46 protein-coding genes (2 of these 46 only partly in view) are annotated in these 57,157 nt (G+C 70.2%); 32 read left to right on the forward strand and 14 right to left on the reverse strand.

What is annotated here, in order from left to right:
- Nucleotides 1-135, forward strand: partial view of a hypothetical protein gene (locus OV208_RS17515; protein WP_267574974.1) — the 3' end only. The gene continues 267 nt to the left of window position 1, outside the view; 135 of the gene's 402 nt are visible here — the last part of the coding sequence; its start codon lies beyond the left edge, outside the window; it ends in the stop codon at nucleotides 133-135.
- Between the two features lie 349 nt (nucleotides 136-484).
- Here the strand turns inward: OV208_RS17515 and OV208_RS17520 are convergent, their stop codons facing one another.
- The gene (locus tag OV208_RS17520; protein WP_267574975.1) at nucleotides 485-2,149 is read right to left on the reverse strand and encodes an alpha-amylase family protein; all 1,665 of its coding nucleotides are present in this window, start codon (nucleotides 2,147-2,149) and stop codon (nucleotides 485-487) included.
- A gap of 196 nt (nucleotides 2,150-2,345) precedes the next feature.
- On the opposite strand from OV208_RS17520, the gene OV208_RS17525 reads away from it, so the two are divergent.
- Nucleotides 2,346-3,308, forward strand: coding sequence for a TIGR03885 family FMN-dependent LLM class oxidoreductase (locus OV208_RS17525; protein WP_267574976.1), 963 nt, complete (start codon nucleotides 2,346-2,348; stop codon nucleotides 3,306-3,308).
- Nucleotides 3,309-3,343: 35 nt separating this feature from the next.
- Complete coding sequence (locus OV208_RS17530; RefSeq protein WP_267574977.1) at nucleotides 3,344-4,447, forward strand: winged helix DNA-binding domain-containing protein; 1,104 nt, start codon at nucleotides 3,344-3,346, stop codon at nucleotides 4,445-4,447.
- A 9-nt stretch (nucleotides 4,448-4,456) separates the two neighbouring features.
- Here the strand turns inward: OV208_RS17530 and OV208_RS17535 are convergent, their stop codons facing one another.
- The 4 genes from OV208_RS17535 to OV208_RS17550 all read right to left on the reverse strand — a co-directional run bounded on the left by OV208_RS17535 (nucleotide 4,457) and on the right by OV208_RS17550 (nucleotide 12,083).
- Complete coding sequence (locus OV208_RS17535; RefSeq protein WP_267574978.1) at nucleotides 4,457-7,405, reverse strand: DEAD/DEAH box helicase; 2,949 nt, start codon at nucleotides 7,403-7,405, stop codon at nucleotides 4,457-4,459.
- A gap of 69 nt (nucleotides 7,406-7,474) precedes the next feature.
- Nucleotides 7,475-9,541 (reverse strand): TonB-dependent receptor plug domain-containing protein, encoded by a 2,067-nt coding sequence (locus OV208_RS17540; RefSeq protein WP_267574979.1) that lies wholly within the window; start codon nucleotides 9,539-9,541, stop codon nucleotides 7,475-7,477.
- Between the two features lie 147 nt (nucleotides 9,542-9,688).
- Nucleotides 9,689-10,771, reverse strand: coding sequence for a PEGA domain-containing protein (locus OV208_RS17545; protein ID WP_267574980.1), 1,083 nt, complete (start codon nucleotides 10,769-10,771; stop codon nucleotides 9,689-9,691).
- Nucleotides 10,772-10,814: 43 nt separating this feature from the next.
- Nucleotides 10,815-12,083: a serine/threonine protein kinase gene (locus OV208_RS17550; protein ID WP_267574981.1), complete on the reverse strand. Its 1,269-nt coding sequence runs from the start codon at nucleotides 12,081-12,083 to the stop codon at nucleotides 10,815-10,817.
- A 180-nt stretch (nucleotides 12,084-12,263) separates the two neighbouring features.
- Here OV208_RS17550 and OV208_RS17555 point away from each other — a divergent pair, with 180 nt between their 5' ends.
- The 3 genes from OV208_RS17555 (at nucleotide 12,264) to OV208_RS17565 (ending at nucleotide 16,375) form a co-directional block, all read left to right on the forward strand.
- Nucleotides 12,264-13,610 (forward strand): MFS transporter, encoded by a 1,347-nt coding sequence (locus OV208_RS17555; protein ID WP_267574982.1) that lies wholly within the window; start codon nucleotides 12,264-12,266, stop codon nucleotides 13,608-13,610.
- Between the two features lie 222 nt (nucleotides 13,611-13,832).
- Nucleotides 13,833-15,302 (forward strand): ATPase domain-containing protein, encoded by a 1,470-nt coding sequence (locus OV208_RS17560; RefSeq protein WP_267574983.1) that lies wholly within the window; start codon nucleotides 13,833-13,835, stop codon nucleotides 15,300-15,302.
- Nucleotides 15,299-16,375 (forward strand): hybrid sensor histidine kinase/response regulator, encoded by a 1,077-nt coding sequence (locus tag OV208_RS17565; RefSeq protein ID WP_267574984.1) that lies wholly within the window; start codon nucleotides 15,299-15,301, stop codon nucleotides 16,373-16,375. The genes OV208_RS17560 and OV208_RS17565 overlap by 4 nt, the downstream gene beginning before the upstream one ends.
- A gap of 60 nt (nucleotides 16,376-16,435) precedes the next feature.
- Here OV208_RS17565 and OV208_RS17570 read toward each other — a convergent pair whose 3' ends face one another.
- The 3 genes from OV208_RS17570 to OV208_RS17580 all read right to left on the reverse strand — a co-directional run bounded on the left by OV208_RS17570 (nucleotide 16,436) and on the right by OV208_RS17580 (nucleotide 20,213).
- Nucleotides 16,436-17,854: an RICIN domain-containing protein gene (locus tag OV208_RS17570; protein WP_267574985.1), complete on the reverse strand. Its 1,419-nt coding sequence runs from the start codon at nucleotides 17,852-17,854 to the stop codon at nucleotides 16,436-16,438.
- A gap of 89 nt (nucleotides 17,855-17,943) precedes the next feature.
- Nucleotides 17,944-18,147, reverse strand: a complete 204-nt coding sequence (locus tag OV208_RS17575; protein ID WP_267574986.1) for a YbdD/YjiX family protein — start codon at nucleotides 18,145-18,147, stop codon at nucleotides 17,944-17,946.
- A complete protein-coding gene (locus OV208_RS17580; protein WP_267574987.1) occupies nucleotides 18,147-20,213 on the reverse strand; it encodes a carbon starvation CstA family protein in 2,067 nt (688 codons plus the stop codon). Before OV208_RS17580 ends, OV208_RS17575 begins: the two co-directional genes overlap by 1 nt.
- Nucleotides 20,214-20,331: 118 nt before the next feature.
- Here OV208_RS17580 and OV208_RS17585 point away from each other — a divergent pair, with 118 nt between their 5' ends.
- A complete protein-coding gene (locus tag OV208_RS17585; RefSeq protein ID WP_267574988.1) occupies nucleotides 20,332-21,750 on the forward strand; it encodes a S41 family peptidase in 1,419 nt (472 codons plus the stop codon).
- A gap of 47 nt (nucleotides 21,751-21,797) precedes the next feature.
- Here OV208_RS17585 and OV208_RS17590 read toward each other — a convergent pair whose 3' ends face one another.
- Complete coding sequence (locus OV208_RS17590; protein WP_267574989.1) at nucleotides 21,798-23,867, reverse strand: lipoxygenase family protein; 2,070 nt, start codon at nucleotides 23,865-23,867, stop codon at nucleotides 21,798-21,800.
- A 287-nt stretch (nucleotides 23,868-24,154) separates the two neighbouring features.
- Between OV208_RS17590 and OV208_RS17595 the strand changes: the two genes are divergently transcribed.
- A complete protein-coding gene (locus OV208_RS17595; RefSeq protein WP_267574990.1) occupies nucleotides 24,155-24,640 on the forward strand; it encodes a DUF6321 domain-containing protein in 486 nt (161 codons plus the stop codon).
- A gap of 137 nt (nucleotides 24,641-24,777) precedes the next feature.
- Here the strand turns inward: OV208_RS17595 and OV208_RS17600 are convergent, their stop codons facing one another.
- A complete protein-coding gene (locus OV208_RS17600; protein ID WP_267574991.1) occupies nucleotides 24,778-26,256 on the reverse strand; it encodes a flavin-containing monooxygenase in 1,479 nt (492 codons plus the stop codon).
- Between the two features lie 321 nt (nucleotides 26,257-26,577).
- Between OV208_RS17600 and OV208_RS17605 the strand changes: the two genes are divergently transcribed.
- Nucleotides 26,578-27,096: a GNAT family N-acetyltransferase gene (locus tag OV208_RS17605; RefSeq protein WP_267574992.1), complete on the forward strand. Its 519-nt coding sequence runs from the start codon at nucleotides 26,578-26,580 to the stop codon at nucleotides 27,094-27,096.
- 27 nt (nucleotides 27,097-27,123) lie between these two features.
- Here the strand turns inward: OV208_RS17605 and OV208_RS17610 are convergent, their stop codons facing one another.
- A complete protein-coding gene (locus tag OV208_RS17610) occupies nucleotides 27,124-28,647 on the reverse strand; it encodes a collagen-like protein (RefSeq protein WP_267574993.1) in 1,524 nt (507 codons plus the stop codon).
- A gap of 185 nt (nucleotides 28,648-28,832) precedes the next feature.
- On the opposite strand from OV208_RS17610, the gene OV208_RS17615 reads away from it, so the two are divergent.
- Nucleotides 28,833-29,357: a phage tail protein gene (locus OV208_RS17615; RefSeq protein ID WP_267574994.1), complete on the forward strand. Its 525-nt coding sequence runs from the start codon at nucleotides 28,833-28,835 to the stop codon at nucleotides 29,355-29,357.
- A gap of 45 nt (nucleotides 29,358-29,402) precedes the next feature.
- Here OV208_RS17615 and OV208_RS17620 read toward each other — a convergent pair whose 3' ends face one another.
- Entirely contained in the window at nucleotides 29,403-30,035 is a 633-nt protein-coding gene (locus OV208_RS17620) for a helix-turn-helix transcriptional regulator (RefSeq protein WP_120540988.1), read from the reverse strand.
- Between the two features lie 195 nt (nucleotides 30,036-30,230).
- On the opposite strand from OV208_RS17620, the gene OV208_RS17625 reads away from it, so the two are divergent.
- The 3 genes from OV208_RS17625 to mdcG all read left to right on the forward strand — a co-directional run bounded on the left by OV208_RS17625 (nucleotide 30,231) and on the right by mdcG (nucleotide 35,357).
- Entirely contained in the window at nucleotides 30,231-32,711 is a 2,481-nt protein-coding gene (locus tag OV208_RS17625) for a DNA polymerase domain-containing protein (protein ID WP_267574995.1), read from the forward strand.
- Between the two features lie 117 nt (nucleotides 32,712-32,828).
- The gene (locus OV208_RS17630) at nucleotides 32,829-34,364 is read left to right on the forward strand and encodes a hypothetical protein (protein ID WP_267574996.1); all 1,536 of its coding nucleotides are present in this window, start codon (nucleotides 32,829-32,831) and stop codon (nucleotides 34,362-34,364) included.
- Between the two features lie 333 nt (nucleotides 34,365-34,697).
- On the forward strand, nucleotides 34,698-35,357 hold the full coding sequence (mdcG, locus tag OV208_RS17635) for a malonate decarboxylase holo-[acyl-carrier-protein] synthase (RefSeq protein WP_267574997.1): 660 nt from the start codon (nucleotides 34,698-34,700) through the stop codon (nucleotides 35,355-35,357).
- Nucleotides 35,358-35,378: 21 nt separating this feature from the next.
- Here the strand turns inward: mdcG and OV208_RS17640 are convergent, their stop codons facing one another.
- Complete coding sequence (locus tag OV208_RS17640) at nucleotides 35,379-37,349, reverse strand: DUF4185 domain-containing protein (RefSeq protein ID WP_267574998.1); 1,971 nt, start codon at nucleotides 37,347-37,349, stop codon at nucleotides 35,379-35,381.
- 425 nt (nucleotides 37,350-37,774) lie between these two features.
- On the opposite strand from OV208_RS17640, the gene OV208_RS17645 reads away from it, so the two are divergent.
- Genes OV208_RS17645 through OV208_RS17730 form a run of 18 tightly spaced genes read left to right on the forward strand, consistent with a single transcriptional unit; the run spans nucleotide 37,775 to nucleotide 53,981 of the window.
- Complete coding sequence (locus OV208_RS17645) at nucleotides 37,775-38,506, forward strand: beta-ketoacyl synthase chain length factor (protein WP_267574999.1); 732 nt, start codon at nucleotides 37,775-37,777, stop codon at nucleotides 38,504-38,506.
- Nucleotides 38,499-39,278, forward strand: a complete 780-nt coding sequence (locus tag OV208_RS17650) for a lysophospholipid acyltransferase family protein (protein ID WP_267575000.1) — start codon at nucleotides 38,499-38,501, stop codon at nucleotides 39,276-39,278. Before OV208_RS17645 ends, OV208_RS17650 begins: the two co-directional genes overlap by 8 nt.
- On the forward strand, nucleotides 39,265-39,528 hold the full coding sequence (locus tag OV208_RS17655) for a phosphopantetheine-binding protein (protein WP_120534369.1): 264 nt from the start codon (nucleotides 39,265-39,267) through the stop codon (nucleotides 39,526-39,528). The genes OV208_RS17650 and OV208_RS17655 overlap by 14 nt, the downstream gene beginning before the upstream one ends.
- 33 nt (nucleotides 39,529-39,561) lie before the next feature.
- Nucleotides 39,562-39,822 carry an acyl carrier protein gene (locus OV208_RS17660; RefSeq protein WP_120544400.1) on the forward strand — a complete coding sequence of 87 codons (261 nt, stop codon included), beginning with the start codon at nucleotides 39,562-39,564 and terminating at the stop codon, nucleotides 39,820-39,822.
- Complete coding sequence (locus tag OV208_RS17665; protein ID WP_267575001.1) at nucleotides 39,819-40,370, forward strand: hypothetical protein; 552 nt, start codon at nucleotides 39,819-39,821, stop codon at nucleotides 40,368-40,370. The genes OV208_RS17660 and OV208_RS17665 overlap by 4 nt, the downstream gene beginning before the upstream one ends.
- Nucleotides 40,363-42,075: an AMP-binding protein gene (locus OV208_RS17670; protein WP_267575002.1), complete on the forward strand. Its 1,713-nt coding sequence runs from the start codon at nucleotides 40,363-40,365 to the stop codon at nucleotides 42,073-42,075. The genes OV208_RS17665 and OV208_RS17670 overlap by 8 nt, the downstream gene beginning before the upstream one ends.
- Nucleotides 42,072-42,809, forward strand: a complete 738-nt coding sequence (locus tag OV208_RS17675; protein ID WP_267575003.1) for a glycosyltransferase family 2 protein — start codon at nucleotides 42,072-42,074, stop codon at nucleotides 42,807-42,809. The genes OV208_RS17670 and OV208_RS17675 overlap by 4 nt, the downstream gene beginning before the upstream one ends.
- A complete protein-coding gene (locus OV208_RS17680; protein WP_267575004.1) occupies nucleotides 42,806-43,753 on the forward strand; it encodes an acyltransferase in 948 nt (315 codons plus the stop codon). The genes OV208_RS17675 and OV208_RS17680 overlap by 4 nt, the downstream gene beginning before the upstream one ends.
- Complete coding sequence (locus tag OV208_RS17685; protein ID WP_120544395.1) at nucleotides 43,725-45,284, forward strand: HAL/PAL/TAL family ammonia-lyase; 1,560 nt, start codon at nucleotides 43,725-43,727, stop codon at nucleotides 45,282-45,284. The genes OV208_RS17680 and OV208_RS17685 overlap by 29 nt, the downstream gene beginning before the upstream one ends.
- Nucleotides 45,274-45,693: an acyl-CoA thioesterase gene (locus OV208_RS17690; protein ID WP_267575005.1), complete on the forward strand. Its 420-nt coding sequence runs from the start codon at nucleotides 45,274-45,276 to the stop codon at nucleotides 45,691-45,693. Before OV208_RS17685 ends, OV208_RS17690 begins: the two co-directional genes overlap by 11 nt.
- Nucleotides 45,690-46,298, forward strand: a complete 609-nt coding sequence (locus OV208_RS17695) for a LolA family protein (RefSeq protein WP_267575006.1) — start codon at nucleotides 45,690-45,692, stop codon at nucleotides 46,296-46,298. The genes OV208_RS17690 and OV208_RS17695 overlap by 4 nt, the downstream gene beginning before the upstream one ends.
- A complete protein-coding gene (locus tag OV208_RS17700; protein WP_267575007.1) occupies nucleotides 46,288-48,585 on the forward strand; it encodes an MMPL family transporter in 2,298 nt (765 codons plus the stop codon). Before OV208_RS17695 ends, OV208_RS17700 begins: the two co-directional genes overlap by 11 nt.
- Nucleotides 48,582-49,808, forward strand: coding sequence for an NAD(P)/FAD-dependent oxidoreductase (locus OV208_RS17705; RefSeq protein WP_267575008.1), 1,227 nt, complete (start codon nucleotides 48,582-48,584; stop codon nucleotides 49,806-49,808). Before OV208_RS17700 ends, OV208_RS17705 begins: the two co-directional genes overlap by 4 nt.
- Nucleotides 49,799-50,368: a DUF3261 domain-containing protein gene (locus OV208_RS17710; protein WP_267575009.1), complete on the forward strand. Its 570-nt coding sequence runs from the start codon at nucleotides 49,799-49,801 to the stop codon at nucleotides 50,366-50,368. Before OV208_RS17705 ends, OV208_RS17710 begins: the two co-directional genes overlap by 10 nt.
- An 8-nt stretch (nucleotides 50,369-50,376) precedes the next feature.
- On the forward strand, nucleotides 50,377-51,558 hold the full coding sequence (locus tag OV208_RS17715) for a beta-ketoacyl-ACP synthase (protein WP_267575010.1): 1,182 nt from the start codon (nucleotides 50,377-50,379) through the stop codon (nucleotides 51,556-51,558).
- Nucleotides 51,558-52,022, forward strand: coding sequence for a hotdog family protein (locus OV208_RS17720; RefSeq protein ID WP_267575011.1), 465 nt, complete (start codon nucleotides 51,558-51,560; stop codon nucleotides 52,020-52,022). The genes OV208_RS17715 and OV208_RS17720 overlap by 1 nt, the downstream gene beginning before the upstream one ends.
- Complete coding sequence (fabG, locus tag OV208_RS17725; RefSeq protein WP_267575012.1) at nucleotides 52,015-52,746, forward strand: 3-oxoacyl-ACP reductase FabG; 732 nt, start codon at nucleotides 52,015-52,017, stop codon at nucleotides 52,744-52,746. The genes OV208_RS17720 and fabG overlap by 8 nt, the downstream gene beginning before the upstream one ends.
- The gene (locus OV208_RS17730; protein WP_267575013.1) at nucleotides 52,743-53,981 is read left to right on the forward strand and encodes a beta-ketoacyl-ACP synthase; all 1,239 of its coding nucleotides are present in this window, start codon (nucleotides 52,743-52,745) and stop codon (nucleotides 53,979-53,981) included. The genes fabG and OV208_RS17730 overlap by 4 nt, the downstream gene beginning before the upstream one ends.
- 22 nt (nucleotides 53,982-54,003) lie before the next feature.
- Here the strand turns inward: OV208_RS17730 and OV208_RS17735 are convergent, their stop codons facing one another.
- Complete coding sequence (locus OV208_RS17735; protein ID WP_267575014.1) at nucleotides 54,004-55,611, reverse strand: hypothetical protein; 1,608 nt, start codon at nucleotides 55,609-55,611, stop codon at nucleotides 54,004-54,006.
- A gap of 290 nt (nucleotides 55,612-55,901) precedes the next feature.
- Here OV208_RS17735 and OV208_RS17740 point away from each other — a divergent pair, with 290 nt between their 5' ends.
- Nucleotides 55,902-57,157, forward strand: the 5' portion of a protein-coding gene (locus tag OV208_RS17740) for a M13 family metallopeptidase (protein ID WP_267575015.1). 895 nt of this gene lie beyond the right edge of the window; only the first 1,256 of its 2,151 coding nucleotides appear in the window; the start codon lies at nucleotides 55,902-55,904; its stop codon lies off the right edge, out of view.

Genomic DNA, 57,157 nt, shown 5'->3' on the forward strand with positions numbered 1-57,157 from the left:
GACTTTCTTTCGGTGGGGCGCGGCTTCTACCACCGCCGCGCTCGCTGTCAACTCCGCGTTGACTGCCCTATTTTCTTGTCGGGACTGCTCTCTCCCAGAAGTACCTTCCGCGCCAGTGCGCGGGCTTCCGGGTGAGGGGCGCGGCTTCTACCACCACCGCCACTTCGTTGATCAACTTCTTTCGAGTCGACCTTTGCTGCTTTCCGCTCCAGCGACCGACTTGCTGCTGTCGGCTTCGGGCGGGGCGCGGCTTCTATCTCTTCGCCGCGTTCTGCGTCAACCGCTCGTTACATCCACGAGCTTTTCCTCGGAGAAGCGGGGCGCTGGAACTTCGGCGGCCGGCCTTCGCGGGGAGGGCGGCAATAGCACGTGGTTTCCGGCTCGCGCAACATTCCGTCGAAGCGTGGCCGCGGAAAGGCGGCCGGGGCATCACGGGCCTCTTGGTCGGCCGAGGCGGAGCAGCCCCTCGGGCTCCCGCCGCCCCTCAACGCAGCGGTTCCGCCTTGTGCTTGCGCGCGGGGTTCTCCTGTCCCACTCGGAACCAGCGGTAGCCGTAGCCCTCCAGCATCACTACGTGGCGCTTGCCGTCCACGGGTTTGGAGTGGTCCTCGGTCAGCACGTTGTAGAGCGGGCATGCCTCCTCGCCGCCTGCGTCCAACTTCACGGTGCAGGGCCGGGACGAGAGGTTGTGCAGCACCACCATCGCGTTGCCCTTCCAGTCGTATCGGATGGCGAGCACTCCCTTGTTGCCCGTGCGCAGGATCTTCCATGCGCCCCACCCCAGCTCCGGGCACTCCTTGCGCGCTCGGATGATGCGCTCGGTCCAGTTGAGCTGTGAGGCCGGGTCCCTTCGCTGCTGCGCCACGTTCACCTGGGGGAATCCAAACGGTCCCTCCGACACCAGTGGCTTCACCGGCTTGTCCGCCAGCGTGAAGCCTCCGTGCGGCTCCGGGCTCCACTGCATCGGCGTGCGCACCGACTGACGCTCCACCAAGGCCAGGTTCTCGCCCATGCCCAGCTCGTCGCCGTACCAGAGGACCGGGGTCCCCGGCAGCGTGAACATCAGGCTGTAGGCCAGTTCGATGCGGCGGCGGTCCCCGTCCAACATCGACGCGAGCCTCCGGCGCAGCCCCCGGTCATAGAGCTGCATGCCCTTGTCGGGCCCCAGCGACCGGAACACCTCCGCCCGGTCCTCGTCCGACAGGCGCCCCAGGTCCAGCTCGTCATGGTTGCGCAGGAAGTTCGCCCACTGCGCTGTGTGCGGCAGGTCCGGCGACTCCTTCAGCGCGTCGACGAGCGGCGTCGCATCCCCTCGGGTCAGTGAGAGGTAGAAGTTCTGGTTGGCGAGGAAGTTGAAGACGAGCTGCATGCGGTCGTTCTCACCGAAGAACTCCACCACCTCGTCCATCGTGACATTGGCTTCCGCCAGCAGGATGGCGTCGCCCCTCCTCCACGAGAGGAACTCGCGCATCTCCTCCAGGAGTGCGTACGGGTTCTTCACGCCCGGGTTCTTCACGCCCTTGAGCTCCACGAGGAAGGGCACTGCGTCCACCCGGAAGCCGGACACTCCCAGCTCCAGCCAGAAACCCATCACCTTGAGGATCTGCTCGCGCACCTCGGGATTGGAGACGTTGAGGTCGGGCTGGAAGTCGAAGAAGCGGTGGAAGTACCAGAGCTTCGCTTCCTTGTCGTACGTCCACGTGGAGGGCTGTACCCCCGGGAAGACCATGCCCTTGTTGGCGTCCTTGGGGCGCTTCTTCGACCAGACGTAGTAGTCGCCGAAGCGGCCGTCGGGGTCCTTGCGCGCTGCCTGGAACCACGGGTGTTGATCCGACGTGTGGTTCACCACCAGGTCGATGATGACGCGGATGCCGTGCAGCTTCGCTTCGTGCGTGAAGGCCACGAAGTCGCCCAGATCCCCCAGCCGGGGATCCACGCCGTAGTAGTCGCTGATGTCGTAGCCATTGTCGCGGTTGGGCGTGGGCTGGAAGGGCATCAGCCACAGGCAGGTGATGCCCAGGCCCGCCAGGTAGTCCAGCTTGCGCCGCAGGCCCGCGAAGTCCCCGATGCCGTCGCCGTTGCCATCCATGAACGTCTCGACGTCGAGGCAGTAGATGACCGCGTTCTTGTACCAGAGGTCTTCGATCATCCCGTCTCCCGGGGCGTGCACCCCGGCGCGAGGGACACCCGTTCCCTTTAAGCATCCGGACTCCCCGGCAGGCCGACGGCTCTCGCGCCGCGTGTGGAACCCCACACCCGGGGGCCGGCGGGCTTTCTTCAGCCAACACTCGCGCGGAGAGAGGCCTCGCGGCGCGGCGGATCCGACGCCAGGGTGGATCCACCCCATGGCACTCATCGGATTCCACGCCTCGCACGAACAGTTCACGCCCAGCGAGCTTCTTCGCCTCAGCCGGAAGGCCGAGGGCGTGGGCTTCCAGGCCGCGCTCAACTCCGACCACTTCCATCCCTGGACGGACGCACAGGGGCAGAGTGGCTTCGCCTGGTCCTTCATGGGCGCTGCGCTCGCCACCACCGGGCTGTCCTTCGGCGTGGTGAATGCTCCCGGGCAGCGCTACCACCCCGCCCTCGTCGCCCAGGCGCTCGCCACCCTCAGCGAGATGTTTCCTGGCCGGGCCTGGGCGGCGCTTGGCAGCGGGCAGTACCTCAACGAGGCCATCACCGGCACCGGCTGGCCCACCAAGGACCTGCGCAATGCCCGCCTTCGGGAGTGCGTGGACGTGATGCGCGCCCTCTTCCGTGGGGAGACCGTTACCCACCGGGGCCTCGTCACCGTGGAGGAGGCGAAGCTCTACACGCGGCCTGTGGAGCCCCCCATGCTCCTGGGCGCGGCCGTCACCGCGAAGACGGCGCGCTGGGTGGCGGGCTGGGCGGATGGCCTGCTCACCACCGCCCGTCCTCTGGACGAACTCCGCAAGGTGGTGGAGGCCTTCCGGGAGGGCGGCGGTGAAGGCAAGCCGATGTACCTCAAGGTCCAGCTCTCCTACGCGGCCGATGAGGAGCGCGCTCGCGACGGTGCTTACGATCAGTGGGCTTCCAACATCTTCGCCAACAGCGTCCTCACCGACCTGCGCACTCCCGCCCAGTTCCAGGAGGCCGCGAGCGTCGTTCAGCCCCATGATCTGGACGGCCCACTGCGTGTTTCCAACAGCCTCCAGCAGCACGTGGACTGGCTGGGGGAAGACCTTCGCCTGGGCTTCGATCGGCTGTACCTGCACAACGTCAACCGGGAACAGGACGCATTCATCGACGCGTTTGGCTCGCAGGTGATTCCGGCCCTCACTCGCTGACCCTCTGGCGATGCGCCCTGGCTATGCTCGGGCGCATGGCTACCGAAGTCCTGTCCTCCCAGGCCCTCAACCGGGCCACGCTTGCCCGGCAGTTGCTGCTGACCCGCGAGAAGATGCCGGTGCTGCGTGCCGTCGAGCATCTGGTGGGCCTCCAGGCGCAGCTCGCGCGCCCTCCGTACCTGGCGCTCTGGTCCCGACTCCAGGGCTTCCAGCGGGACTCGCTCACGAAGCTCGCGCACAAGCGGGACGTGGTTCGCGGCACGATGATGCGCGGCACGCTCCACCTGATGAGCGCGAAGGACTACCTGCGCTACAGCGACATGTACCGGCCCATGCTCACCGCGGCCATGAACAGCATCCTCAAGGAGCGTGCCGCTTCGCTAGACCTGCCGGCGCTGCTCGCCACCGCCCGCCCCTTCCTCGACGAGAAGCCGCGCACGTTCGAGGAGGTTCGCGCCCACCTGATGAAGCACCATGTGGATGGCGATGAGCGGGCCATGGGCTTCGCCAGTCGCATGCTGCTGCCCCTCATCCAGGTGCCCGAGGATGGGCTGGATTGGGGGTGGCCGGGCAACTCCGGGTTCACGCTCGCGGAGTCGTGGCTGGGGAAGCCGCTGGACACCGACGAGGATGCCTCTCCGCTGGTACTGCGCTACCTGGCGGCGTTTGGCCCTGCCACGGTGGCGGACATGCAGACGTGGTCCGGGCTCAAGCCGCTGAAGGACGCCTTCGAGAAGGTTCGCGGCACGCTGGTGGAGTTCCGTGACGAGAAGAAGCGCGTGCTCTTCGACCTGCCCAAGGCGCCTCGGCCTCCCGAGGATACGCCTGCCCCAGTGCGCTTCCTGCCCGACTACGACAACCTCATCCTCTCCCACGCGGACCGGAGCCGCGTCGTCACCGACGAGCACCGCAAGGCCATGTACACCGGCAACCTGCGTGTGCAGCCCGTGTTCCTGGTGGACGGACGCGTCGCCGGCATGTGGTCCACCGAGCGCAAGAAGGGCTCCGCGACGCTGGTGTGCAAGCCGTTCGTCCCGCTCAAGAAACCGTCTCGCGACGCCCTCGCCCAGGAGGGCGAGGACGTCCTTCGATTCACCGAGCCTGAGGCCACCTCCGTGGCGGTGAAGTTCGGGACGTGACGGCGGTCCTCAGGCGAAGAGCTGGAGCAGGTCCTCTCGGGTGATGGCGGCGGCTCCGGAGGCTTCGCTGAGCGCGGCTTCGAACAGGGCTCGCTTCTTCTCCTGGAGGCCCAGGATCTTCTCCTCCACCGTGCCCTGGGACACCAGCCGGTAGACCATCACCGGTCGCTCCTGCCCGATGCGGTGCGCGCGGTCCGCCGCCTGCGCCTCCACCGCCGGGTTCCACCACGGGTCCATCAGGAACACGTGGTCCGCCGCCGTGAGGTTCAGACCTGTTCCGCCGGCCTTCAGCGACATCAACAGTACCGGGGCTCCATCCGGCCCCTGGAAGCGCGAGGTCACGTCGCCGCGGTTCGTCGTCGTTCCATCCAGCCGCTCGAACGCGATGCCCGCTCCCTTGAGCCCCGGCTCGATGAGGTCCAACAGCGACGTCCACTGCGAGAACACCAGCGCCTTGTGGCCTTCCGCGACCGCCGTCTCCAGCGCGTCCACCAGCGTCTGCACCTTGGAGGACGTCTTCGCGTGCTGGCCGGGCACGAGCGCGGAATGGCAGGCCGCCTGCCTCAGGCGCAGCAGGGCTTCCAACGCCTTGAGCACGCTGCCGCCTTCGTTCAACAACGCGACGACTTCCGCCCGCGTGGCCGCCATCACCGCGTCGTAGACGCTGCGCTCGCGCTCATCCAACTGCACGTGCATCACCGAGTCCGTGCGCGGCGGCAGCTCCGGTGCCACGTCGCGCTTCAGGCGCCTCAGGATGAACGGGCGGATGCGCCGACGCAGGCCCTCCGCGGCTCCCGGCTTGCCGTCCGCGATGGGCTGCGCCGTCTTCTCCTCGAACTGACGGCGCCCTCCGAGCAGGCCCGGGTTGGTGAAGTGCATCAGGCTCCACAGTTCGTCCAGGCGGTTCTCCAGCGGCGTGCCGCTGAGCGCGAGCCTCAGGTTCGCCTTGAGGCCGAACGCGGCCCTCGACACCTGGCTCTCCGGGTTCTTGATGGCCTGGGCCTCGTCCAGCACCACCGCCTCCCACGTGGGCGCTCCCAGCGTCGGCGCGTCCAGACGTAGCAACGCGTACGTGGTGAGCGTCACGTCCGCCGTGGGGTCCAGCTTGCGACCGGGGCCGTGGTAGACGCAGACCTTCAACGACGGCCGGAAGCGCTGCAGTTCCGCCACCCAGTTGGGCAACACGCTCGTGGGACACACCACCAGCGAGCGCGGACCCAGGATGCAGATGGTCTGGAGCGTCTTTCCCAGGCCCATGTCGTCCGCGAGGATGCCCCCCAGCCCCGCTCCCTTGAGGAACCCCAGCCAGCTCACGCCCTGCTGCTGGTAGGCGCGCAACGTGGCGTTGAGCTCCGCTGGCAGCACCGGCGGCGGCAGCTTGTCGAAGCCCTCCACCATGGGCGCCAGCTTGTCCAGACCCGGGGGCGGCGGCTGATCCAACGATTCGCACAGCGCGGTCAGCTCCGGCAGCGCGTGGTTCGCGACCCGTCCGTCCTCCTGGCGCGCGGCCAGGAGGTCCGCGACGCGCTGGCCGTTCTTGTCCAGCCACGCTCGCGGCAGCGGCGCCCATCCTCCGCCATCCAGCGGCACGAGCCCCAGCCCCTCGGTCCAGGCCCGCACCACCGCCGCGGCGTCCACCGTGCGCGCGCCTCCCTTGCCTCCCTCCACGTCGAACTCCAGCGTGAAGCGCACCTGCGGCACGCCCTCGCCCGACGCGCCTCCCTCCACTCGCAGCGACGGCCTCAGGCGCATGTCCGGACTGACGATGCCCGCCGCGTCTCCTCCCAGGTCGCCTCGCCACTTCCGCAGCTTGTCCGCGAAGCGCATCATCTCCGGCCCCTGCACCGTGAGCCTTCGCCCGGGCACGAGGTTCAACTCGTCGCGGAGCTGGTGGAGGAGCTTCGTCTCGGCGGCTTCGTCGCGCAGGGGCACCGCGCCCCGCAGGTACACCATGCGCCCGTTGTCGATGCGCACCGTGGGCGGCGCGCCGTACACCAGCGTGGGCAGCACCGACAGGCCCGCGGTGAGCTGGTTCAACTCCAGGAGGATTCGCGGCTTCAGATCGCGATCCAACGACGGCAGGCGGCGGCTCTTCACGTCCACCGGCATGCGCCTCGCCAGCTCCGGCAGCACCTTGGCGGACAGCTCCCCCAACTGCTCCGGCGCGTAGGTGCGCACGAGCGGCAGGTGCTGGAGCCAGGCGCCCGTCATCGCTGTCTCTCCCAGGCGCACCAGTGAGTCGGACGTCAGCGCGACGCCCGGGCTCACCACCTCCTTGATGCGCGGGTCGCCGGACACCGTCAGCACCCACTGCTGGCCCCGGTCCTCCACCCTCGCTCGCGGGGGCAGGACCTCGCTGGACACCGCCACCGGCCGTCCGTCCAACAGCACGTTGCGCGCGGGCTCCAGCGCCCGCAGCAGCGCGTCCAGCTTCTCCGCCAGCAGCGGCCCCCTCGTGCGGCGCTCCAGCAGGCGGTCCATGTTCAGGTCCACCTGCTCCACCTGCAATGTGACGCCGCCCGTGGGCTTCGCGATGCGCCCCGCGAGGCTGTCCTCCAGGGGCTCCTCGGTGCCGTCCGCGTGCGCGAGGACGCGGTGCAGTTGCAGGCCGCCTTCCACTCGCGTGAAGCGGTACACCACTCGCGACCAGCGCTCCGCCACGGCCTCCAGCGGCGCGTCCTGCTTCTCCGCCTGCTCCAGGGAGATGGCCGCCGCGACGACGTGCTCGCAGGGATCCACGCGGCTGGGGCAGTCGCACTCCCATGCCTCGTCGCCCGGGTAGAGGACGACGGTGAGGGCCACCGGCCGGCCCGCCGCCTTCACCCTCAATTCGATTTCGGTGGCCGTGCGCGACTGGAGCGCCACCGCTCCTGCTCGCGCCAGACTCACCCCGTTGGACCAGATGCCGGGGCGGGCTTCTTTTCGGACGGCTTCGAGGAGCTGGGCGTTCTCGGACATGGCAGGGGCGTTCCCTACGCCCCGCCACGCCCCCGCGCAACGTCCGATGCGGCCGGACTGGTGCCTGCCCTACTCGTCGTCGTACGCCGGCTCGAACAGGTAGGTCAGCCGCACCATGAACTCCCTGGTGAACACCGGCAGGGGCGCGTGGCCGCCGTTGTAGGGCTGCGCCACCCGGAAGTCGCTGCCCAGCAGGTTGTAGACGCCCGCGCCAATCTCCAGGCCCTTCGTCCCGACGTTCTCCGCTCGCACGAAGAGGTTGAGCAGCAGCCGGGGCGACAGCGTCTGGACCTCCGACACGCCCTCGTCGTCCGGAGCCCCGACGGCGAAGCGCTGGCCCACCAGCACGGCCGTGGGGCTGATGGACAGCCACGGGAGGATCTTCGCCGTGCCCGTCAGCGTCGCCTTGTGCGTGGGCAGACCGGTGAAGGCCTTGGGCTGCCCCGGCACCAGGTAGTCCTCCACGTCGTTGCGCCCGCCCGGCCGGTAGAATGAATAGCCCACCTGCGCGCGGCCCCAGGGGCCCCGGACGCGGTAGTCCAGCTCCACGCCCCGGCTGCCCAGGCGACCCAGGTTGCGGTACGCCTCGGAGTCCGTGTCCGTGTCGTACGAGTAGATGATGGGGTCCGTCACGCCCACGTCGAAGGCGTTGGCGCTCACCGTCTGGCCCTCGCCCAGGCGCACCGTGGCCTCCAGCTCATACACCGTGGTGCGCTCCGGCCGGACGTCGTCGCCCAGGGAGATGTTCTCGATGCCGGGCGCGCGGAAGGCGCGGCTGTAGAGGGCCTTGCCGCTCACGGGACCGAAGGACTTGAGCAGCACGAGCCGGGGCACGAAGGAGCTGCCGAAGAAGCTGTGGTCTTCAAACCGCGCGCCCGCCACCACCGTGGCGATGGGGTTGGCCGAGTACACCTCCATGAAGCCCGCGAAGTTGCGGTAGGAGACGACGTCCTGGTCCCCGTTGAAGGGCTCCTGCAGGCCGATGCCCGAAGGGCCCAGGAGCTTTCCCTGGTCGAACGCCAGGTCCAGGCCGCCCGTTAGCTGGAGGAAGTCGAACGCCGCCCAGCGCGCCAGGGCCCGGCCTCGCAGGCGGCGGTAGCGCTTGTCGTAGAAGAAGTCCGACGACTCGTCGGAGTCCCGGTACGACTCGCCCAGCGTGAGGTTCAGCCGGGGGATGATTTCAATGCGGTCCGTCGGGCGGAAGCGCTCGCTCAGCTCCGCGTGGAAGGATTCGAAGTCGGTGTTGGCCGGCGTGGGCAGCACTTCGTCCACGGAGACCACGCTGGTGGTGTCCTGGCGCTGGTACAGCAGGCTCAGTTGCAGGTCGCGGAAGCCCACGCCCGCCTGCACCACCGTGGGGTCCAGGCGCGACGCGCCGTTCATGCTCGCGGAGTCGCCGTAGAAGTCGTCGAAGATGACGTCGCTGCGCTGGCCCTGGCCCAGCGACGCGGAGGCGAAGGCGCTCAGGCCCGGCACGCCCTCGAACACCTTGCGCCCGGACAGCGTGAGGCTGCGCCGGCCGTTGCCGTGCGAGAGCTGCCCGTACGTGCCCACCGCCAGCACGTCCGTGCTGCCCTGGATGCCCCGGGTGATGACGTTGATGACGGCCAGCTCCGCGTTGCCGCCGTAGATGACCGAGCCGGGGCCGCGCACCACCTCGATGCGTTCGATGAGCTCCACCGGGAACTCGTGGCCCAACTGCATCGTGGAGTAGAGCTGCTCGTTCATCTCCTTGCCGTCGATGATGAGCAGCACCTTGCCTTCCTGGCCCCACAGGCCCCGGAAGCCCGGCCCCACCGTCCCCTGGACGTCCACGCCGAAGAAGAAGCCCGGGACGAGCAGGAGCACGTCCATCAGGTCGCGCGCACCCGAGGCGCGAATCTCATCCGCCGTCACCGCCGTGACGACCGCCGGCGAATCGTGCAGCTTCGTGATGGCGAACGACGCCACCTGGCTGTGCACCTCCGGCTCGTCCTCCAGCGCCTCCACCCGGGCCTCCTGCTGGGAGGGCGTCTCCGGCGGTCCCGGGTCGATTCCCTGCTCGGGTTCGCCCTGGGCCCAGCCCGTGCCCGCGCCCAACAGCGCCAGCAACACACCCACACGACGGCCCGACCAGCAGCGCCTGGTGAAACCCATACGCGACAAACCTCTCGAAGGCGGAAGGTGCGCGCGGCGTCTCGGGGGAGACACCGTCCGCGCGAACCCTCAGTGTACCGGGTCCAGCGCCATCCGAAAGTTCTGGGTTTACGTGCACCGCGTCGAATCCCGACGCGCAACTGTGTTTCAGCGCACGCGCACGCGGGTGCTGCGGCCCGGCTCGACATCCACCGTCATGCGCCGCTTCACCTCGCCGTTGACACGGACCTCCACGCGCGCGGGCCCCGCCGGCAGCGCCTGCGCGGAGATGGGCGGAAAGCCATACGGCCGGTTGTTGATCCACACCTCGCCGTAGAGCCCCGGCGACGTCACCTCCAGGTCGCCCCGCTGCGCCACGGCCGCCTTCGCGACGGACGGCTCCGGCGGCGGCGTGGAGTCCGGGGACCGGGCACCCGGCGCGAGCCCTCCGACGGGCGCCGCGGCAACGGGCGGAGCGGAGGACGTCGCCACCACCGGCACCGCGACGGGCGCGGCCCTGGCGGCGGGCAGCGTCAGCTCCGCGGTGAGGTCGCGGTTGAGCGAGCGCACCGAGTCCTCGGCCACCTCCAGCGTTTCCGAGTACAGGTGGCGGTCGCCCTGCGCGAGCACCACTCGGTGCGAGCCCGCCGTCACGGACAGCCGTGCGGGGGTCATGTCCAGCTCCTTGCCGTCCACCAGCACCACCAGCCCGGGCGGCGTGGAGGTCACCAGCAACAGGCCCTTGCGTTCGACTCCCGCTTCGGAGGCCTGGGCTTGCTGCTGCTCCCGGGCCTGGGCGCGCGCGGCGGCGAGCCTGGCGGCGCGGGTGCGCGGCGCGGACTTCGACGTGGGCGACTCACGCGGTTCGGGAACCTTGGTGACGCGCGCCTGTTCACGCGCGCGCAGGTCCGTGGCGATGCGCAGCAGCTCCACCACGTCGCCGTTGGGATCGTTGCGCAGGCTGAGGGCTTCGGTGAACTCCGTCACCGCCCTGGCGTAGTCGCGGTCCTCCAGCGCGGCGAGCCCCGACGCGCGCCGGGCCCTGGCGAGGCCCGCCTTCGCATCGTCGGAGGGTGAGGCCACGGCGGGAGGCGTGTTTCCGGGCGCGGCCGGATCCACGCGCGCGACGAGGGGCGTGGACGGTGCGGGCGCCTGCGCGGCACGGCGGGAGCGCATCACCAGGTACGCCCCGGTGTTCACGGCCACGGTGCCCAACAGGATGACGGCGACCCAGGTCTTCTGATTCTTCACGTTCGATGTCCCGCTTCCCACGACACGGTGCGCCCCTGCCCCTTCATGCCACCAGCAACCAGAACAGCGCGCTGCCCACCGCGGCGACGCCCGCCGCGGCCGCGAGCCCCCAGGGGAACGCATCGGACCCGCCCGCCTGTTCCGGCGGAGGTGCGATGATTCCCGTCGGCGCCGTGCCTGAACCCGTGCCGCGCGGCAGCACACCGGTGACCACCAGCGCGCTGGAGTCCAGGGGCTCGGGGGTCTCCGGCGGCACGTAGGGCGAAGGGCTGGAGATGCCCGTGGGCGTGCGCGTGGAGCCCAGGCTGGAGGAGCCCGGCATCGAGCCCGGCACCGACACCGCCGTGGACACCCGGCCCTTGGAATCCGGCGGGAAGAGCGTGGCCATCAGCGTGGCCAGTTCGCGTCCCCCGGAGGTCCAGTGCTGCGTGCTCCGGAAGCGCTCCAGGTCGTCGTGCACTTCGCGCGCGGTCTGGTAGCGCGCGTCCTGGTCCTTCGCGAGCAGTTTGAGGAGGATGCGCTCCAGTTCGGGCGAGAAGCCCGGCGACACCTGCGACGGCGGGGGCACGTCCCCCTGCGACGCGGCCACGATGGTGGCCTCCATGGTGTCGCGCTTGAACAGGCGCCGGCCCGTGGACAATTCGTAGAGGACGATGCCCAACGAATACAGGTCCGAGCGGTGATCCAACTCCCGGTTCGTTATCTGCTCCGGGGACATGTAGGCGTACTTGCCCTTCACCACCCCGGCCACCGTGCGCTCCAGGTTCACGGAGCTCTTCACGATGCCGAAGTCCGCCAGCTTCACGATGCCCTCGCGCGACACCAGCACGTTGCCCGGCGTGATGTCCCGGTGCACCAGCTTCAGCGGCGTTCCGTCCGACAGCGTCTTCGCGTGCGCGTACGACAGCGCGTCCGACATCGCGAGGCCCACATCCACCGTGACGCGGGAGCCCAGCGGGATGGAGGACGCCGCCGCGTGCCGCATGATGCGATCCAACGACTGGCCCTGAATCCACTCCATCGCCAGGTAGTACTGGCCGTCGATCTTCCCGAAGTCGAACACCTGAACGATGTTCGGGTGGGTCAGGAGGGCCGCCACCTTCGCCTCGTCCGCGAACATGCGGCTGAAGGGCTCCAGGTTGGCGTACTCCGGCAGGATGCGCTTGATGACGCAGGCCTTGGAGAAGCCGTCCGGCCCGTCGATGGTGGCCAGGAAGATGTGCGCCATCCCCCCCACGGCGAGCCGCTGGAGGATGCGGTACTTCCCGAAGCGCTCATCGGCTCCAGGTGCGACCGGCGGAGGCGTCACCATATCAACCCTGTCCAACTTGTACTCCCAGGACGGAACTCGGAATCCCCGGAAGATATCGATGACCCGGGGTCCCGACAAGTTTCGCTCTCCCTGTCAACATGTTTTGCGGTGAATCCCCTTTAACAACGTAACGGATGGGGCCTGCCCGGGGCTCCCGGCATATCCTCCCGGGCCTTGCACATGGCGACCTCCCCTTCCGACGCTGTTTCCGCTTCCGCCGCCTCCCGTCCGCTGACCGCGCGGGACATCCGCACGCTGGGGCTCGCGGCGCTGGGGGGCGCGCTGGAGTTCTACGACTTCATCATCTTCGTGTTCTTCACGGCGGTGATTGGCCGGCTGTTCTTCCCGCCGGAGACGGCGGACTGGCTGCGGCAGTTGCAGACGTTCGGGCTGTTCGCGGCGGGCTACCTGGCGCGTCCGCTGGGCGGCATCGTGATGGCGCACTTCGGAGACCGGACGGGGCGCAAGCGGATGTTCACGCTGAGCGTCTTCCTGATGTCGGTGCCCACGCTGCTGATGGGCCTGCTGCCCACGTTCACCACCGCGGGGTACGCGGCGCCGCTGGCGCTGCTCACCTTGCGGCTGTTGCAGGGCGCGGCGGTGGGGGGCGAGGTTCCGGGGGCGTGGGTGTTCGTCTCCGAGCACGTGCCCGCGCGCCGGGTGGGGCTGGCGTGCGGCACGCTCACCGCCGGCCTCACGCTGGGCATCCTGCTGGGCTCGCTGGTGGCCACCGCCATCAACACGGTCTTCACGCCCGGGGAGGTGGATGCCTTCGCGTGGCGCTTCCCGTTCGTGGTGGGCGGCGTGTTCGGCTTCCTCGCCGTGTTCCTGCGCCGGTGGCTCCAGGAGACGCCCGTCTTCGAGGAGATGCGACAGCGTCACGCGCTGGTGCGGGAGCTGCCGCTCAAGGCCGCGCTGAAGGGCCATGCGCCCGCCGTCGCGGTGTCCATGCTGCTCACCTGGGTGCTCACGGCCGGCATCGTGGTGGTCATCCTGATGACGCCCACGCTGGTGCAGCAGCTGCACGCCATCCCCGCCGCCCGCGCCCTGGGGGCCAACAGCGTGGCCACGCTCACGCTCACGGTGGGGTGCATCTGCTTCGGCATGCTCGCGGACCGGCTGGGACCGGCGCGGGCCCTGGCGCTGGGGACGGTCGCGCTGCTCGTCACCGTGCAGCTCTTCTACCGGGGTGTCGCCCACGCTCCCGGGCAGTTGGTGCCCCTGTACGCGCTGGTGGGCTTCTGCGTGGGCGTCGTCGGGGTGGTGCCGGCGGTGATGGTGCAGGCCTTTCCTCCGGCGGTGCGCTTCTCCGGCATCTCCTTCTCGTACAACGTGGCCTATGCGCTGTTCGGCGGGCTGACGCCGCTCATCGTCACGCTCGCCATGAAGCAGAATCCCCTGGCGCCCGCGCACTACGTCACGGCGGTCTGCGGCGTGGGCCTGGCGGTGGCGGTGTACTTGCTGCGCCAGGCCTCCACCGGACTCAGTGCCAGCGGTGGGGAGAACGACCCCGTAGCGTCGGGCTGAGCCGCCGTCCGCCCGGCTGGAGGGTGGAGGTGTTCACCGGACGCCGGTACGCCGTGCGCCCCCTTGCGAGGCGCTGGTCCGGGCTGAAGGTGTCCACTATGCCCCGGATACGGAGTTGAAATCCGGGCAGGCCGCTTCCGCGATCCCTACCTTGTCCCGGCGCGCGCGCTTTCGAGCGGCAGAGCCTCGCGTATCGCTTCCCGCCGCCCGGTGAACCCAGGAATGCCCAGCAGCGAATCGTCGCTCTTCCAAAGTGGCATCCCCAGCTTCGACGCCCTCCTGGGAGGAGGCATTCCCACCCGGCAGTCGCTGATCGTCACCGGCACGCCGGGGTGTGGGAAGACGGTGCTGTGCAGCCAGGTGGCCTTCGCGGCCGCGGCGCGTGACATCCCGGTGGTGATGGCCACCGTCACCTCGGAGCCCCATGACAAGCTGATGAGCTCGCTCTCCGGCTTCTCTTTTTTCAAGCCCGAGCTGCTGGGCGAGAGGCTCTTCGTCATCAGCGCCTATTCGTCGCTCAAGCGCGGTCCGAAGGAAGCGCGCGACCTGCTGCTCCAGACGGTGCGCGAGCGCAAGGCCGGTCTGCTGTTCATCGACGGGCTGCGCTCCATCCGGGATCTCTGGTCGGACGAGGCGCGGCTGCGCGAGTTCCTCTACGAGCTGGGCATCGGCCTTTCGGCCGTCAACTGCATTGGCCTGTTCACCACGGAGTACCCGCTGGATCGTCTGATGGCGCTGCCGGAGGCCACCACGGTGGACGGCGTCGTGGCCCTGTCCATCCAGCCCCAGGGAGCGCGACGGGTGCGCCGCAGCGAGGTGGTGAAGCTGCGCGGCCGGGCCCACCTCACGGGCGATCACGTCATGACCATCAACCAGGGCGGCGTGGAGTTCATCCCGCGACTGGAGGCCACGCCCCTGGACTTCCACGACGAGCCGCCCACGATGGAGCGCAAGGGGTTCGGGCTGCCGGAGCTGGACACGCTGATGTTCGGAGGGCTGCCCGAGTTCAGCACCACCATGCTCGCGGGCAGCATGGGCATTGGAAAGACCCTGCTGGCCACCCATTTCGTCGCGGATGGAGCGCGCAAGGGAGAGCTCGGGCTCTTCGTCTCCTTCTTTGATTCGCCCGCCATGCTCACGGCGCGCGCGAAGCGCGTGGGCCTGGACGTGGACGCGCTGATGCGCGACGGGACGCTGACCGTCCAGCACGAGCCCCCGGCGGAGCTGGAGGCGGACCTGTTCGTGAGGGATCTGCTGCGCACGGTGGACGCGCGCGGGGTGAAGCGGCTGGTCATCGACGGGCTCAGCGAGCTGGAGCTGTCCATCCTGGATCCGATGCGGCGCCGGATGTTCCTCGCCTCGCTGGCGATGCGGCTGCGGATGCGAGGCGTCACCTCCATCTTCACCCGCGAGGTGCCCAAGGTCGTCGGCACGGAGCTGGACTTCAGCGACGCGCCGGTGGCCATCCTGGGAGAGAACCTGCTGCTCCTGCGCTACGTGGAGCTGCACGGGCAGATGCACCGCATCATGTCCGTGCTGAAGATGCGCGACAGCAAGTACGCCAGCGACCTGCGTGAGTTCCAGATCAACGACACCGGGGTGAAGGTGCTCGCGCCCCTGCGCTCCGCTACGGGCCTGTTGACGGGGCAGGCACGGCCCATCGGCGCCACCGTGGGAGGTGGCGTGGAATGAGCCTCGTCCTCATCGCGGAGGATGAAGAGGCGCTGCTGGAGGTCTTCTCCGAGGTGGTGGAGGACCTGGGCCACCGCGTGGTGCGCGCGCACAACGGCGAGGAGGCCCTGATGCTCGCGCGGACGGAGCCGCCGGACCTGGTGGTCAGCGACCACATGATGCCCCGCCGCACCGGCATGCAGCTGCTTCACGCCATGCGCTCCGAACCGACCCTTTCGGAGGTCCCCTTCCTGCTGTTGAGCGCGGCCCGGCCGTCCGGGCGTGAAGCAGCCCAGACGTTCCTGGCGAAGCCGGTGGACCTCGCCACCTTCGAGCACGCAGTGAACTCCGCACTCCAGCACCGCGCGACGGTCCGCACGGAGACGGCCCAGGCGTCGCGCGAGTCGGCCACCGCGGTGAGCCTGGCGCGCGAGGAGATGCTCAACTGGGTGGCGCACGAGCTGAAGACGCCCCTGAGCTCCGCGCGGCTCAACACGCAGATGCTGCTGCGCAAGGTGCAGAAGCGCGGCATCGAGGACGAGAGCCGCTCCGCCGAGGCCATCCTGCGGCAGTTGGACCGGATGAACGGGCTGGTGACCTCCATCCTGGACGCGTCCCGGCTGGCGGACGGAAAGCTGGAGTTGAAGCAGGTGCCCACGGACCTGGCGCCCTTCCTCCAGGACCTGATGCAGGACTGGCGTGAGATGCAGCCGGAGATGGACTTCGCGCTGCAGTTGGGAGAGCCGGTGGGGCCCCTGTCCCTGGACGCCGAGCGGGTGCGCCAGGTGCTCAACAACCTGCTGTCCAACGCGGTGAAGTACAGCGGGGATTCGCGGCGCATCGAGGTGGGCGTGACACTCAGCCCGGGACTCGTCCTCATCCACGTGCGCGACTGGGGCGTGGGCATCCCCGCCGCCGCCCTGCCCCACATCTTCGAGCGCTTCCAGCGCGCGGACTCCGACCGGAGTCGGGGACATGGGCTGGGGCTGTTCATCGCCGCCGCGCTCGCGAAGCTGCACGGCGGTTCGCTGTCCGCACGCTCCGCCCTGGGCGAAGGCTCCACCTTCATCCTGCGACTGCCCCGGCGGAACTGAAGCGCGCATCCCGGGGAGCGGGGCCGGCGCAGAACGACCGGCCCCGTCACGTCCGACGGACTACTGCGCTTCCATGCGGAACTGCTGGCAGTCGTTGTTCGACCACGTCCACTGCTGCAGCAGCGTGCCGTCACCGCTGCCACCCTGGCAGCCCGTCACGTCCAGCACCTTGCCGCTGTGGCGCGCCTCCAGCCGGACGTAGCCGTTGCCCAGGTCCACCGGCTTGAACTGCTGGTTGCTCCCGCTGGAGTACGTCCACTGCTGGAGCCCCGCGCCGTCCGTGCTGCTCGCGCTCTTCACGTCCAGCGCCTTGCCGCTGTGGCGCGACACGAAGCGGTAGTAGCCGCTGTCCGTCGCCTCCATGGACCACTGCTGGCTTGCGCCCGTGTGGCAGGCCCACTGGTGGATGATGGCGCCGTCCGCCGTGCTGGGGCCGGAGATGTCCACGCAGCGGCCGGAGGCCTTGTTGACGAGCCGGTACGCGCCGATGCCGCCCGTGCCCTGCGCCACCGAATAGATGGCGTTGAGCAGCGACGTGCTGCCGGACGTGTCCTGGCTCAGCTCCCAGATCATCACGCCGCCGTTCTGCAGGCCCAGCCGCGTCTTCGCCTGGATGGTGGCGATGCCGTTGTAATAGACGTCCCCGACGTTGTCCTTGTAGGGCGCCTGCGAGTCGCGCGCGACCAGCTCCGAGTAGCCCACGTAGCTGGACGGCGAGCGGCCGTAGAACGGCACGCCGAGCACCGCCTTGGACGCCGGCAGCCCGCGCCCCTTCCAGTAGTTGAGCGACTGGACCGCCAGGTCATACGTCGAATGCGGCTGGCCGCCGTCGTAGGCCATGAGGTTGAGGAAGTCGACGTCGCTGAACACCGACGCCGGCACGCCGCCGCCCGTGTAGCCGTTGGCCACCACCGCCGCCGTGAGCAGCTTGCCCCGCGTGTGCATGGCGGTGCCCAGCTCCCGCATCAGCAGCGCGTAGTTGTTCCCCGACGTGCCGGGGTCCGGGTACTCCCAGTCGATGTCCACGCCGTCCAGACCCACGGCGTTGACGAAGTTCACCACCGAGTTCACGAACGCGGTGCGCGTGCCCGCGCTCCCGGCCATCTGTTCGAAGGCGCTGTCGTTGCCGTCGTTCCAACCGCCCACCGCGATGAGCACCTTCACGCCCTGCGCGTGCGCCTTCGTCACCAGCGAGCGCAGCCGCGCGTCCGTGGTGCTCACGCCCGTGAGCCCGCCCTGCGCCGTGGGCAGCGCGAACGCGTAGTTGATGTGGCTGAGCTTGCTGTACTGGAGCGTGTCCACGTTCCCCGCCCACGTCGGCAGGTAGCCCACCACGCGCGTCGCCAGCGCCGGCGACTCCACCGCGCCCAACGGTTCGTCGGACATCGGAACGTCCCCGGGGCCCGAGCAGCCCCCCAGCGATGCGAGAAACACGGCGCCCAGCGCCAACGTCCGGAACGGCGTTGCGAAGAGAGACACGGAAGACTCCTGCGTCATGGGTTTTGACGGGCTGAACCCGTAAAACCACATCAAGCAGTCTTTCCGGCAAAACTCAACGACTCATCGCTTCAGCAGCAGCGGCCCCCGCCGCCCCGGTAGCGGGCCTGGAGGCGGTCATTGAAAAACTCCGCATAGGTCATCACCGCGCGGTCCGGATGGTGACGGCGCATGTGGGCCACATAGGTGTCGTAGTCGGGCACCCCAATCATCTGGCGCGCGATGCGCACGGACTTGAGCCAGCCCTGCCGGAGCGTCTGGACGAGGCCGGTCATCACCGCTGCACCGGGGCTGCGGCGGCCACGTAGGGCGTCTCGTGCGCGGTGGGCTCCGGGGAGCGCCGGGCGGCGAGGATGGCGCGCACGCCGAAGAGGATGGTGGCCACCACGACGACCATGAAGAACGCGGTGAGGGCCGCATCCAGGTAGTCGTTGAAGATGATGCGCTCCATCTCCTCCAGGGACTTCGCGGGGGCGATGACGCGGCCTTCGGCCACCGCCTGGGAGAAGGCCTTCGCGTGGGCGACGAAGCTCACGCGCACGTCGCTGCCGAACACCTTCTGGAAGCCGGCGGTGAGCGTGCACAACACCAGCCACGCAGCGGGGATGCCGGGCACCCACACGTAGCGCTCGCGCTTCATCTTCACCAGCACCACGCACCCCAGCGTGAGCGCCACGGCGGCGAGCATCTGGTTGGCGATGCCGAACAGCGGCCACAGCGTGTTGATGCCGCCCAGCGGATCCACGACGCCCTGGTAGAGGAAGTAGCCCCAGGCCCCCACGCACAGCGCGGTGGCCAGCAGGTTCGCGCCCCAGGACTCCGTGCGCTTCAGGGGCGCGTAGACGAGGCCCGCCAGCTCTTGAATCATGAAGCGGCCCACGCGCGTGCCGGCGTCCACCGTGGTGAGGATGAAGAGCGCTTCAAAGAGGATGGCGTAGTGGTACCAGAAGGCCATCATCCCCTGCCCGGACACGAGCCCGTGGAGGATCTGCGCCATGCCCACTGCCAGCGTCGGGGCGCCGCCCGCTCGGGACAGGATGGTCGTCTCGCCGATGTCGCGCGCCGTCTGCTCCAGGATGTCAGGGGTGATGACGAAGCCCCACTGGCTGATCGTCTGCGCCGCCTGCGTCGCGCTGGTGCCGATGAGCGCCGCGGGGGAGTTCATCGCGAAGTAGACACCCGGGTCCAACACCGACGCGGCGATGAGCGCCATGATGGCCACGAAGGCCTCCATCAACATGGCGCCGTAGCCCACGATGCGCGCGTCGGCTTCGCTGGCCAGCATCTTGGGCGTGGTGCCCGATGCGATGAGCGAGTGCCACCCGGACACCGCGCCGCACGCGATGGTGATGAACAGGAACGGGAACAGGCTCCCGGAGAACACTGGGCCGGAGCCGTCCACGAACTTCGTCACCGCCGGCATGCGCAGGTCCGGCGCCGCCAGCGCGATGCCCACCGCGAGCAGCATCACGGTGCCAATCTTGAGGAAGGTGGACAGGTAGTCGCGCGGCGCGAGCAACAGCCACACCGGCAGCACCGCCGCGCAGAACCCGTAGCCGATGAGCAGCCACGCCAGCGCCTTGCTGTCGAAGGTGAACCAGGGGGCCCAGGTGGCGGACTCGGACACCTGGCCGCCCAGGTAGATGCTCAGCATCAGGAGCACGAAGCCGACGATGGACACCTCCAGCACCTTGCCGGGGCGCACGTAGCGCAGGTACAGGCCCATCAGCACCGCGATGGGGATGGTCATGGCCACCGTGAAGGTGCCCCAGGGGCTGTGCGTCAGCGCCTTGACGACCACCAGCGCCAGCACCGCGAGGATGATCATCATGATCATCAGCACGCCCACCATCGCCGTCACGCCGGCCGCCGGCCCCAGCTCCATGCGCACCATGTCGCCCAGCGACTTGCCGTCGCGGCGGATGGACAGGAAGAGCGTCACGAAGTCCTGCACCGCGCCCGCAACCACCACGCCCACGAGGATCCACAGCGTGCCGGGCAGGTAGCCCATCTGCGCGGCCAGCACCGGGCCCACCAACGGCCCCGCGCCCGCGATGGCGGCGAAGTGGTGGCCGAAGACCACCCAGCGGTCCGTGGGCACGTAGTCCAGGCCGTCGTTGCGGCGCTCGGCGGGGGTGGCGCGCGTGGGGTCCAGGCGCAGCGCTTTTTCGGCAATGAACCGGCCGTAGAAACGATATCCCAGCATGAACACCGCGACCGCGGCGACCACCAGCCAGATGGCGTTGATGGACTCACCCCGGTGCAGCGCCACCACGCCCAGGCTGAACGCGCCGGCCAGGGCCACCAGCAGCCATCCCAACTTCCGAGCGACTCCACCCATGAGGACTCCCCGTCGCGGGCCCCGCACCAGCACCCGGCGCGGGATTTATAGCGCACCCGTTGTCCCAGCCCGTCCCGAGCGCGGCGGGATGTCGGATCCTGAAGGAAGTCTGCTCGCCATGAATGTTCCCCTGCGCCGACCGCGTGCAGCCTTCCTGCTCCTCCTCGCGGGCCTGCTGACCGCGTGCGCCACGCCGCGCGTCGCCTCGAAGCCCGTCAGCGCGTCGGGGCCGGAGGTGTGGCGATCCCGGGGGTATGGATGGCTGCTCACGGTGACGCCAGAGGGATTGCGCCTGCACCACGAGACGGCGGCGGGGTGCTACCCGGATCCCACTTCGTCTTCGGAGCTGAAGCAGATGTTCGGCGTCCAGGAGCCGGGGCCCGTGGAAGGGGTCCGGGAGTTCTTCGCCGCACCGGGGGAGACGCGCTACCGGTTCGACCGCATCGCCGCGATTCCCGACGGCTGCGACGTGCCCCATGTGTGGAGCGCTCCGGAGCTGTTCGATGTGTTCCGGGCGACCTTCGCGGAGCACTACGCCTACTTCCCCGAACGGGGCCCGGATTGGTTGGCGCGACTGGAGGCGGAGCGTCCCCGGGTGTCGCTGGGCATGGACGGCCGGGCATTGTTCACCCTCTTCGCGGACGCACTCCGTACACTGGGCGACGCGCATGTGGAGCTGCTGGCGGATGACGCCAGGTCCGACACGCTGACGTACGAAGAGCGCGCCACGGGGACGTTCGCGCTGCTGGAGCAGGAGGCCCGGCGGACGGGGCGGACGTCGAAGGCGGTGCAGAAGGAGTGGCTGGCGGCCTACCGCGACGGAATCCTCCAGACGGTGCTGCGCGGGCAGGGACACCACGTCGCGAACCAGCGCGTGTTCTGGGGCTTCGCCGCGCCGGGCGTCGGCTATCTCAACGTGATGACGATGGGCGGCTTCGTCGCCGCGACGGACGGGGACGACGCGACGCCGGAACAGGAGTTGGCCGCGTTGGAGCCGGTGCTGGATGAGGCGATGGCCGCCTTCGCGGGCGCCACGGCGGTCATCGTGGACGTGAGCAACAACCGGGGCGGCCATGACGTGGTCGCTCGGGCGATCGCGGCGCGCTTCGCGGACCGGCCCCGGCTCGCGTATTCCAAGTGGGCGCGCGGGGCGAAGGACGCCCCGCCGCAGGAGTTCATCCTCACGCCCACGTCACGCCCCGCGTTCCATGGGCCCGTCCAGTTGGTGACGAGCGACGTCACGGTCAGCGCCGGGGAGGTGTTCACGCTGGCGATGCGCGCCCTGCCCCAGGTGCGCCACGTGGGCACCCGCACCCGGGGCAGCTTCTCCGACGTGCTCGTCAAACCGCTGCCGAATGGCTGGACGGTCCACCTGTCGAACGAGCACTACACCGACGCGAAGGGAGAGGACTTCGAGGCACGCGGTGCTCCGCCCCAGCAGCCCCTGGACGTGTTCCCGGAGGCGGACCTGTCACACGGCCATGCGCGGGCCATTCGCGTGCTGGCCGACTCGCTCACGGTTCGCGACGCGAAGTAGCGAAGCGGGCCCCAGGGGCATGCGGCCCCCGGGTGGGGAGGGACGCGTCAGATGTTGATGCTCTGCGGAATCTCCGACGGGAGCAGCGAGCGGTACGGGATGCGGCGCAGGTTGCGGCGCGCGATGGCCTCCTCCACCTCGCCAAGCCGCTGCTGGAAGTCCTTCAGGAGGACCGCCACGCGCGGGTCCTGGAAGTACGAGCCGGAGACATACCGATCGTAGGAGCCGAGGGCGCCGAAGTACACGCGCCCCAGCAGCGTCATCAGCGTCTGCTGCGAGAAGGCCTGCTGGAGCGGCGGCAGGTACGCGAGGAGCGCCTGGATGTTCCCGGCCTCCGCCGCGAGCGGCGCACCGGGGATGGGGGCGTAGGCCGCCAGCGGCAGGGACGGCGTATAGGACATGATGTAGGACTGAGGGAAGTTCACTGCGGCGTGCTGCGCGCTCGCGGTGAAGAGGACCATCGTCACCAGGTCCGCGAGGTAGCCACGGGTCTTGAGGCCGCCGTCCTCGCCGATGTCCTGCAACCGTCCCCCCTGGGGGGAGGACAGCTCCTTCAACCAGGCCTGGAGCTCGTAGTCCGCCACCACGTCCGCATCCGAGCCGTAATAGAGCGGCAGGTAGTCCGACACCCATTGATGGATGGACGCCCAGACGAGCAACCCGTCATCCCGGTACGGGTAGTCCGGGAAGGCCTGCGCGTCGTCCACGCCCCGGTTGGCGAAGCTGCGCGGGAACAGTTCCTGGTTGAAGCGGAAGCCCTCCACGGCCTGCACCGCCAGGGACGCGGACGCTTCGATGGTGCCCGGCAGCAGGCGGTCCACGAAGCCCCCCGGCGCGATGAGCGACTCCACGGCCGCGTTGTTGATGGCCAGCGTGCCCTGGAAGTGGGGCGACATCAGGACCTGGAGCGGGTGCTCCGGCGGGAGCTGCCGCGCGGTGGCGAGGGTGAACGCTTCGAGGAGCAGGTGCGTGAGCCCCAGGTGACTGATCATCTCGTGCCAGGTGCCATCCGCGACCTGGAGGAAGAGCCGGGCGATCTCCCAGTTCAGGCCGTCTGCGGGCGTGACGACGGGCGTGGAGGGGTTTGGCGTCTGGGCGCACTGGATGGCCACCGCGCGCAGCAGCCGGTCCGGCTCACCCACCCGGGGCACCGCGAAGAGGGCCAGCGGCGCGCAGACGTATTTCCGCGTCGGGAAGGTGCCGGCCTTCAGCCCTTCGAGCACTGCGTAGTCCGCGAGGTAGGCGCGGCCTTCCGCCAGCGCCGCGGCCAGGCTGTCCCCTGGCCCCATCGTCGAGCGGTACTGCGCCTCCGTCACCGGGAAGCGGACATCGGGCGCGGACAGGCGGCGGAGCACCACGGGGTTGGGGCCCGCGACCCGCAGGCGCGCGAACATGACGTCGTCGAGCGCGGCGCCTGCTCCGGCCGTCATGGGCAGCAGTTGGAACTGGGACTGGAAGTCCCGGAGGTTCTTCGCCGGGCCGTACTGGCCGATGACGCGCAGGAGCAGGTCGAAGGCCGTGTCGCCCAGCAACTCCGACAGGTGGCCCAGGGAGTCCTTGAGCCCTTCCGCCAACTGCTCCAGCGATGCAGGGGCGGCGGGCTGCGCGCTGGGCGTGCTCGACGGGGAGACGGTGGAGGAGCGCGTCCCGCCGCCGCCCAGGTCCAGGGCGAGCGACACGCCCGAGCCCGTCGCGAGGGACTGACCCGACGACGCGCCCGCGAGCGCCACGGCGCTGGCGGGCGCGGAGATGACGTGGGTGTGGTCGAAGAGGCGCGAGAGCGTCAGGTGCTCGGTCTTGAGGTCGATCCAGGCACGCTCGGCCCGGCGGAGTTCCTCCTCCGTGAAGTCCTCGAGTTTCTTCGCGAGGGACTCCGCCGACTCGAATAGATGCGAGCCCAGGGAGATGAGGTTGCCGGTAATCCCTAGCGCCTGGTTCAACACGCCGAGCGTCCAGACAAAGGCGAAGTTCTGCCCCGGGGGCACGGATTGCACGACGCCCAGGGGTTGGACGCGCGTGGTGAAATCGTAGACGTATTCCGTCTGGAGTTGGGCGAGCTGTTCCTTGCGCTTCGCCTGGGCCTCGGCGGAATCGTTCTGCGGCAACGTGGGGGTCATTGGCAATCCTGGGGCACGGGCGGCCAGACTGCGGGTGGGGTCCAGGGCGGGGCCGCGCTCCGGAAAGGCGCGGTCATCCTGCCCCAAATCCAACACAGACAACCAGGGGGATGCGGCGAATCACCCCGGGGGCGGGTGGCGCGAACCACCCACCCGGGAGCGGGCCGACCCGAGGTGGGCATCAAGGCGACCAGGCAGGGAGGTGACTGCGTGTGTCGTGCGATGGCCGCTGGGAAGACCTACCTCTCTGGCGTGGAGCCCGAGGGCTGCCACCAGGAGGACACCCGATGCCGACCCGTTCCCCCGTTCGCAAGCGCGTCCAACGCAGCCGGACGCTGGAGGATCCGAAGGGAGGACTGACCGCCGCGGGCCGCGCGTGGTTCCATGAGAAGGAAGGCGCGAACCTGAAGCCAGGAGTGAAGGGCAAGGCCGACACGCCAGAGAAGATGCGCCGCAAAGGCAGCTTCCTGCGCCGCCACTTCACCCACCCCCGGGGCCCCATGATGGATGCGAAGGGCAAGCCCACGCGGCTGGCATTGTCCGCCCGCGCGTGGGGGGAGCCGGTGCCTCGCGACAACGCCGGGGCGAAGAAGCTCGCGGACAAGGGAACCCGGCAGTTGGAGCGCTACCATGCGGCGAAGGAGCGCTCGGGCCCGGCGGCGAAGCGCACCGGGACGAAGAAGACGCGGCCCGTGGCGGCGGCCCGCCGCGTGACCGCGAAGAAGCGCGCTCCGGCCAAGGCTCGCAAGACCGCGAGCCCCTCTTCGCGATGACTTGAACGACGCGTCAGGGATGGCTCCCGCGGGCACGAAGGAGGGCGATCCCCTCCTCGACCTGGATGCGCGACGCCGCCTCCAATTCTTGACGTTCGAGTTCTTCCAGCAGCGGGAGGTTCGAGGGGTTGCCTACGTCAGCCCGTGGCGCGCCGTGCGGCGGTGACGTAGTCGGACGGATCAAAGTGCTCCACGCGCCGGCGGAAGGCGGCGGTGGTGCCGGGCCAGAGGGCGGAGTTGCGCCCCGTGGCATCCATGTACCAACTGCGGCAACCGCCCTGGCTCCACACGGTCGTGGACATCCTCGCGTCGAGTTCGTGGATGAAGGCGTCCTGCACCTCCGGCGCGGGCTCCAGGGCGGCCCCCTTGCGCGCATCCAGGTAGCGCAGCGCTCCCAGCACGTGCTCCAACTGGGCCTCCATCATCAACAGCACGGAGGTGTGTCCCAGGCCGGTGTTGGGCCCCTGGAGGAGGAAGAGGTTGGGAAAGCCGCTCACGGAAGTGCCCAGGTAGGCCCGGGGACTTCCCTCCCAGACCTCCGCGAGCGTGCGTCCATCGCGTCCCCGGATGTGGTGTCCCAAGGGCATGTCCGTCACCGCGAACCCGGTGCCGAACACGAGCGTGTCCACCGGATGCACGGCGCCGTCCTCCGTGACGACCTCGTGCTCGCGCACCTCCCGGATGTGGGGCGTGACGACCTCCACGTTGGGGCGCGTGAGGGCCGGCAGGTAGTTGTCGGAGATCAGGATGCGCTTGCAGCCCATCGTGTAGCGGGGCGTGAGCTTGTCGCGCAGCGCTGGATCCGCCACGACGCTCCGGAGGTGACGGAGCACCCAACGCTGGGCCAGGCGCAGGACCCACGGGTGCTGGAAGCCCAGGGCGAGGGCATCCCGCAGCAGGCGCAAGCCCTCGCGCAGGAGCCACCGGACACCTGGAACGCGGGTGTACAGCGCCTTGCGCAGCGCCCCGATGGGCTGGTCGCCCCGGGGCAGCACCCAGGCGGGCGTGCGTTGGAAGAGGACGAGCCGGCCGACCACCGGTTGGATCTCCGGAATGAACTGCACCGCGGAGGCGCCCGTGCCCACCACGCCCACCGAGCGGCCCTCCAGCGCGTACGCCGGGTCCCAGCGCGCCGAGTGCATCACCTTGCCCTGGAAGCGCTCCAGGCCGGGCAGCGCGGGGATGACCGGTTCGCTCAGCGCCCCCACCGCGGGCACGAAGACGTCCGCGGTGAGCGGCCCCTGGGTGGTTTCCAGCGCCCAGCGGTTGCGCACGGCGTCCCAGCGCGCGGACAGGATGGCGTGCTGGAAGCGCAGGTGCGGCGCCAGGTGGAAGCGCTCGACGCATTCGCGCAGGTAGGCGTGGATCTCCCCGGCTGGGGAATAGACGCGCGACCAGCCGGGATTCGGGGCGAAGGAGAAGGAATACAGGAGGGACTGCACGTCGCACGCACAGCCGGGATAGACGTTGTCGCGCCAGACACCGCCCACGTCGTCGGCGCGTTCGAGGACGAGGAAGTCCTGGATGCCCTCCTGCTTCAGCCGGATGGCCATGCCCAGGCCGGCGAAACCGGCACCCGCGATGGCGACATGCACGTGTGACGGGAGACGGGACACCAGGTGGACCTCCTGGAGCGGACGGGCCGCCCCTCGGGATGGTGCTCCGCTACGGACCGGAGCAGCACAGGGGAGGCCATCCTCTCCCCAGGCCGGGCGCGCACGCCATCACCGAACCTCGCGCTTCAAAGGATACGGTGGCCCCGGTCCTGCGCACGAGCCTGCCTGCCCCCATGCCGCGCCCGGGGAGAGGCGGTGCGCTTGGAAGGACCCGCGCGTCGGGCACCCTCGGTCCACGCCAGGGCGGCCGGAGGCTTCGGGAGGATACTGTCGTCCTGCCCGCGCATTTCGCGCCGCATCCCAGGACGGTCCTCCACCGCGATGACTCCCGCGCCCTTCGAACCCCACCTGCGCCCCGTCACGCTCGCGGATGACGGCTTCCTCTTCACGCTCTACGCGAGCACTCGCGCCCGGGAGCTGGCCTCCTGGGGCTGGAGCGCCGCGCAGCAGGAGATCTTCCTGCGCACGCAGTACCAGGCCCAGGCGCGTCACTACGCCGCGATCTACGCCCCGGAAGGCCACGCCCTCATCGAGGTGGACGGCGTCCCCGTGGGCCGTCAGTGGCTTGTGCGCACGGACGCGGAGACGCTGTTGGTGGACCTGGCCCTGCTGCCCTCGCACCAGGGGCAGGGGCTGGGCACGCGATTGCTGTGCGCGATTCAAGAGGAGGCAACCCGGGCGCGCGTACCCGTGCGGCTGAACGTCACGCGCGACAATCCGGCGCTGCGGCTCTACACCCGGCACGGGTTCATGCCCGTGCCGGGAAGCGAGTCGGCGTCACCGTACCTGGAGCTGCGGTGGCAGGCTCCGGAGGGGGACTCCGGAACCAGCCTCGAGTGAAGGCCGGCTCGGCTGGAGGTCGCTCGACTACAGGCCCAGCAGCGACTCCGGCTCGGGCGCGACCGTCTGGAGGAAGTAGCCGCCCGTGCCCACGCCGGCGTTCCCGTTCGTGGTCGTGCCCGGGATGATGCCGCCGCCATTGCCTCCCGAGCCCCCGCTGCCGCCACCACCCCCTGCAGTGAGGATGCTGGTCCCCGTCACCGGCGCCGCGCTGGTCCCCGCGCTTCCCCCCGAGACCACCACGGAGCCCGTCACGCTGGGGCTCACGGAAGCGATGAAGTGGACGATGCCACCGCCACCGCCTCCGCCTCCGCCCTCACCCGTGCCGGCGTTGCCGTTGAAGCCATCCGCGCCATTGCCACCCTGCGCGCGGATGGCGCCCCCAAGCGTGATGCTCCCCTTCGCCGCCACCAGGACGATGCCGCCACCACCGCCGCCCGTGCCCACGATGGACACGCCCGCGGTCTGCGGGTTCACGCCATTGGTACCGCTCGCGTTGATGGAGCCACCGACGACGATGCGCACGTTGCCCTTCGCGGCCAGCATCACCGCGCCACCGCCAGCACCACCGTCCGCGCCCGCCCCCGCGTAGATGCGAGCACCCGCCCCGCCGGACGCGTTCTGGACGCGCCGCACCTGGGAGCCCTGGAACGACGCGAGCCCCACGCCACCGCTGTACGAACCCGCCGCCGTCCGGGCGACTCCGGTGGGAGCCTGACCGCCGCCCAGGTCCTCCGCTCCCTGACGCACGTTGAGCGTCCCGCTCACGGTGATGTCACCCGAGGAGCGCAGCACCGTGCCGCTGGGCACGAAGAGCGTGCCCACGATGTTGATGCTGCTGAACTGGAGGTTGAAGCCCGCGGGAAGCTGGGCCACGCCCGCGGGGGTAGAAAGGTCCACCGTCTGGCCGGAGCCCACGGTGAACGCGCCCGCGGAACCGTCGCCATAGAGACCCTGGGTGCCCGCCACGCCCTGCGGACCCTGCGAACCCTGGGCGCCCGTCGCCCCCGTGGAACCCGTCGCTCCCGCAGGCCCCACCGAGCCCGCCGGGCCCGCGACTCCAGTCGTGCCCGTGTCGCCCTTGTCACCCTTCGCGCCAGCAGCGCCCGTGTCGCCCTTCGCGCCAGCAGCGCCCGTGTCACCCTTCGCGCCAGCAGCGCCCGTGTCACCCTTGGCGCCGGCAGGACCCGTGGAACCTGCGATGCCCTGCGGACCAAGGGGCCCCATCGGACCCATGGCCCCCTGCGGTCCCGTCGCGCCGGCAGGACCCGTGGGGCCCGCGACGCCCTGCGGTCCTTGCTCCCCTCCGCCGGGGCCCACCTCACCCGCCGGGCCCTGCGGACCGAGTTCGCCCGTGGCGCCCTTCTCTCCCTGCTGCCCCGCGGGGCCCGTCGCTCCCGCGGGGCCCGTCGCTCCCGGAGGGCCCTCGGGGCCAGCGGGCCCATCCCCCGTCTGCCCCGTACAAGCGGACACCATCAAGGTCGCGCAGAGCGACAACACACGGAAGCCTGAGTACTCCCCACGCAGGGGCACGAAGGATTGAAGTGACATGGATTGGGTCCTCCCCCAACAGCGGCGGTGCTGCGACGTGCAGCGTAGGAGAAAACGCCATCACGCTCTGTGAAGCATCACACACCCCAGGTCGGATTCATGAATGACGCGCCACGACCTTTCTTCAGTGCAGGGAGGCATGTTCTGTTCGGCGCCCAACACCCATCATCCACCCAGGGGGAACCATGTCTGAACCGTACATCGGTCAAATCATCATGTTCGGAGGCGACTTCGCGCCTCGCGGCTGGGCGTTCTGCAACGGCGCGCTGCTTCCCATCGCGCAGAACCAGTCCCTCTTCGCCATCCTGGGCACGACTTACGGCGGCAACGGCACGACGACCTTCGCGCTGCCGGACCTGCGCGGGCGCTTCCCCATGGCGCCGGGCCAGGGCCCGGGGCTGGCTCCGCACACACTGGGAGAGGCGGCCGGCGGGCAGTCGGTGACGCTGATCTCGACGCAGATGCCCGCGCACACCCACCCGCTGATGGCGAACATGCAGGAGGGCAACGCGGAGAGCCCGGAGGGCGCGTACCTCGCCGCCTATCCTCCCGGCACCACCCCGACCCCCTACAACACGACACCCAACACGGTGATGGGGCCCCAGGCCGTGGGCATCGCCGGCGGCAGCCAGCCGGTGCCCATCATGAACCCGTACACCGTCGTGAACTTCATCATCGCGACGGAGGGCGTCTTCCCCTCGCGCGGCTGATGCGTGTCCCGAGCGGGCCCGGCCCCGAAGCAGGAGCCCGCGGCTTCACCCCAACACTTCCGCGCGGGTGATGCGGTCCAACCGGAAGTGGCGCCGTTCGCCGGACGCGAGGTCCACCGCGTCCAGCCGCGTCTCGTGCCGGTCCATCACCACGGACTCGATGCGCACCTCGCGCACCGTCTCAAGGAAGTTGCCGTCCACGTAGGTGATGCGCATCGGCTGTCGCTCGAACCACGCGCGCTCCAGTGATTCACGCACGCCCTTGCGCGTGGGCAATGACGGCACGCCCAGGAAGGTGAGCTCCCGCAGCCGGGCCAGCAGTTCGCGCTGCGCGGACGTGGAGAGGGCCGAGCGCACCTTGTCGAGCGCCGACTCCAGCGTCCCCGTGAAGGGCAGCAGCCGCATGTCGATGGCGAAGCGGCCCAGCGCCACCACGAGCGCCGCCTCGCGCGCGGTGAAGTTCACCGGCGGCAGGCTGTAGCTGCGGTCCAACGCGTAGCCGCCGCCCCGGCCCCGCTCCGCCCCCACCGGCAGGGACGCGGCGCGCAACGTGTCCAGGTCGCGGTAGATGGTCCGCACCGTCACGCCGAAGCGCTCCGCCAACACCTCCGCGGTGACGCCGGTACGACGACCCCTCAGGTACTCCGCGAGGGCGAAAAGACGCTCGGTGCGCTGCATGGACTTGGAATCCTGACATACCGCTGTCAGCCGGGGGCCTCAAGCTGGGGAAAAGCGACCGTGATGCGAAGCCCCTTCGACAGCCCGGTGGATCCACCCACCGCCCGCCCTTGCGAACCCGGCACCGGGGCGCCTATGAGCACCGGGAGCACGGCACGCACGCCGCCACGTCCCTCCCCTTCCGACCCCGTCCCCATGGCCCCCCCGCCGCCGGCCCATCCGAAGGAGGACGCGTGGTTGTGGGGCTGGGACACCACGCCGGGCATCGTGTCGGTGTGGGCGGAGCCCGACGGACGCGCCTTCGTGTGGAAGCGGCAGCCGGGCACCTCCGCGCGGCTTCGCGAGGACGCACGCTACCGGCCCTGGCTGCTGCTCGCGTCGCTCCAGGATTTGGAGCACCTGGGCCCCGCGCTCCAGCCGGAAGGCGCGTCGCACGCACCGGGTTCGGTGACATTCCGCGAGTTGGAAGGACCCGGAGCGCTGCGCTACCGGGTGAGCGCGGACGACGGCCGGGCGCTGGGGGCCTCGGTGCTCCGGGGCGCATCGTCGCGGTTGGGCCAGCGCGTGGGCCACCTGCGCGACCTGGGTCCCCACGCGGTGCTGGTGCTGCCCCCGGAGGAGCAGTACCTGGTCGCCACCGGACGCACGTACTTCCGCGACCTCGTCTTCGATGACCTTCGCCGCCTCCAGTTCGATCTGGAGACCACCGGCCTGGACCCGGCGACGGACCGCATCTTCCTTGTCGCGCTGAGGGACCCGGAGGGACGCACGGAGACGCTGGAGGTGACGGCGGACGGCGACGCGGGCGAGGCGGACCTGCTGCGCCGGCTGGTCGCGCGCATCCGGGAAGCGGATCCAGACGTGGTGGAGAACCACAACCTGCACGGCTTCGACCTGCCGTTCCTGGATCAGCGCGCGAAGCGACTGAACGTGTCGCTGGCGCTGGGCCGCGCGGGCCTGCCGGGGTTGCGCCACCGGCCCTCCGCCCGGGGCGCCGCGCTGGGACGGGGGCCTGGAGGCCGCGAGGCGGACGCCATGCGCCGCGCGCGCTACACCGTGCCCGGCCGCGAGTTCATCGACACGTTGGATGCCGTGCGCCGGCACGACTTCTCCGCCCGCGACCTGCCCGGCCATGGCCTCAAGGCGGTGGCACGGCACCTGGGGCTCGCGGGCCCGGAGCGTGAGCTCATCCCCGGCGCGCGCGTGTACGAAGTGTTCCAGAAGGATCCGGAGCGGGTGCGCCGCTACGCGCGCGACGACGTGACGGAGGCCGCGGGGCTGGCGCACCTGATGGGCGGCGCCGCCTTCGCGCTCGCGCGCATGGCGCCCCGGCGGTACGAGCGGCTGGCGGACGCGGGCCCGGCCACCGGCGTGTTGGATCCGCTGCTGGTGCGCGCGTACCTGCGCGAAGGCGCGGCGCTCCCGGCGCACGAGTCCGGCGACGGCACGTCCCACAGCGGCGCGGCGCTGCACCTGTTCGCCACCGGCGTCGCGCACCACGTGGTGAAGGCGGACGTGGCCAGCCTCTACCCGTCGCTGATGCGCCAGTACCGGATTGGACCGAAGCGCGACCGGCTCAACGTGCTGCTCGCGCTGGTGGACCGGTTGGTGGACCAGCGGCTGGACGCCAAGGCGAAGGCGAAGAAGGCGCCGCCCGGTTCGCCGGAGCGCCACACGCACGAGGCGCTCTCCGCGGCGATGAAGATCGTCATCAACTCCGCCTACGGCTACCTGGGCGCGGTGGGCCTCACCCGCTTCTCCGACGTGCACGCCGCCAACGAGGTGACACGGCACGGACGCGAGGTGCTGGGCCTCTTGTGCCGGGAGCTTGCGGGCCGGGGCGTGACGCTGCTGGAGGCGGACACGGACGGCGTCTACTTCTCGGTGCCGGAGACATGGACGGAGGCCGACGAGCGGCGCGTGGTGTCGGAGGTCGCGGCCCTGCTGCCGCCCCGCGTGCGCCTGGAATTCGACGGGCGCTACGACTCGATGCTGTCGCACGAGCCGAAGAACTACGCGCTGCGACCCTACGAGGGGCCGCTGCTGCTGCGCGGCGTGGCGTTCCGCTCCAGCCGCGCGGAGCGCTATGGCGAGGACTTCCTGCGCCGCGCCCTCCAACATCTCCTCTCCGGGAACGTGCGCGCCGTGCGGGACACCTACGTGGACACGGTGATGGCGCTGCGAAGACGCCAGGTGCCCACCTTCGAGGTGACGGCCCAGGTGCGGTTGACGAAGTCGCCCGCGCAGTACCTGGCCACGCGCAAGCAGCGGCGCGAGCTGTCCTACGAAGCGCTGCTCACGAACGGCCGCGAACACTGGGCCCTGGGCGAGCGCGTGCGCATCTACCGCGCGACGGGCGGCCGCGCGGGCCTGCTGCTGGAACCGGACGCGGAGGAAGGCGAACCCACGGCCCGACTCGCGGCCGGCGCACCAGCCGGCGACGACCCTCGCGACTACGACGTCGAGTACTACGTGCGCCTGCTCAAGGACACGTTCGCGGCCCGGATGGCGCGCGGACTCACCGCGGAGGACTTCGCCACGGTGTTCGCGGATCCCGATCAGCCCTCGCTCTTCACGCCGTCGCTTTCGGAGTCCCGGCCCGTGCTCACCGTGGTGCGCGAGCCCCGGGGCCCGGAGTTCGGCGAGGCCGCCGCAAACCCAGACATCGTTCCGTGAAAGTCGTTGGAACACCGCGCTTGTCAGCGTGACTGGAACCTTGTCGTGTCCCGGTTCATCCGGGAGTCGTGGGGAGGGCTCTGCTACACTGCGTCAACCGCAATGGCCTTCTCGTTGATGACCCGTCCCACGTCCCGTGCGCTGGTGGTTCCCGGCACGGTGGCGCTGCTGCTGCTGCTTCCCTGGCTCATCTATTCGAGCGCCATCGTCCACCGTTATGGCCTGCGCGACGACTACGCCATCCTGCGGGAGGCGCGCGAGGAGCCGGGCAAGATCCTCCGCGTCTGCGCCTCGCAGGGCCGTCCGCTCTACGGCTGGATGTTGGAGGCATCCGCGAAGGCGGCGGGCGGCATCGACGGGTTGATGGGGCTGCGGCTGCTGGGCGTCGCTGGACTTGGCGTGCTCGCGGCGGCGGTCTTCCTGATGCTGCGCAAGGAGGGATGGAGGCCGGGCTCGGCGGCCCTGCTCGCGGGGTTCCTGACGCTGACTCCGTCCGCGCAGGTCATCGCCAACTGGAGCATCTGCTGGCCGCAGGCGGTGGCGTTGATGTTGGGGCTGGCGTCCTTCGCGTGCGCCCGCCGCGCCATCGGGCACCCCGAGGAGACGGCGCCGCACGGGTGGCGCTGGACGCTGGCGGCCGTGGGGGCCATGGCCACCGCGACGCTCATCTATCAGGTGAGCGGCCTGTTCTACGCGGTGCTGCTGGCGGCGGCGCTGGTGGCGCGCCGCGACGCGTCCCTGAAGGACACGGCGCGCTGGATGGCGAAGCACCTGGTGGTGATGGGCGTGGGGCTGCTGCTCGCGTACGCCGTCACCCGGGTGACGTTCGCCACGGGCCTCTTCACGGCCTCGCCACGGATGTCCTTCGAGAAGCACTGGGTGGACAAGACCGTCTGGGCGCTCACGCACGTGTTCCCCAACGCGCTCGCCCTGTCCGCGCTCAACGAGACGCCCGGCGACATGGATGGTTACTGGGCCATGGTGGTGCTGACGCTGACGCTGCTGGGCGTGGGCGTCGTGGTGGAGGGCCGCCGCTCCGGGCTCACCGGCGTGGGGCGCTGGCTGCTGGCGCTGGTGACGCTGTCGGCGGCGGCGTATTCGGTGAGCTTCCTCGCCGGGGAGCGCTGGCCTACCTACCGCACGCTCAACGCGCTGACCGGCGTGTGGGCCGTCTTCTTCGCCGCGTCCCTGGTGAACCTGGGCACCGTCTGGCCCCGACATGGGCCCCGCATGGCCATGCTGCTGCTCAGCGGGTTCGTGGCCTTCAGCGCGTTGCTCGCGCACGAGCAGTCCCTGGAGCTGTTCGCCCTGCCCCAGGGGCGGGAGCTGGCGCTGATGGAGCAGGGCGCGAGCCTCGTCATCCCCGCGCAGAAGCCGCGCGTCTTCGTCCTCACCGCGAAACAGGCGGACTCCACCGCGCCCTTCCACTACCTGGACGAGTTCGGCTCCGTCTCCGTGGACGCGGAGTGGGTGGCCAAGGAGATGCTCAAGGAGGTCGTGAAGGAGCGCTTCCCCCGGGAGAAGGACATCAGCGGTCTCTACCGCTTCGCCGCCGGTCCCGTGGCCCCCGAGCCGCGCAACTACGACATCCTCATCGACATGCGCCGGCAGCACGTGAGCGCGGTGCGTCCCGTGCTCCAGCTCCCCCGGTAGCGGCGGGCCCACGGGAGCCGGGTGGAGGCCAGCCGCCACCGGGATGACGAACCGGGCGCGCGAGCGTCCCGCCGCACGGGAGAAGGGTCCCATGCGCAGGAACTCCCACCCGGTTTTCCGGGGAGACGCGCCGGGCGGAGGCCTGCCCGACGGCTCTCGCGCCGCCGCGTGCAGGTTGGGCCCCACCCGGGGCGTGAATCCGGGTAATGACTTGGCGAGTGATGTCCTTCTTGCCCCGGCCCCACCTTCCGCTTCCGCGAGCCTTCCGGGCCGTCGCGTCCCGCGCCTCGGAAGGACGTCCGGGTTTCTCCCGGGCAGAGGGAGCCGCCGTCGATGCCGGGTGAGCGTCCGGCACGGCACGACTGGGCGTACCTGGGCGCCGACTGGGCGGAGCACCTGCGCTCGCCACTGAACCCGGAGGTGCTCCGGCTGACGACGGAGTGGCAGCAGCACGGCCGTCCCTTCACCGTCGTCCGCCGGGACATGCCGGACCTGCACGACGAGCTGCGGCTGGGCCTCACCCTGCCCGACCGCCGCCACCTGGCGTTGCACGTGGCACGGCCGGCCGTGGTGCGCGTGTTGCCGCCGCCCACCGTGGCGGAAGCCCGGGCCACCGCGCCCGCGACGTGGCAGCCCGCGCTGGAGGACGTCATCGCGCTGGGCACCGTGTTGGACCTCACGGTGGGCGTCTTCGGTTCGCTGGCGTGGCAGTTGCGCACGGGCGTGACGTTCCTCCGGCCGCTGTCGGACGTGGACCTGCTGTTCGCCCCCGCGCGCTGGTCCGACGTGGAGCGGCTGTTGTTCGGCCTGGAGGCGGTGTCGCGGCGCCACTCGGTGGTGCGCCTGGACGGCGAGGTCCTCCTGCCCGACGGCGGCGCGGTGTCCTGGCGCGAACTGGCGCTGGAGCCGGAGATCATCTGGGTCACCGGCCCCCGGGGCGCCAGTCCCCGCACGCTCAAGGACCTGCGCGCGCTGTTCCCCGCGGAGTCCTGAGCGGCAGGGGAAGTCGCGCCGCTACTCGCGCGTCACCGCCACGTCGTCCACCTGGAGCCAGGTGTCGCCCGCGTTCGCCCACGTCCCGGCGTACACCTCCACGGCGTGGTTCGCGCCGGAGTCGAACGTGACGCTCAGCAGCGTGTAGTTGCCCAGCGCCTGCGTGAGGTGCGTCTCGTTGAGGATGGGCCCGTTGTTGAGCCCGCGCGCGCCGAAGTAGCCGTCGTTCTGGTTGGAGGAGGTCTTCACCCAGCCCGTCAGCGAATAGCGCGTGTTCGGCGTCACCGCGACCTCCTGCTTGATGGCGTTCCACCCCGTGTCGTTGCGCACCCACGCGTTGTTCGCGCCCGTGCGAGCGAAGCCCAGTCCCCGGTCGATGCCCGCCTTGCCCAGCGTGTACCAGGGAGAGGTGGCCGTGCCGGAGGGCTGCTGTTCGAAGCTGGCCTGCGCGACGAGGTTCGCGCCCCGCGCGAGGCTCACGTCATCCAGTTGCGCCCAGGTGTCGCCCGCGTCCGCCCAGACGCCGCCGTACACCTCCACCACGGAGTTCGCGCCGGAGTTGAAGGTGACGGTGCGCTCCGTCCACGCCGCCAGCGCGCCGAAGGACGACTCACCCAGGATGGGGCCATTGCCCGCCGCACGCGCGCCAAAGTAGCCCCGGCTGTTGTTGGGCGATGCGCGCAGCCAGCCCTTCAGCGTGTAGTCCGTGTGGGGCTGCACGACGACGCTCTGCTTGAGCGCGTTCCAGCCGCTGGTGCCGCGCACGAAGCCGTTGTCCTGTCCCGTGCGCGCACTGCCCAGCGCCCGGTCGATGCCACCTCCGCCCGTGAGATACCAGGGCGCCATCGTCGGCGTCGCCGCCTGCGTCTCGAAGCCGGGCTCGGACAGCAGGTTGTCGCCCTGCGTGTCGGGGGTGAGCGACGCGCGCAGGAGGAACGTGTTGTAGGGCGTCCACTGCGAGGTGATGAAGTACAGCTCCGTGGCGGTGTTGCCCCACGGGTGGATGAACCCGTTGTAGATGCCGGGGAAGGCGGCGCCGGTGGCCAGCAGCTTCTCCCCGCTCCACGGCCCCGTCGGCGTGCCCGCGTCGCGCAGGACGACGGCCTGCCGGTGCTCATTGAGGTACGTCATCAGGAAGCGGCCCAGCGCCGCGTTGTAGACGACGGACATTTCCCCCGCGATGCCGATGACCACGGGCCGCGCCGCCGCCTGCGACGTGGACCAGCCGTTGCCGTCCCAGTAGCGATACGCGTTGATGTCCAGCAGCGCGCCCTCCGGAACGCGCGCCAGATGCACGTTGCCGAAGCGGCCGTTGGGCGTGGCGAACAGATAGACGAACCCGCCGTTCTTCACCATCGCCGCCATCTGGAAGGGATTCGTCCAGGCAGCGTTGTTCGCCCAGCGGGCGGACGCGTGCTTCACCCAGTTCTGCCCGTTGTCGTCCGAGTACGCGATGCCCGCATAGTTGGTGATCCACTGCCCCGGATCCCCCCAGTGCCTGACGGACATGTAGTGGATGTAGTGCCGTGAGCCCACGGTGACGCCCGCCGTGGGGATGACGGTCATCTCGTCGTTGTCCACCTTGCGCGACGGGAGGATCTCCTTCGCGTGCCGCGTGCCGTCCTGCACCATCGTGGAGAACGTGAGCCCGTTGGACAGCGTGGCGTCCGCCGAGCGCGCCAGCACGTTGCTGCGCCACCCGCCGCCACACCCGCCGTTGCCGCACCAGCCCGCGCCGAAGGTGTCCCCGAACAGGACGAACACCTCACCGCCGCCCTTGTCCCAGACGATGCCCAGGTCCGTGCCGTACACCTCGTGGTTCGAGTGCGTCTGGTTCGGGTTCGGCAAGAGCTCCCCCGAGGGCGTCGCGCCTGTCACCCGCGCCACCTTCGTCACGTTCGTAGGCGTCACCGCCTCCGCCACCCCCGCGCCCCCCAACAGCCACACCGCCTGGACCACCACCGCCCGCTTCCACCTCGTCGTACGTCGCATGCCTGGAGCGCCCTTCCGTCCATGAATCTGGATTGATAGTAAAAACGGAAAAACCTTAGCGCCTTCCAACAGGGTGGCGGGATGGCCGCGCGCGTCCGGTGAATACGGAGGCCCTCCGCGACGTCGTCAGCCCACGCCCGGAACCTGTCGCCACGGGCCGTTGCGTATCCGCCGTGGGGGTCCTTCCGACCTGCGGGGAGCCGTGGACGCGTCATCCCCCTGGACAAACCCGGGAGCAGCTGAAAGCCAAGGTTCGAGTGCGCGTTCCTCCAGCAAATGCAGCCCTTTGCGAGGGACCTCGGGCATGGGGTGAGGCGTCCGCCCGCTTCCCTGCTGGCTCGACGCCTGGCGCCAATTGTCTCCCTGTTGATGCTTTGGTAAAGGTTGCCTTTGGGAGCGCTTGGGGCCTCTCCGTCGACAAGATGATGGGATTCACCGTTCAGCGCTGGGCCGCATGGGCCCCCGGCCTCGTAGACCCTGCTGCTTGGGAAACCTGGCTCGCGAAGCCCCACCCCCTCCCAGCCGAAGGCACGCCCGCGCTCGCGGAGATGCCCGCGATGATGCGCCGCCGCGTGGACCGGCTGGGCCGCATCGCCCTGCAGGCCACGTATCAGGCCCACGTGGACGCCCCTGAGGCGCCGGTGCTCTTCGCATCGCGGTACGGAGACCTGGGCCGCTCGTTGGAGCTGCTCACACAGTTGGCGCGCTCGGAGCCGCTGTCGCCCACGTCGTTCAGCCTGTCGGTGCACAACGCCATCGGCGCGCTCTACTCCATCGCTCGGAGGGACACGGCTTCGTATGGCGCCATCGCCGCGGGCGAGGAGACGGTGGAGGCCGCCTTCACGGAAGCGTGCGGCCTGCTGGCCGACGGCGTTCCCCGGGTGATGGTCGTCCTCTACGACGAGCCCGTGCCGGAGCCCTGGCAGCACTTCTCCGAATCCGTGAGGTTCCCGCACGCCTGGGCCTGCGTGCTTGCGGCCGACACGGGCGCGAACGCCATCCGTCTGGATTGCCACGCCGGGCTCCCGGGCACGGACGCACAGGAGCAGGACGAACTGCCGGTGGACCTGCGCGCGCTGCGCTTCCTGGTCTCCGGAGCGCGGCGGTGGGAGCACGCGGTGGGCGCACGGCGCTGGCGGTGGGAACGCCATGGTTGAGAAGCTCGACCGGCTCTGGCGCATCTTCGCCACCGGCCTGTCCTTCGCCACGTTCGGGCTGGGCGGGCTGGCGCTGCGCCTGCTCTACTTCCCGCTGCTCCAGTTGTTCGTGCGTGAGCCTGGCCGGCAGACGCGGCTCGCGCGGCTCGCGGTGCACCACTCGTTCCGCTTCTTCGTCGGCTACATGCGGTTTCTCGGCGTGCTGCGCTACGAGCTCCACGGGGTGGAGAAGCTGTCGCGCTCCGGGCTGCTCATCCTGTCCAACCACCCGACGCTCATCGACGTGGTGTTCCTCGTCTCGCTGGTCCCCAACGCGGACTGCGTGGTGAAGGCGAGCCTGGCCAACAACCCGTTCATGCGCGGGCCCATCCGGGCGACGCGCTACCTGTGCAACGACTCCGGGCCCGGGCTCGTCCAGGACTGCATCGCGTCCGTGAAGGCCGGCAACAACCTCATCATCTTCCCGGAGGGCACGCGCACGCCCGTGCACGGGCCCATGCAGTTGCAGCGCGGCGCCGCCAACATCGCGGTGCGCGGCCCCTGCGACATCACGCCCGTCACCATCCGCGTCGCGCCGCTGGGCCTCACCAAGGGCACGCCCTGGTGGAGGGTGCCGCCGAAACCCATGCACTTCATCATCCGCGTGGAGGACGACATCCCCGTCTCCTCCAAGGACGCGGATGCGGGCGACGCGGCGAAGGCCGCGCGCCACCTCACCACACGCCTTCACGACTACTTCTCCCGGGAGAACCAGGGCCATGCTGGAGCTTGAGCACGAAATCAAGCGTCTGGTCATCGAGACGCTGAACCTCGAGGACCTCAAACCGGACGACATCGATCCGGCCGCGCCGTTGTTTGTCGAAGGCCTGGGGCTGGACTCCATCGACGCCCTGGAGCTGGGGCTGGCGCTGCAGAAGTCCTATGGCGTCGTGCTGGCGAGCGACTCCAAGGAGAACCGCCGTCACTTCGCCAGCGTACGGGCGCTCGCGGACTTCGTCAGCACCCACCGCACCAAGTCCTGATCCTCTAAAAACCAAAGCGCGGAGCCACACCCCATGACCAAGCACGAATTGTTCGAGCGCCTGAGCGCCATCCTCCAGGAAACCTTCGACATCGAACCGTCGCGCATCGTCCCGGAGGCGCGGCTGCACGACGACCTGGACATCGACAGCATCGACGCCATCGACCTGCTGGTGCGCCTGAAGCCCGTCGCGGGCCAGCGCGTTCCGCCGGAAGTCTTCCGCTCCGTGCGCACGCTGCAGGACGTGGTGGACGCGCTGCACGGGCTGCTCGGCAGCGACTCCGCCGCGGCGTGAAACGCCTGCGTCCGGTGTTGTTGGGGCTGTTGAGCCTCGCGTATCCGCCGCTCGTCTATCTGGGCCTGGGCCACTTCGAGCCCCGCTGGATGGCGCTCCCCCTGGCGGGCATGGCGGTGGTGCGCGCGGTGGCCACCCGGGAGAAGATGTGGCTGGCGGCGGCCGTGGGAGCGCTGGTGCTCGCGGCGTCCAGCATGCTGGGCAACCACGCGCTGCCCCTGAAGCTCTACCCGGTGCTGGTGAACAGCGTGCTCTTCACCGTCTTCGCCACCAGCCTCGCCTATCCGCCCAGCGTCATCGAACGGCTGGCGCGCCTGAGGGAGAAGGACCTGCCCCCGTCCGGCGTCGCGTACACGCGCAAGGTGACGCAGGTGTGGTGCGGCTTCTTCGTGCTCAACGGAGGGCTCGCGCTCACCACCGCGCTCTGGGCGAGCGACGCCACCTGGGCGCTCTACAACGGCCTCATCGCCTACGGCCTCATGGGCCTGCTCTTCGCCGGCGAATGGGTGGTGCGGCAGCGGGTGCGCGCACGGCACGCCCATGGGTGAGCCGCTCGCGCTCGAACACCTCCTCGTCCACGGCCGTCCCGCCGGGCACCCCGTGGCCCGCCGCGAGGGACAGGTGCTGGACTTCGCCTCGCTCCGGACGAGGGCTGCCGGCTGGCATGCGGCCTTCGCGGCGCACGGGGGCCAGCGGTGCGCGCTCTTCCACGAGGACACCTTCGAGTTCGCCGCCGCGCTCCTGGGCGCGTGGCACGCGGGCGTGTGCATCTACCTGCCCGCCGACGCGCGACCCGCCACGCTGGACGCACTGCGCGCCCACGTGGACGGCTTCGCGGGCCGGGCTCCCGCGGACCAGACAGCGCTGACGCCCATCCCGGACGCGGAGGCCACGTTCCGGCCCCTGTCGCCGGACCTCGCCGCGCTGGTCGTCTACACGTCGGGCTCCAATGGGGAGCCCACCGCCATTGCCAAGCGCCTGTCGCAGCTCTCCAGCGAGGTGGTGACGCTGGGAGCGCTGTTCGATGAAGAAGCCGGGGACGCGCCCGTGCTCGCCACCGTGTCGCACCAGCACATCTACGGGCTGCTGTTCCGGGTGCTGTGGCCGCTGGCGTCGGGCCGGCCGTTCGACGCGCACGGGCTGCCCTACCCGGAGGACATCGTGGCCGCGCTGCGCCCGGAGCCCGCGCTGCTGGTGGCGAGCCCCGCGCACCTGAAGCGGCTGCCGGCGTCATTGGACTGGGCCTCCGTGCGAGGCCGCCTGCGCGGGCTGTTCTCGTCGGGCGGACCGCTCAGCCCCGAAGCGCTCCAGGCGTGCCGGGAGCTCTTGGGCCGGGCGCCGGTGGAGGTGTACGGCAGTTCGGAGACCGGGGGCGTCGCGTGGCGCAGACGGGACACCGATGATGCCGCGTCGTGGACGGTGATGCCCGGCGTGGAGGTGCGCGCGGGCTCCAGCTCCGATGACGAGGTCCTGACGGTCCGCTCGCCCCACCTGGACCTGCCCGAAGGCGCGTGGTTCACGACCGAGGACCGGGCGAGGGCGGTGCCCGGTGGCTTCGAGCTGCTGGGGCGGCGCGACCGGCTGCTCAAGCTGGAGGAGAAGCGCGTGTCGCTGAGCGCCATGGAGCGGGCGCTGGTGGAGGGCGGGCTCGTGCGGGAGGCGCGGGTGTTGCCGCTGGCGGACGGCCACCGGGTGACGCTGGCGGTGGTGGCGGTGCCGCAGGCGGCGGGCTGGAGGCTCCAGGAGGCGGGGGGCAGACGCTCCCTGAACCAGGCCCTGCGCGAGAAACTGGCCCCGCATTTCGAGTCCAGTGCCTTGCCGCGCCGGTTCCGATATCTGGAGGCCATGCCGGTCAACTCGCAGGGCAAATCCACGGAAGCGGCGCTCGCCGCCCTCTTCGACCCGAGGCGGCCCCCGTTCCAGGTGCTGGAGCGTGCACCGGAGCGCGTGCTGCTGTCGGTGGACGTGCAGGAGGGTTCGCCCTTCTTCGACGGGCACTTCCCCGGTACGCCCATCCTGCCCGGCGTCGTCCAGGTGGAGTGGGCGCTGCTCCTGGGCCGCGAGCACTTCGCGCTGCCGCCGGACTTCCTGCGGATGGAGACGCTGAAGTTCCAGCAGGTGATTCCGCCCGGCACGCAGTTGACGCTGGAGCTCACCTGGGCGGCGGAGTCCGGACGGCTGGGGTTCAAGTTGACGTCGGCCGCGGGCGCGCACGCCAGCGGTCGCATCGTGCTGGGTGGAGGGGTGGGATGAAGGTCTGCGCGGTGATTCCGGTCTACAACCACGGCGAGGCCGTGGGCGCGGTGGTGCACGCGGTGCGCTCTCACGGCCTGCCCTGCGTGCTGGTGGACGACGGCAGCGAGCCCGGCTGCGCGGCGGTGCTGGACGGACTGGCGCGCGAGGACAGCACCGGCGTGGAGGTGGTCCGCCTGCCCCAGAACGAGGGCAAGGGCGGCGCGATGATGGCGGGCCTGCGCGCGGCCCAGGCTCGCGGCTACAGCCACGCGTTGCAGATCGACGCGGACGGGCAGCACGACGCCCGCGACATCCCCCGCTTCCTCGCGCTGGCGAAGCAGAGCCCCGACACGCTGGTGTGTGGCACGCCCATCTACGACGAGTCCGTGCCCAAGGGCCGGCTGTACGGGCGCTATGCCACGCACATCTGGGTGTGGATCAACACGCTGTCGTTCACCATCCGCGATTCGATGTGCGGCTTCCGCGTCTATCCGCTGGCGCCCACCGTGGCGCTCATCGACTCGGTGCGGATCGGCAAGCGGATGGACTTCGACGTGGAGGTACTGGTGCGCCTGTTCTGGCGCGGCATGCGCATCCTCAACCAGCCCACCCACGTACGCTACCCCACCGACGGCATCTCCCACTTCGACGTGCTCTGGGACAACGTGCGCATCTCCGGCATGCACGCCCGGCTCTTCTTCGGAATGCTGCCGCGGCTGCCCATGCTTCTGTGGCGCAAGGTGGCGAAATGAAATCCCGCCACTGGGCGGAGATGGGAGAGACGACTTTCGTCGCCGGCATCTGGCTCCTGTACTGGATCCACAAGCTGCTGGGCCGCTGGCCCTTCCGCCTCTGCCTGTATCCGGTGGTGCTGGTGCACTGGCTGAGCCGTCCACTGCTCCGCCACTCCTCGCTCCAGTACCTGGAGCGGGTGGAGGCCGCGACGGGCGCGCTGGGCCACAAGCCGCACTGGCGCGACAGCGTGCGCCACACGCTGACGTTCGCGGAGACGATGCTGGACAAACTGCTCGCGGTCAGCGGGCGCTACCACTTCGAGCGCGTGCGCACCGAAGGCCGCGAGGAGTTCTATCAAGCGGCGAAGGCGGGCAAGGGCGGCATCATCGTCACCGCGCACATGGGCTGTCTGGAGTTGTGCCGCACCATGGCGGAGCGCAGAGGTGAGGTGAAGCTCAACATCCTGGTGCATACGCTGCACGCGGAGCAGTTCAACCGCCTGCTCAAGCGCCTCAACCCGGAGAACGACTTCCACCTGCTGGAAGTCACGGACATGGGCCCGGCCACCGCCGTCGCGCTGAACGAGCGTGTGGAGGCCGGCGAGTTCGTGGTCATCGCGGGCGATCGCATTCCGGTGAATTCCAGCCAGACCGTGCGCGTCGACTTCCTGGGACACCCCGCACCCTTTCCCGTGGGGCCCTACGTGCTGGCGGCGCTGCTCAAGTGTCCGCTCTACCTGCTGGGCTGCATCCATGAGGGCGACGGCTACACCATCCACTTCGAACGCCTCTCCGAGCGCATCGTCCTGCCGCGAGGCAGGCGCGAGGCCGCGCTCACGGAGTGCGCGCAGCAGTACGCAGGCCAGGTCACGGCGCTCCTCAAGCGCGCGCCCTACGACTGGTTCAACTTCTTTCCCTTCTGGGATCAGGTGAATGTCTCCGCGAAGCCCCCTACCTTCTGACCTCCCGGTGCGCTTCGACGGCGGTCGGCTGACCCTTGAAGACGTGGGGGCGCTGGCGCGGCGCGAACGCCCGGCCGAGCTGGGCACCGCGCCCGCCTTCCGTCAGCGCATCGCGAAGGGCGCCGCGTTCCTGGACCGGCTGCTGGCGGAGGACGGCGTCATCTACGGCGTCACCACCGGCTACGGCGACTCCGTGACGGTGTCCATCCCGCCCGCGCTCGTCGCGGAGCTGCCGCACCACCTCTACACGTACCACGGCATCGGCGCGGGCCGGTTCCTCACGCCCGAGGAGACGCGCGCGGTGCTGGCCACGCGGCTCGCCTCGCTGTGCCAGGGTTTCTCCGGCGTGGGCGAAGGACTGCTCACCCAGTTGGAGCTGCTGCTGAAGCACGACGTGCTGCCCATGATTCCCGCCGAGGGTTCGGTGGGCGCGAGCGGAGACTTGACGCCCCTGTCCTACGTGGCGGCGGTGCTCTGCGGCGAGCGCGACGTCTGGTATCGGGGCGAGCGCAGGCCCGCGGCGCAGGTGTTGGAATCGCTGGGCGTGAAGCCCCTCAAGCTGCGGCCGAAGGAGGGGCTGGCCATCATGAACGGCACCGCCGTGATGACCGCCCTGGCGTGTCTGGCGTGGGAGCGGGCGGAGTACCTGTCCCGGCTGGCCACGCGGCTGACCGCGTTCAACGTGCTGGCGAGCGCCGGCAACGCGCACCACTACGACGAGACGCTCTTCGCCGCCAAGCCGCACGCGGGCCAGCAGCGCGTGGCGGCCCGGCTGCGCGCGGACCTCGTCACCGACCGGCCGTCGCGCAACGAGCAGCGGCTTCAGGACCGGTATTCGCTCCGGTGCGCGCCGCACGTCATCGGCGTGCTGGAGGACGCGCTGCCCTTCTTCCGCACGCTCATCGAGAACGAGCTGAACAGCGCCAACGACAACCCGCTCATCGACCCCGACGGCGAGCGCGTGCTGCACGGCGGCCACTTCTACGGCGGCCACATCGCCTTCGCCATGGACAGCCTGAAGACGGCGGTGGCCAACGTGGCGGACCTGTTGGACCGTCAGCTCGCGCTGCTGGTGGACCCCCGCTACAACCATGGGCTGCCCGCCAACCTCTCCGCGGCCACGGGCCCACGGGCCGCCATCAACCACGGCCTCAAGGCGGCGCAGATCAGCGTCTCCGCGTGGACGGCGGAAGCGCTCAAGCAGACGATGCCCGCGTCCGTGTTCTCCCGCTCCACGGAGTGCCACAACCAGGACAAGGTCAGCATGGGCACCATCGCCGCGCGCGACTGCCTGCGTGTGCTGGAGCTGACCGAACAGGTGGTGGCGGCGATGCTCATCGCGGCCCGCCAGGGCGTCACCCTGCGGCAGCGCGTGGACGCGGACGCGAAGCCGGGCCCCGCGTTGGCGGCCATGCACGCGGACCTGGAAGCACGCATCCCCCTGCTGGTGGAGGACCGCGCCCTGGATGGCGAACTCCAGGGCCTGCTGAGCGCCCTGCGCCGTCGGGAGTGGAGGCTGCATGAAGCCTGACCTGAGCTGCGAAATCGAAATCGCTCCGCCGTTCCACGACCTCGACATGATGGAGATCGTCTGGCACGGCCACTACGTGAAGTACCTGGAGCTGGCGCGCTGCGCGCTGTTGCGCCGGTACGACTACGACTTTCCCCAGATGCGCGAGTCCGGCTACGGCTGGCCCGTGGTGGACATGCGGCTCAAGTACGTGTCCCCCATCTCCTACAAGCAGAAGATCATCGTGCGCGCCGAAATCACCGAATGGGAGAACCGGTTGCGCTTCGACTACGTGCTGCGCGACGCGGCCACCGGGCGCAAGGTGAACCAGGCCCACACCATCCAGGTGGCGGTGGCCCTGGCGACGGGGGAGATGCAGTTCGTCTGTCCGGAAGTCCTCTGGAACAAGCTGGGAGTGAGGCCGGAATGAAGACCCTGCTCGTGCTCACCTGCGCGCTCTTGTCCGTGAGCGCCCACGCGGGCGACCTCGTGAAGGACGTGCGCGCCCGGCTGGCGGATGCGCCGCTGGTGCGCGGCCAGTTCGAACAGAAGAAGACCGTGGCGGGCTTCAAGAAGCCGCTGGTGTCGAAAGGCGACTTCCTCCTCGCCCGCGACCAGGGCGTGCTGTGGAACACCCGCACGCCCTTCGCCTCCACGCTGACGCTCACGCGCAAGTCGCTGAGCGCCCAACAGGGCCAGGGCGGCGCGGCCTACCACCTGGACTCCACCAAGGAGCCGGCGCTGGCGGCGGTGAACGAGCTGCTCTTCGCGCTGCTCGCGGGCGACGTGTCCACGTTGCAGAAGCGCTTCAAGGTGGAGGGCGCGCTGGTGGGCACCACCGGCTGGCGGTTGGAGCTGACGCCCACGGACGCGGGGCTCGCGCGCGTCTTCAAGCACATCCAACTGGAGGGCGATGCCTACGTGCGCCAGGTGAAGATGGACGAGACGCGCGGAGACTCCAGCGTCATCCTCTTCGACCAGCTCACGCAGACGCCGCCGCCGGATGGCACGGAAGCCGAACGCCTTGGCAAATAAGCTGGCCATCCTCTGGGCCCTGGTGGTGCTCGCCGTGGGCGTGCACCAGGTGTCCTTCTGGCGCTCGGCCCACCTGGACACCGACGTGCTCGCGCTCCTGCCGGAGGACGAGCAGGCGCCGGAGGTGGACGCCGCCACGCGCAAGCTCGCGGACGAGGCCGGCCGGCAGGTGGTGCTGCTGGTGGGCGCGCAGGACTGGGCCTCCGCGCAGAAGGTCGCGGACGAGGCCACGCGCGTCTTGGAGCAGGCCTCCGACGTGCTGGAGCCCGCCGTGGTGGACACCTCCGCGCTGGAGCAGGCGGTGGACTTCTACCGGCCGTACCGGGACCGGCTGCTCACGCCTTCGCAGCGCCAGTGGCTCACGCGCGCGACGCCGGAGGAGCTGGGCGGCACGGCCCTGATGAAGCTGTACCAGCCCGCGGGCGCCCGCATGACGGACTGGAACGCGGATCCGCTGGGCCTGTGGCCGGACTGGTGGCAGGCCCGCGCGGCGGAGACCTCCGCGCGTCCTCGCGACGGTCGGCTGTGGCTGTCGGGCGAGGACCGCGAGTGGGTCCTCCTCACCTGGAAGAGCAAGGTCTCCGCGTTCGCGCTGGGCGACGGCTCCCGCGTCACGTCCGTGGTGGAGCAGGCCCGCGCCCGGGTGGAGGCCACCGTGCCCGGCGCCCGGCTGGTGGCCGCGGGCGTGCCGCTGTACGCGGAGGCCGCCGCCGCGCAGGCGAGCTGGGAGATGTCCACCATCGGCTTCGGCTCACTGGCGGCGGTGCTCCTCTTGGTGTGGCTCACCTTCCGCTCGCTGCGGCCCATCCTGCTCGTGGGCGTGTCGCTCACGCTGGGCTGCGCCGTGGCATTGACGGTGACAGCGCTCGTCTTCGACCGGGTGCACCTGCTCACGCTGGTGTTCGGCTCCAGCCTCGTGGGCGTGGCGGAGGACTACGGCTTCCACTACTTCGCCGCGCGTCAGGGCAAGGCCCCGTCCGAGCGCGGGCCGGTGATGCGCTCGCTCTTGCCGGGCATGGCGCTGGCGCTCGTCACCAGCGTGGTGGCGTACCTGGCGCTGGGCGTCGCGCCCTTCCCCGGCCTGCGGCAGATGGCGGTGTTCTCCGCCGCCGGCCTCACCGCCGCGTTCCTCACCGTGGTGTGCTGGTTCCCCTCGTTGGACAGGGGCGCGCTGCCCGTCACCGCCTTCTCCGAGCGCTTCTCCGCCTCCATCACCCGCTGGCCGCGCATCGCCTCCACGCGGGGCTGGTGGCTGACGGGCGCGGTGCTCACCGTGCTCGTGGCCGTGGGCCTCTGGAAGCTGAAGCCCCAGGACGACCTGCGCCAGTTGCAGGGCGCGCCCCCGAACCTCATCGCCGACCAGCGGGAACTGGGGCGGCTGCTGGGGCTGCCCAGCCCCGCGCAGTTCTTCCTGGTGGAGGGAGACAGCGACGAACAGGTGCTCGCCCGCGAGGCGACGTTGAAGCAGCACCTGGACGCGCTGGTCTCGGAGAAGGTGTTCGCGGGCTACCGCGCCGTGTCCGACTGGCTTCCCTCGCAGGCCCAGCAGCGCGAGGACGCGGCCCTGAGCGCCCGCGCCGAAGCGCAGGCCGTGGCCGCCGTCAGCGAATCCACCGGCGAGGCCCCCACGCGCGCCACGTTCGCCGAAGCACCGCTCACGCCATCACACTTCCTCTCCGGGCCGGTCGCCTCCGCCATCCGGCAGCAGTGGCTGGGGACGCTGGGTGCGCGGCAGTACAGCGTCCTCATGCTTCGCGGCCTCAATGATCCGAAGCAACTGCCGAAGCTGGAAGCGGTCGCGCACGGCCTGGAGGGCATCCGCTGGGTGGACAAGACGGCGGAGATCTCCGGGCTGCTCGGGCGCTACCGGCGCATCATGGGTGGGCTCATCGTCGCGGGTTATGTCGCGGTGCTGCTCACGCTGGTGGCCCGCTTCGGGCGACAGGCGTGGCGCGCGTGGCTGCCGTCCGTGCTGGGCACGCTCATCACGCTCGCCCTCTTCGGCTGGTCGGGGGCGCCCTTGCAGCTCTTCACCGTGCTGGGGCTGGTGCTGCTTTTGGGCATGGGCGTGGACTACGGCATCTTCCTCCTGGAGCATCCCGGTGACGGCTCCGCGTGGCTCGCGGTGGCCCTGGCCGGCGTGAGCACGCTCCTGTCCTTTGGCTTGCTGGGCCTGTCGGCCACGCCCGCCCTGCGCTCCTTCGGCCTCGCCATGCTCCTGGGCGAGGTCACCATCTGGATCCTCACCCCCTGCTTCCGACTTCCTCCTGGGAAAGCCACACATTGAAAACTGAATCGGCGGACATCCTCATCATTGGCGCGGGCCCCGCGGGCTCCGTCGCGGCGGGCCTCCTTCGCAAGCAGGGCCGTGACGTCCTCGTGTTGGAGCGTGAGCAGTTCCCCCGCTTCTCCATCGGCGAGAGCCTGCTGCCGCAGAGCATGGAGTACATCGAAGCGGCCGGCATGCTCCAGGACGTGGTGGAGGCGGGCTTCCAGTACAAGAACGGCGCGGCCTTCGTGCGCGGCGACAAGTACACGGACTTCGATTTCCGCGACAAGTTCACCCCTGGCTGGGGCACCACCTTCCAGGTGCAGCGCGCCCACTTCGACCACGTGCTCGCGAAAGGTGCCGAGCGCCAGGGCGCCACCGTGCGCTACCGCCACGAGGTCCTCTCCGTGGACACGAACGGTGAACAACCGGAGGTGACAGCGCGCGGTCCCGACGGTGAGACGTACCGCGTGCGCGCGCGCTTCCTCCTGGACGCGAGCGGCTTTGGCCGCGTGCTGCCGCGCCTCTTGAACCTGGAGACGCCGTCGAACTTCCCCAAGCGCGGCGCCCTCTTCACCCACGTCCAGGACCGCACGCCGCCGGGCAGCTTCGACCGGAACAAGATCCGCGTAACGGTGCACCCCGAACACGTGCACGTCTGGTACTGGACCATCCCCTTCTCCGACGGCCGCTGCTCGCTGGGGGTCGTCGCGAAGATGGAGTACCTGGAGCAGTACCAGGGCACGGACACCGAGCGGCTCCAGGCCATCGTGAAGGAGACGCCGTCGCTGTCGGACCTGCTGAAGGACGCGGTCTGGGACACGCCCGCGCGCAAGCTCACCGGCTACGCGGCCAACGTGAAGTCGCTGTGGGGCCCGGGCTTCGCGCTGCTGGGCAATGCGGGCGAGTTCCTCGACCCGGTGTTCTCCTCGGGCGTCACCATCGCGTTCAAGTCCGCGAGCCTCGCGGCCGACTGCATCCGCCGCGCGTATGCCGGGGAGACGGTGGACTGGGAGAAGGACTACGCGAAGCCGCTCAAGGCGGGCGTGGACACCTTCCGCACCTTCGTGGAGTCCTGGTACGAGGGCGGCTTCCAACAGGTCATCTTCCACCCGAACCCGTCCCCGGACGTGCGGCGGATGATCTCCGCCATCCTCGCCGGCTACGCGTGGGACACGAACAACCCCTACGTCGCGGAGAGCAAGCGGCGCCTCGGCGTGCTCGAGGCCGTGTGCGCCTAGCCCTCCCTGTCCTGCTCGTCGCGGGCCTCCTCGCCTGCACCACCACGCCCCGCCCGAAGCCCGCCGCTCCCGGCGAGCCGCTGCCAGAGCTGCGTCTGGCACCGGCCGCCCTGGGCACCACGGTGAGCCTGACGCAGCGGCTGGAATTCGCGCACGAGTCGGACCCGGGCGGCCCGCGTTCACTGGAGGCCCTGTTGGAGGTGGAGCCGGCGCTGATGCAACTGGCCGGCTTCGCCCTGGGGCAGCGGCTCATCACGCTGCGCTGGAACGGCACCACGCTGGACGAGGAGCGCGACCCGCGCCTGCCTGCCCAGTTCCAGTCCGCGCCGGTGCTCCGGGACGTGCAGCTCGTCTACTGGCCAGCCGACGCCGTGCGCTCCGCCCTTCCCCCTGGCTGGACGCTGGAGGATGGGCCGGGGCGACGCGCCCTGTCGAAGAACGGCAGGGAATGGGTGACGGTGCGCTACGATGGCGAGCCGCGCTGGGAAGGGCGCACACAGCTCACCAACCTCTCCGAGCACTACCGGCTCACCATCGAATCGCGCACCGCGGACGAGTGACTCTTTCCATGATGCCCCCCGTCTTCCTCCACCAGCTCGGCCTCGTCTGCGCCCTGGGCTCCGGGAAGCGCGAGGTGGCGCGCGCCCTGTTCGCGGCCACCCCCTCCGGCGTCGCATCCCACGAAGGGTACGCGGACCGCGCGCTGCACCTGGGCCTCGTCACCGCCCCGCTCCAGGCCCAGGACGCGCTGCCCGCGTCCTGGCACAGCCGCAACAACGCGCTCCTGCTGACGGCGCTCGCGCAAGTCCGTCCCGCCGTCGATGCGGCCATCGCCCGGTTCGGTCCGGAGCGCGTGGCCGTCGTCCTGGGCACCAGCACCTCCGGCATTGGAGAGAGCGAAGGCGCCATCGCCGGGCTGCTCGCCACGGGACACCTGCCCTCGACCTACCACCTGCGCCAGCAGGAGCTGGGCGCCCCCGCGAGCGCCCTGGCCCACGTGCTGGGCCTCGCCGGGCCCGCGTATGTCATCTCCACCGCGTGCTCCTCCAGCGCCAAGGCCCTGGCGAGCGCGGCGCGGCTGTTGCGCGCGGGCACCGTGGACGCGGTGCTGACGGGCGGCGTGGATTCGCTGTGCCGCTTCACCGTGGCGGGCTTCCGCGCGCTGGAGTCGGTGAGCGAGGAGCGCTGCAACCCGATGAGCGTCCACCGCCACGGCATCAACATCGGCGAGGCCGCGGCGCTGTTCCTGATGACGCGCGAGCCGGGGCCGGTGCGCCTGTCCGGCTGGGGCGAGTCCTCCGACGCGCACCACATCTCCGCGCCGGAGCCCGGGGGCCGGGGCGCCATCGCCGCCATCCGCGAAGCGCTCACGCGCGCGGGGCTCACGCCCGAAGGCGTGGACTACGTGAACCTGCACGGCACCGCGACGGAGCAGAACGACGCGATGGAGAGCCGCGCGGTGCACGCGCTGCTGGGCCCGGACGTGAAGGCCAGCTCCACCAAGCCGCTCACCGGCCACACGCTGGGGGCCGCGGGCGCGCTGGAGGCGGCCTTCGCGTGGCTCACGCTCACGGACAACCCTGAGGGACGTCTGCCCGCGCACTTCTGGGATGGGGCGGCGGACCCGGCCCTTCCCGCGCTGTCGCTGGTGAAGCCGGGCGAGGCGCTGGGGCGGCCGGTGCGCGCGGTGCTGAGCAACTCGTTCGCCTTCGGGGGCAGCAACGCCGCCCTCGTGCTGGAGCGCGCGTGATGCGCACCCCCATCGACCTGCCCATCGCGGACCTGGTGCCCCATGGCGGGCGCATGCGGCTGCTCGACCGCGCGCTGGAAGGCGACGCGGAGACGCTGCTCGCGGAGGTCACCGTGCGCGAGGACAGCCTCTTCTTCGTGGACGGCGCCGTGGGCGGCTGGGTGGGCATCGAATACATGGCGCAGGCCGTGGCCGCGTGGGCCGGCTGGCATGCGCGGCTGCGCGGAGAAGTCCCGAAGGTGGGCTTCCTGCTGGGCACCCGCCGCTATGAATGCCAGAGACCCCGCTTCACGCTGGGGGAGTGCCTGCGCATCGAGGTCCACCGGCAGTTCTCCGCGGACAACGGGCTGGGCCAGTTCGACTGCACCATCACCCTCGGGACGCAGACGGTGGCCACGGCGGCGCTGACGGTGTTCGAGCCTCAAGCCGGGCACGACGTGAAGAGGAGCAACACGGATGGGTGACAAGACGGTGCTGGTGACGGGCTCAAGCCGGGGCATCGGCCGCGCCATCGCGCTGCGCCTCGCACGCGACGGCTTCGACGTGGTGGTGCACTGCCGCAGCCGGCGCGAGGAAGCGGACGCCGTGGCGGCGCTGGTGCGGGACGCGGGACGCGAAGCGCGCGTGCTCCAGTTCGACGTGTCGGACCGGGCCGCGACGCAGGCCGCGCTGCTCGCGGATGTGGAAGCCCATGGCTGCTACTACGGCGTGGTGTGCAACGCGGGCATCGCGCGCGACAACGCCTTCCCGTCCATGACGGCGGAGGAGTGGGACAGCGTCATCCACACCAACCTGGACGCCTTCTACAACGTGCTCAACCCGCTCACGATGCCGCTGGTGCGCCGCCGCAAGCCGGGCCGCATCGTCACGCTGGCGTCGGTGTCCGGCATCATGGGCAACCGCGGCCAGGTGAACTACAGCGCCGCGAAGGCGGGCATCATCGGCGCGACGAAGGCGCTGGCGGTGGAACTGGCCAAGCGGGACATCACCGTCAACTGCGTGGCCCCGGGCCTCATCGACACGGAGATGGTGGACTCGCGGATATTGGAAGAGGCGCTGAAGATCATCCCCGCGCGCCGGGTGGGGAGACCGGAGGAGGTCGCCGCCGCGGTGAGCTTCCTCATGGCCGAGGACGCCGGCTACATCACGCGTCAGGTGATTTCCGTGAACGGGGGGATGGTCGGATGAAGCGCGTGGTGGTCACCGGCGTGGGTGCCCTGAGTCCCCTGGGGCACGACTGGACAACGGTGGAGGCGCGGCTGCGCGCCCGGAAGAACGCCGTCCAGGTGATGGAGTCCTGGAAGCAATACGAAGGCCTGCACACGCGGCTGGGGGCTCCCGCCGCACCGTTCGAGCTGCCGTCGTCCACGTATTCGCGCAAGACGACGCGCACCATGGGCCGCGTGGCGCTGATGGCGACGCGGGCCAGCGAGCTGGCGCTCCTGGACGCGGGCCTCCTGGGCAACCCGCTGGTGAAGAGCGGGCGGATGGGCATCGCCTACGGCTCCTCCGCGGGGACGCCGGAGAACATGGGCGACTTCGGCAAGATGATCACCCACAAGACGACGGAGGGCATCACCGCGACGACGTACCTGCGGATGATGTCCCATACGGCGGCGGTGAACATCGGCGTCTTCTTCGGCATCACCGGACGCATCATCACGACCTCCAGCGCATGCACCTCCGGCAGCCAGGGCATCGGCTATGCGTACGAGGCCATCAAGCTGGGCCGTCAGGTGGCGATGCTCGCGGGCGGCGCGGAGGAGCTGGACGCCACCGGGGCCGCCGTCTTCGACACGCTCTTCGCCACCAGCACGAAGCACAACGAAGCGCCCCACCAGTCCCCCCGCCCCTTCCACGCCGAGCGCGACGGGCTGGTGCTGGGCGAAGGTGCGTGCACGCTGGTGCTGGAGGACCTGGAGCACGCCCGGGCGCGCGGCGCGACCATCCACGCGGAGGTGCTGGGGTACGGCACCAACAGCGACGGCCGCCACGTCACCCAGCCCAACGCGGACACCATGGCGCAGGCGATGCGGCTGGCGCTGGAGGACGCGGACGTGCCGGCCTCCGCCATCCCGTACGTCAACGCGCACGGCACCGCGACGGACACCGGGGACGTGGCGGAGAGCGCGGCCACGCTGGCGGTGTTCGGGGAGAAGGTCGCCCTGTCGTCACTCAAGAGCTACATGGGCCACACGCTGGGGGCCTGCGGCGCGCTGGAGGCGTGGATGAGCATCCAGATGATGCGCTCCAACTGGTTCGCGCCCACGCTGCACCTGGACACCGCGACGGTGGATCCGAAGTGCGCGCCCCTGGACTACGTCACGGGCGACGGACGCGCCCTGGAGACGGACCTGGTGATGAGCAACAACTTCGCCTTCGGCGGCATCAACACGTCGCTCATCTTCCGCCGCTGGCTGTGAAATCTGGGCGGGCGCGGCCTTCCTACTTCCGCGCCGGCACCTCGATGCGGCAGACGCTTCCCGGGGCCAGCGAGTTCGCATCCATCCACGCCGCCAGCTCGCGGTCGACGCGCTCGGCGGACGCCGCGTCGAAGCGGCGGGCGTCGTGGAGCTTCCAGCCCCGGGGCGCGTTGCCCGAATACCCGTTCACCGTGGGCACGCCGCGCGTGACGGAAGCCCACACACCGTCGAGCTGGTACTTCCACCCCTCATCGCCCCCGGACGTGGGCGCGTAGAAGAAGCTCTGGCACTCCTGCCCCACGCGAGAGGCCACCGCGTCCACGTCCGCGCGGGACTCGAACCGGTCATAGGTGGAAATGCTCAGGCCCTGCTCCAGCAGGCACAGCGCGCCCAGTCCCGCCGCCAGCGCCATGCGCCCCTGCTGGACCTGCCGCTGGAGGAACAGGGCCAGCCCCACGCTCGCGGGAATGAGCATCCACACGCCAACGCGCGCCAGGGCCCGGATGGCCGCCGCGCCGGGCACGGCCTTGAAGACGAGCCGCCAGGGGACGAGGCCCCCCGGATAGAACGAGACGAGCAGCACGGTGACGATCCACATCACGAGCAGCATCCTCACCGCCGGCCGTGCACGGCCCTGCCACAGCCCCACCACCGCCAGGACGGTCGTCACGAAGCCCATGCCCAACTGGTGTTCCCAACCCAATGGCAGACGCTGGAAGCGGCGGAAGTCATTCGTCCAGCCATACAGCCAGCTCTTCGGGCCCACGTAGAACCAGCTCCAGACGCGGGGCACCATGGGGGTGACTTCGGCGAAGTCGCGCAGCCCCACCGTGCCAATGGCCTGACGCGAGTGCAGCACGAGGGGCGCCAGCAGCGCCAGGCCCACGACACCAAAGGCCGCGAGCGCCGGAAGGTGGCGACGCAGGGACGCGAAGAGGGTGCGGCGCGTGTCCCCGAAGTCGAGCGCGAGCAGGAAGCCGAGCAGCAGGAAGAAGAAGAGGAACCAACCCCAGTAGAAGCCCGCGTAGAGCTGGGCCACGAAGGAGCCCACGAGCAGCGCGGACCACGCCACCCCGCGCCGCCGGTCCGTCTCCGGCCGGAGCAACACCAGCACCGCGCCCAGGGCGAGCAGCGTGAAGAACTGGCCGGTGAGCTGCGGATGGTTGAGCTGGTTGATGCGCGGCGCGCCCGCCGTGAAGAGCACCGCCCCCACCACCGCCGGCCCCGCGCGCAGGCCCAACCCGCGCATGAGCAGCCACACCGCCGCGGCGTAGTTGAGCGCGGACATCGTGAGGCTCCACGCCTGCCAGGACATGTCCTCGCTCAAGCCCAGCAGCCGCCACAGCCAGTAGAAGGGCGCCACACCCAGCAGCACGTCCGAGTAGGCGGCGACGTTGGGCTCGGGGTGGAACATGGGCGGGTCCCAGAAGCGCGCATGGAGCGCGTCCCCGGAGATGAACCGCCACCCGTGCTCCAGCACGTAGTGGTTGAAGCGCACGTCACCCTCATCCCCCTGGACCAGGCGGAAGCCCGACAACAGGACGGGGTGGTGCGCGAGCAGCAACGCCAGCACGCCGCCCGCGAGGGCGAAAAAGATGAAGCGGGTGCGTTCCGAGACACCGGTTTGCATGGGCAGCGGGAGCGTTAACACACCGGGTGCGTCCCCTGGAACCGGCGTGGCGCCCCCGGCGGCAAGCGTGCGTGTCGTTCCCGCGCGACTGCGCCACAGGGTGACAGGCCTCAAGACGACCGCTGTGGCGGTGACGGGAAAGCCCGGCTGGGGCGCCGCGTCACCCGCTCCCACCCGCGCCCCCGGGGATTGCCCATGAAGCCCGGGATGAAACCGCCGTTTGCGCTGTTGGCGGCGCGCCCCCGTGCGCCAGAGTGCGCCAGCCCGTTGGGGCCCTTCCAGGAGCTTTCATGACGTCCCGTTCCAGACCGCCCTTTGGCGCCGCGCGCATGACGTTTGGCGTCTGTGCGTCCGCGCTCATCACCGCCTGCGCCTCCTCCGCGCCCGCCGAGAAGCCCGTGACGCCGCCCGCGGAGGCCGCCGCCGCGCCGACCCCGCCCCCCGCCCCTCCCAAGCCGGTGTACGGCACCTTCGGCATCGACACGCCGGGCATGGACACGGCCGTGGCGCCGGGCGACGACTTCTACCGCTACGTCAACGGCAAGTGGCAGGACACGACGGAGATCCCCGCCGACCGCTCCTCGATGGGCATGTTCACCCGGCTGGCCGAAGAGGCCTCGAAGCAGACGCGCGAGCTGCTGGAGACCGCCGCGAAGTCAGACGCCGCCCCGGGCAGCGAGGATCGCAAGCTGGGTGACTACTTCGCGAGCTTCATGGACGAGGCGGGCATCGAGGCCCGGGGCATCACCCCGCTGAAGCCGGAGCTGGAGCGCATCACGGCGGTCGCTACCCGCAAGGACCTGTCCACGCTCCTGGGCACCACCCTGCGCGCGGACGTGGACGCGCTCAACACCGGGCAGACCACCACCGAACGCCTCTTCGGATTCTGGGTGGCGGAGGACCTGAACGAGCCTTCCCGCTACGCCGCGTACCTGCTCCAGGGCGGCCTGGGACTGCCGGACCGCGACTTCTATCTGGTGGACTCGCCGCGCTTCAAGGAGGTGCGGGAGAAGTACCAGCAGCACATCGCCGTGCAGTTGAAGAACGCGGGCATCGCCGACAGCGACGCGAAGGCCCGCGCCATCTACGCGTTGGAGAAGAAGATCGCCAAGGCCCACTGGTCCGCCCAGGACACGCAGGACGTGGCCAAGGTGAACAACTCCTGGAAGCAGGCGGACTTCGCGAGCAAGGCCCCCGGCATGGACTGGGCCGCGTGGTTCGCCAGCGCGGGGCTTGCCCAGCAGGAGGCATTCATCGTCTGGCAGCCGAGCGCGCTGAGCGGCATCTCCCGCCTCGTGGGCAGCGAGCCCCTCCAGACGTGGAAGGACTACCTGACCTTCCACGCCATCGCGCGCAAGACGTCCGTGCTGCCCAAGGCGTTCGTCGACGCGGGCTTCGAGTTCAACGGCAAGACGCTCTCCGGCGCGCAGCAACTGCGTGAGCGCTGGAAGCGCGGCGTGGAATCCACCAACCACGCCATGGGCGAGGCCGTGGGCAAGCGTTACGTGGAGAAGCACTTCCCGCCCCAGGCCAAGGCCGAGGCGGA

The sequence above is a fragment of the Corallococcus sp. bb12-1 genome (assembly GCF_026626765.1).
Lineage (GTDB): Bacteria > Myxococcota > Myxococcia > Myxococcales > Myxococcaceae > Corallococcus > Corallococcus terminator.

Excerpts from the sequence above, each read along its gene's own strand:
- OV208_RS17520 (WP_267574975.1), bottom strand. The coding sequence starts at position 2,149 with ATGATCGAAGACCTCTGGTACAAGAACGCGGTCATCTACTGCCTCGAC.
- OV208_RS17525 (WP_267574976.1), top strand. The coding sequence starts at position 2,346 with ATGGCACTCATCGGATTCCACGCCTCGCACGAACAGTTCACGCCCAGC.
- OV208_RS17530 (WP_267574977.1), top strand. The coding sequence starts at position 3,344 with ATGGCTACCGAAGTCCTGTCCTCCCAGGCCCTCAACCGGGCCACGCTT.
- OV208_RS17535 (WP_267574978.1), bottom strand. The coding sequence starts at position 7,405 with ATGTCCGAGAACGCCCAGCTCCTCGAAGCCGTCCGAAAAGAAGCCCGC.
- OV208_RS17540 (WP_267574979.1), bottom strand. The coding sequence starts at position 9,541 with ATGGGTTTCACCAGGCGCTGCTGGTCGGGCCGTCGTGTGGGTGTGTTG.
- OV208_RS17550 (WP_267574981.1), bottom strand. The coding sequence starts at position 12,083 with ATGGTGACGCCTCCGCCGGTCGCACCTGGAGCCGATGAGCGCTTCGGG.
- OV208_RS17555 (WP_267574982.1), top strand. The coding sequence starts at position 12,264 with ATGGCGACCTCCCCTTCCGACGCTGTTTCCGCTTCCGCCGCCTCCCGT.
- OV208_RS17560 (WP_267574983.1), top strand. The coding sequence starts at position 13,833 with ATGCCCAGCAGCGAATCGTCGCTCTTCCAAAGTGGCATCCCCAGCTTC.
- OV208_RS17565 (WP_267574984.1), top strand. The coding sequence starts at position 15,299 with ATGAGCCTCGTCCTCATCGCGGAGGATGAAGAGGCGCTGCTGGAGGTC.
- OV208_RS17575 (WP_267574986.1), bottom strand. The coding sequence starts at position 18,147 with ATGACCGGCCTCGTCCAGACGCTCCGGCAGGGCTGGCTCAAGTCCGTG.
- OV208_RS17580 (WP_267574987.1), bottom strand. The coding sequence starts at position 20,213 with ATGGGTGGAGTCGCTCGGAAGTTGGGATGGCTGCTGGTGGCCCTGGCC.
- OV208_RS17585 (WP_267574988.1), top strand. The coding sequence starts at position 20,332 with ATGAATGTTCCCCTGCGCCGACCGCGTGCAGCCTTCCTGCTCCTCCTC.
- OV208_RS17590 (WP_267574989.1), bottom strand. The coding sequence starts at position 23,867 with ATGACCCCCACGTTGCCGCAGAACGATTCCGCCGAGGCCCAGGCGAAG.
- OV208_RS17595 (WP_267574990.1), top strand. The coding sequence starts at position 24,155 with ATGCCGACCCGTTCCCCCGTTCGCAAGCGCGTCCAACGCAGCCGGACG.
- OV208_RS17605 (WP_267574992.1), top strand. The coding sequence starts at position 26,578 with ATGACTCCCGCGCCCTTCGAACCCCACCTGCGCCCCGTCACGCTCGCG.
- OV208_RS17610 (WP_267574993.1), bottom strand. The coding sequence starts at position 28,647 with ATGTCACTTCAATCCTTCGTGCCCCTGCGTGGGGAGTACTCAGGCTTC.
- OV208_RS17615 (WP_267574994.1), top strand. The coding sequence starts at position 28,833 with ATGTCTGAACCGTACATCGGTCAAATCATCATGTTCGGAGGCGACTTC.
- OV208_RS17620 (WP_120540988.1), bottom strand. The coding sequence starts at position 30,035 with ATGCAGCGCACCGAGCGTCTTTTCGCCCTCGCGGAGTACCTGAGGGGT.
- OV208_RS17625 (WP_267574995.1), top strand. The coding sequence starts at position 30,231 with ATGGCCCCCCCGCCGCCGGCCCATCCGAAGGAGGACGCGTGGTTGTGG.
- OV208_RS17630 (WP_267574996.1), top strand. The coding sequence starts at position 32,829 with ATGACCCGTCCCACGTCCCGTGCGCTGGTGGTTCCCGGCACGGTGGCG.
- mdcG (WP_267574997.1), top strand. The coding sequence starts at position 34,698 with ATGCCGGGTGAGCGTCCGGCACGGCACGACTGGGCGTACCTGGGCGCC.
- OV208_RS17640 (WP_267574998.1), bottom strand. The coding sequence starts at position 37,349 with ATGCGACGTACGACGAGGTGGAAGCGGGCGGTGGTGGTCCAGGCGGTG.
- OV208_RS17645 (WP_267574999.1), top strand. The coding sequence starts at position 37,775 with ATGGGATTCACCGTTCAGCGCTGGGCCGCATGGGCCCCCGGCCTCGTA.
- OV208_RS17650 (WP_267575000.1), top strand. The coding sequence starts at position 38,499 with ATGGTTGAGAAGCTCGACCGGCTCTGGCGCATCTTCGCCACCGGCCTG.
- OV208_RS17655 (WP_120534369.1), top strand. The coding sequence starts at position 39,265 with ATGCTGGAGCTTGAGCACGAAATCAAGCGTCTGGTCATCGAGACGCTG.
- OV208_RS17660 (WP_120544400.1), top strand. The coding sequence starts at position 39,562 with ATGACCAAGCACGAATTGTTCGAGCGCCTGAGCGCCATCCTCCAGGAA.
- OV208_RS17670 (WP_267575002.1), top strand. The coding sequence starts at position 40,363 with ATGGGTGAGCCGCTCGCGCTCGAACACCTCCTCGTCCACGGCCGTCCC.
- OV208_RS17675 (WP_267575003.1), top strand. The coding sequence starts at position 42,072 with ATGAAGGTCTGCGCGGTGATTCCGGTCTACAACCACGGCGAGGCCGTG.
- OV208_RS17680 (WP_267575004.1), top strand. The coding sequence starts at position 42,806 with ATGAAATCCCGCCACTGGGCGGAGATGGGAGAGACGACTTTCGTCGCC.
- OV208_RS17685 (WP_120544395.1), top strand. The coding sequence starts at position 43,725 with ATGTCTCCGCGAAGCCCCCTACCTTCTGACCTCCCGGTGCGCTTCGAC.
- OV208_RS17690 (WP_267575005.1), top strand. The coding sequence starts at position 45,274 with ATGAAGCCTGACCTGAGCTGCGAAATCGAAATCGCTCCGCCGTTCCAC.
- OV208_RS17695 (WP_267575006.1), top strand. The coding sequence starts at position 45,690 with ATGAAGACCCTGCTCGTGCTCACCTGCGCGCTCTTGTCCGTGAGCGCC.
- OV208_RS17715 (WP_267575010.1), top strand. The coding sequence starts at position 50,377 with ATGATGCCCCCCGTCTTCCTCCACCAGCTCGGCCTCGTCTGCGCCCTG.
- OV208_RS17720 (WP_267575011.1), top strand. The coding sequence starts at position 51,558 with ATGCGCACCCCCATCGACCTGCCCATCGCGGACCTGGTGCCCCATGGC.
- fabG (WP_267575012.1), top strand. The coding sequence starts at position 52,015 with ATGGGTGACAAGACGGTGCTGGTGACGGGCTCAAGCCGGGGCATCGGC.
- OV208_RS17730 (WP_267575013.1), top strand. The coding sequence starts at position 52,743 with ATGAAGCGCGTGGTGGTCACCGGCGTGGGTGCCCTGAGTCCCCTGGGG.
- OV208_RS17735 (WP_267575014.1), bottom strand. The coding sequence starts at position 55,611 with ATGCAAACCGGTGTCTCGGAACGCACCCGCTTCATCTTTTTCGCCCTC.